The organism is Actinoallomurus sp. NPDC050550 (assembly GCF_040655075.1).
In the GTDB taxonomy this organism is placed as follows: domain Bacteria; phylum Actinomycetota; class Actinomycetes; order Streptosporangiales; family Streptosporangiaceae; genus Actinoallomurus.
The window spans coordinates 340,916-397,000 of sequence record NZ_JBFAJC010000001.1 but is presented as its reverse complement, the minus strand read 5'-3'; the positions used below and the strand labels follow the sequence as shown (position 1 = coordinate 397,000).

Genomic DNA, 56,085 nt, shown 5'->3' with positions numbered 1-56,085 from the left:
GAGCCTCGCCTCCTGGTCCCGCTCGATCGCCAGCCGATCGGCCCTGTCCAGAAGCATGGCGAGATGGTCGCGGCGCAACCGGACGGCGACGCCGAGGACGACCGCGCCCGCGGCGACCGACCACAGCAACAGCACCGCCGCCGGCCAGTCGTCCGGCTTCCATCGGGCCGCCACGAGAACCCCCACCGACGCGACGACGGCCGACGCGATCGCCCGATGGCGTCGCGACGCACGCGCCGCGACGCCGTACAGCGCGATCGGCAGGGCGATGTCGCCCTGGAGCCAGCCGCCCGGCAGCGTCCACTGCACGGCCACCACCGCCGCGATCACGGCCAGCACCGCCATCGGCGCGCGCCGGCGCCAGATCAGCGGTGTCGCCAGCGCCACCTGGAACAGCCGCAACTGCCAGGGGGACACGCCGACCTGAGCCGGATGCGGACCCACCATGCTGGGCAGCCCCAGCAGGGTGACCGCGAAGGCCAGGGCGGCGTCGACGGCGCGAGGATGCCGTTTCGTCAGATCACCGAACAAGCTCACGGCACCCATCATCCTGCTCAGACGTCCCGGCGGACGAGCAGGAACGCCGCCGCGCCCAGCACGGCCGCGGGATAGCAGCACAGGACCGCCAGCCCGGTCCAGGGGCCCAGCGCACCGGCCGGGCCGGTCAGCGACATCAGGGACTGGCCCGCGTTGGCGGGCAGATAGGCCGCGATCGAGGAATCCCGTGCCAGGAAATGGACCAGGCCCGGGAGCAGGAGCAGCAGACCGACCATCGCGGTGATGCCGCCGGCGGTGGAGCGCACGAGCGCGCCGAGGCCAACGCTCAGCACGCCGAGCAGGGAGGCGTCCAGCGCCGCGCCGACCAGCGACCGGACGACGCCCGGCGTGGCGAGCGAGGCGGACAGCCGCGTGCCGGACAAGAAGAACCACTGGGATCCGAGAAAGACCGCGACCGCCGTGGCGAGGCTCAGTCCGAACACGGCCGCGCCGAACACGACGACCTTGGCCCATAGAACGGGCAGCCGACGCGGCACGGCCGAGAGCGTGGCGCGGATCGTCCCGGTCGCGTACTCCCCGCTGACGACCAGCACGCCCAGCACTCCGACGGCGAACGGCGCGAGGCCGCTGTAGCCGTTCATGGCCGCACTGACCGCGTCGTGGCCCGGGTCCCCGCCCGGCTTCGACAGGTGCCCCGCCGTCAGCCGGCTCTGCACGAGACCGAAGAAGACGATCAGTCCCGCGAACACGGCGAACGACACCCAGGTGGAGCGCAGCGACCACAGCTTCGTCCACTCCGCGCGCACCACCCGGCGGAAGGTGATCCGGGTCCCGGTCATGCGGCCCTCCCGGCGTACTCGACGTCGGCGCCGGTCAGGTCCATGAACACCTGCTCCAGAGTCGCCGAACGCGGAGTCAGCTCATGCAGCGTGAGCCCGTGGGCGGCGGCCAGCCCGCCGATCTGCTCACACGTCCGCCCGGCCACCTCCAGCACCCCGGGCTCCGGCGCGGAGATCTCCGCGTCCGGGCCCGCGAGCAGTTCGCGGAGGCGTCCAGCGTCCGGCGAGACCACCCGCACGTGGCCATGGGCGCGGCGTGTCAGCTCGGCCATCGACGTGGCGGCGATCAGTCGGCCACGGCCGATCACGATCACGTCCTCGGCCGTCACGGCCATCTCGTTCATCAGGTGTGAGGAGACGAGCACCGTCCGGCCCTCGGACGCGAGGCCCTTCAGAAGGGTGCGGATCCACAGAACGCCCTCCGGGTCCAGACCGTTGACGGGCTCGTCCAGGACGAGGACCGCGGGGTCGCCGAGCAGCGCGGCGGCGATGCCGAGCCGCTGCCCCATGCCGAGGGAGAATCCCTTGACCCGCCGGTCGGCAACGTCGCGCAGGCCGGCCAGCTCGATCACCTGGGCCACCCGCCGGCGGGAGATGCCGTGGGTCTGGGCCAGGGCCAGCAGATGGTTGCGTGCGGACCGTCCGGGGTGCACCGCGCGGGCCTCGAGCAGCGCCCCGACCTCCCGCAGCGGCGCGGGATGTTCGCGACAGGGTCGCCCGTTGACCGTGGTCCGGCCACCACTCGGCCGGTCCAGCCCGAGGATGAGGCGCATCGTGGTCGACTTCCCGGCTACGGGTCTGAGGGCATCCAACCGACGTAGCTTGGATGCATGACGACAGACACGCGCCTCACGGTGGACTACACGCGGGTATCCAAAGATCAGACCGGTATCGGCGGGGGCGTCGCCTCTCAGCATGAGGTGAACGAACAAACGGCGGAACGGAAGCTAGGACGGCCTATCGACCGTACTTACTCCGATAACTCAATCAGCGCGCACAACGGAAACCGTCGTCCCGAGTTCGAGCGGCTACTAGCCGACATCGCGGCCGGTCTTATCGCGGTCGTCATCGTATGGCGCGTTAACCGGCTCTACCGTCCGGAGCCCGAAGAGATCGGGCAGGTAGGCGAGTTCATCGCGCTATGTCGTCGCCAGAAAGTACGGATCATCGCCAAGTCGGGGGAATACGATCTCGAATCGGCGGACGGCCGTAACGCGTTCCTGAAAGACGCCGTAGAGGCGGGGGCGGATTCGGATCAACGCGGGGAAAACGTCGCGCTCGCACGTAAGCGTCAAGCGCGTACCGGCCGATACGGCGGGGGCGTTCGCCCGTTTGGGTGGGGACTACGGACGACAGAGCCGCAATACCAGGAACGCGCCGACGGGAAGCAGGAACTACTTAGGCCGGTGGGCACGGACAAAACCGGCCGTCCCGTGTGGCTGGACATGGGGCGGCACAACAAGAAAGAAGCCGCCGAGATCCAGAAATGGGCTGATGCCCTACTCGGCGGAGTTCCCATGGCTCAAGTTCTGCGAGACCTCGCACGGCGCAAGGTTCCCACGGTGGCACAGACGGACGGCCGTAAGCTACGCCGAAACGGAAAGGACGTCGAACACGGGGGATGGAATTCCCGTACGATCAAGCAGATTCTTACGCATCCTCGAACGTCGGGGCATGCGGTGTACCGGGGCGCAATCGTTCAGCGGAACGCGTTCCCGCCGATCATTCCGGACGACAAGCGGCAAGCGCTGATCACGATGTTTTCGAATCCCGCGCGCAAGAATCCGGCTGGAAATACGCCCAAGTGGCTTGGTTCGCTCATCTACCTTTGCGGGCGATGCAACGACGGTTCGACCATGAGGACACGGCGGAACGCGCAAGGCGTACCGGTCTACACGTGCAACAGCAAAAGTCACATCGCGTGGCCCGCCGTCATGGTGGACGACTACATAGAAAAGCTCATCATCGCGCGCCTTTCCCGTGATGACGTCGCGGACCTCATCCCGCAACCGAAAATCAACGTGGACGTCAACGCGCTTCGCGACGAAATCGCCGCAGCGGAGCAGCAGAAGATCGAAGCGTCGTTGATGTTCGCTCGGAGGACAATCGACGGCGCACAGTTGGAAGCGACCACGGCCGAACTCGACAAGGAGATAGAAGCGAACCGCGCGAAAATCGACGCTGCCGTCACGGAAAGCCCCCTTAAGATCTTCGCTGTCAGCAAAGACGCTGCGCGGATATGGAAGGGACTTAGCATCGGCCACAAGCGGGAAATCCTGCGGCTGCTGCCGTTCAACGTGATTCTTCCGCCGATCGGACGCGGGCACCGGGCATACACTGATCTCCTGCGCATCGAGGAGAAAGAGGCCACCCCCGCGCGTAAGGCCATCAAACGCCGGACGCGTAAGCCCAGAGTGAAAGCCGCCGCATAGCCGACCGGTCGTCACGCGGAAGCCCCCAGGGCCGCCCTGGGGGCTTCCGCGCGTCTGGGGGTGGCGTTGCCGGTACGCCGTGGCGTCTGTGCGGTCCTCAGAGCCTCCTAGAGACGCGAACGTGCCCCCGTCCCAAGGTTGGGGCGGGGGCACGCGGTTGTGTGGCGTCAGTCGTGGCTACGGAGGATCAGCGCGAGTCGTTCGCGCTGTTCGTCGGTAAGCGGGGGAAGACCGTCCAAGATGCGTTGTATGCGCGCGTCGTCGGGGTCGGTTTCCTCATCCGGCGTGGGTTCGTTGTCATTGGCGGGTTCCTCCGCATCGTGCGGCCTACGGGCGTCGTCAGCGTCTGCCACGGAGGTTTCTCCTTTCCGGGGGTGCTCTGAGGGCGGTTCACGGTGCGGGAGGGTCCCATATCGTGACGCTGAATTTCAGGATCGGATCGCTGAACGTCTGTTCCGCTCGAATGGTCTTGAGTCGCGCGATCCTGCCTTGTGAGGTGAGGACGCACAACACGTCGCCGGTTTGGAGTTCTTCGGTGTGGTCTGACCCGTTGGCGAATGCGGTTTGCCGGCATTGGTCGAATCCGGGCAGGGTGCCGCCGGTTTGTAGCAGCGCGATTTGGACGTTTGTGGATGCGGCCGAGAGGGTTGTCTCAAGCCAATCGCCGTTGATGTCTGCGTCTCTTTGATCGGTTCTCGGCGGGATGGAGTCGAGATCTCGGTAGGCACTTGGTCCGTTGACGGTGACGGTACCGTGCCATCGAATGACGGGTTTTATGGGTGTCGCGGGGGTGGTTGTCGTCGGGGATGCGAGCGGTATTTGTCTCGTGTAGGTGGGCGTTAGGGTGACGGTCGTTGTTGGGGTGTCGTGGTGCCCGGTGCCGTCTCCTTTCAGTGTGAGCGCTAGTCCGATGGTGAGGATGAGTCCGCCGATCGCTGCGGCGATTGCGACGCGCCGGTTAGGGTACGCGGGTTCTTCGCCGGTGTCTGGGGTTTGCTGGTCTGGCGTGGTCACTGGGGTTTGTTCTCCTTTCGCTGGGCGGTTACGTGTTCGGTGAGGGTCGATACCTGTTCGGCGATTGCGTAGATGACCACGATGTGTTCGAGCGCTATGCGCGTGATCGCGAGGAAGATGATCCCGCTTGCGGGGGCGAGTACGAATATCAGGAATGCGATACCGCCTAGCCACGACGGTAGCCACCACGCGAAAAGTAGCGCGCATATCGTGGCGTTGATGGTGAAGACGAGTATGACGCGGTAGGTTGCGCGGACGAGTTTGGCGGTGAGATATGAGGTGAAATTCAGGTCGGTGAGGATCGCGAGGAATCCTTTACGGCTTTTCTGGGGCATTGTTCCTTCGCTTGTGGTGTCGGTAGGTGGTTACGGAGATATGGGTAACGCCGGTGATGATGAGTAGTGCGACCCATAGCGGCAGTGCCGCCGAGAGTGCGGTAAAGAAGACGTTGAACGCGAGGTACAGGCCGGGGATCAGCAGACCAGCGAGCAGCGTCAGAATGACGCCGTTGTTCACGGCCTTATTGGCGGTTTTGTGGATTCGTTCGAATAGGCGCGATACCTGGGGGTAGAGAAGCCATTCCCACATGCCTAGGCGTGGGTAGTCGTCTCCGAGGGTGTAGGCGAGTGAGAGTTCGCATGCGAGGTGTATCGCCCATGCGATGAGAGCGAGTCCGGATAGCCGTGTGGCCGTGTGTGCGCCGTGTTCGGAGAAGTGGGGAACGAAGTAAGCGCCGAATAGCCACACAGCGCCGAGAGGGACTGTCCAGCCGATTGCCCGGACGTCCGGCGCGAAAAGCGGGGGCTGTTCGTCGGGGATATCGGAGGCCGGCGGGGGTTTTGGTTCGCCGGTTTCGGTGATTCCCTTTTCGTCAAGCCACTGCTTGAATGTCGGGCGTTCCTCGCTTTCGTCTGGCGTGTTGTCGGGAGGTTGGGTCATTGCGTTTTCTGCTCCGATCCGTCGTCGGGGTTGACGTTTTCGCTGTAGGTAAGGAGCGCTTCCCATCGGGCCATTTCTCGCGCGGATACGGTGACGGCCTTGTATTGGATAGGGCCGAAGCGCCGGACGGCCCTGTAGTTCTCTCCGTTCGCAGAGGTTTCGGGGGTGACGTTGATGAGTTCTGCTATTCGGTTGATCTCGGCGCGTATTTCCGTGTCGTTCGCTCCATGGGGGTGGTAGTCGATTTCGATGATGAGGGGTACCGGTAGGTCGCGGTTGACGGCGAGTTCATCCGCCAATTCCCGCAGACCTTGAATGACGGCGCGTCGGTGGTTGGGGGACATGCGCATTACTGATCTCCTTTCGATGCGGGGGTGGGAGTTTCGGTGCCGAGAAGCCGAGACGTCAGAAGCCCTACAGCAGCGTCGAATACCGTGACGGTGATGAGAGGGTCACCCGACGCGGTTCGGTCGCTCAGCGCGTCTATCAGCGCCGTACAGCGCGCTTCGGTGGGGACGGTTACCAGTACGCGGGGAATGACGCCGGACGGTCCGGGTAGACCGCGTTCGGCGAACGCGGTGTAGATGTCGAGTTGCCGCAGCACGGTTGGAACGCTTTCGGTACTGCGATCAACTTCGATCCACCAGTAATCCGAATACTCGGTCGTAGCGAGAACGGCATATGCGTCGGGCTTGATGACCTTTCCCGAATCGCGCCACCATGAAGCGGGTTCGGTCTCGCACGTCACGGAGAATCCGTGAACGCGCGAGGCTTCTACGAGCCGTACGTAAAGCTCTGAGACGGCCAATACGTGCGCGAGAAGCTGGAGTCCGGGCAGCGAGCGCCGACGTGGCCGGTACGCGCCGGAGAAGCCTTGTCGTTGCGCCATGAGCCGTTGCCCGACGATCCCGAGACCGTAAATGGTCGTCTCAGAGCCCCGTTGTCTGCCTCCCACACGCCGAGGAAAGGCCACTAGCGCGCGTTTATCGGAAAGCCGCCGGAGCGCACGCCGCCGCAAATTGTGGCGCGAGGATTCGGAAAGTTCGGTGAAATGGAGGCGTTCGATTTGTTCGCCGGTCGCGATTCCGAGAATGTCGACCGTTTCGAGAATCGCGAATTCCTGGGGGCTGATTTGTGTGGCGAGTCGCATTGCATCGATTCCTGTCGCTCGTTTTTTCATTTTGGTGAAAGGGGGGACGGGGGGAAAGGGGGGATAGGGGGGATAGGGGGGCCGAAGGCCCACGGATGCCGACGAAGGAGGCAGACGGCGAACGGAGTGAGCTTCTGCGGTTGTTAGAGCGTCTGGAGGTGCCCTGACCTGGGGAGACGCCCTGATCACGGGCGGAGCGACCGACACACCGAACAACACACCGAACAACACGCTGCGAGGAATTGCCGTCACTGATTCCCCTTTCGGCCAACGGGGGCACCGTTGGCACTGCGGATCTGGACACGGGAGAGTCGTGCGGCTTCCACGTCGGCGCGTGGCGTGCCGTGGCGCTGCTGACTGAAGTCCGCGAGGTACTCAGCAGGCCGTAGGCGCTCCGGTAGAGGTGAGGTGATACCGGTGACCGGCCCGAGCGTTCGGGAGTCCACACACGGCCGTAGCGCGATTTCGTAGGCGTTCAGGTTCGACAGATCCTCGTACGTCAGCGGAGCGAATCGCCGCGCCATCTCGTTAGCGTCGCTGTAGGCGAGTTGGAAGACCGCTTGAGAACGTGCCGTCCCGAGTACCGCCGATTTAACCTGCCCCGGTAGCTGATCGAGATATTGGTGAGCCAATATCAGCCCGAGACCCAGACCACGCGCTAGCGCGAGCATTTCGGCGAGTTCGTCGCCGTCTCCGAAACGAATAAACTCTTGGAACTCATCCAAGTATGCGAATGTCGGAGCGCGTTTCTCGGCGGGAACCGACGCGCGAGACATTGTCTCTTGCCACAGCAGCGACACGAGAAGCGAACCGAGCAGCCGAGACGCGTCCGTGCCGATAATGCCTTGAGAGAGCGGAACCATGATGATTTTCCGCTCTCGGAAAAGGCTCCCGAGATCGATGCCGGCGCTCTGGCCGAGCATAAGCCGCAGAGACGTACGCGTGAGAATCGCGCGTCGTTTGTTCATCACCGGCCCGATAACTTGAATGCGTTCCGCGTCCGACATCTGCTCATACGCGGTCCAGAAATCCCGAACCCCATAGGGAACGCCTCGCTGGCTCGTCACGTAGCGGCGAAATGCTGCGTTTGTGAGAAGCTCGGGAAGTTCCGCCAACGTGAAGACCGAACCGTCCGCAGCGCGAGTATGCGTGAGGGTCAAAAGACCTGCGCGGAAAACGTCGGCCGTGCGGGGTCCCCACGAGTTACGCCAGAGTTGAGACAGGACATGAACGACACGATCGACGACCAATTCACGTGAATGCTCATCGTGTCCGGCCTGCAAAATGTTGAACCCTACCGGCGTATCGGTCTTGCTGGCGTCAATCACGATGACGTCGTCCGCGCGGTTGTCGGGAATACGGGACAGGATCTCGGCGACCAAATCGCTTTTGGGGTCGATGACCATTACGCCGCGACCGGCGTTGATGTCCTGTAGTGCCAGATGTGCGATGAGGGTTGACTTTCCGGTTCCCGTCGGTCCCTGAATCACCATGTGCTGTAGCCGGTCGAGCGTTTTCAGCGCTACAGGCCGCTCTCCCATGCCGGGATAGTTGCTGTGCGCGACCACCAATCCGCGACGTGGCATTTCCGGTGACGGTGGGACCTGTCGCGCCGTTCCCACGGCCAAACCCGGTACGCGGATATCGGCGATCGGTATCCCGACGACGGCGGCCAATTCGTCGGTGTTCAAGAAAGCGGGCCATGCCGTCAACGGCAGCGAGCGAGGATAGATGCGACGAGCGATAATCGCAGAGGGGATATAGCGGACTGCCAGCGACACGCCGGGGGCACTGACGACGTGGAGCGCGTTCAGTACGTCGGCTAGCAGCATTCGGGAGCGTCCGCGATATTGCGCGCTTACCGCGATGCGGCCTACCGCGTTGACGACGGGTGCGGCTTGCTTATCGCGTGCGGAGCGCATCAGCTCGGGGGGAGCGTCCCCGCGTAGACGCACGTGATGAGTCCCAGAAATGACCCACTGAATCCGTACGCATTCCCCTGCCCCCAGGGGATACAGACTCGCCAGCAGCCCGGAAATCGATGACTCCGCCCGGTTGCCCGCCAGCGGACGCCACACATGTGACGTCCGCAGTTCGCACGCCGCGCGAATCGGCGGGCAACCGGCGAAGTAGTCGGGTACCTCTTGAACGCGGATTCCCGGCAACGCTGCGCTGAGTCGGCTCACGATCCCGGCCGCCCCCGATCGGGGAACCAAAAGATGGTGCTCGATTCCCCGACCGGTCCCGATGACCTCGATGACGACGGGCTTTCGCCTCGTGGCACCAGAGACGACCGACAGGCATTTAGCGACCGCTTCAGCGGTTAGGCCGCTTGGGAAGCGAATCCGGTACGCGACGAGCGAGTCACGCCATGCTCGGGAGGCAAGCCAGCGGTCCCCGAATACGGCGAGGAAGAAAATCGCCGCGAATCCGAGGATGGAGGCCGCAGGACGGAAATCCACGTAACCCGACCTTTCTATCTACTTGCGACGACGGAAACCCGCCCACGAAAGGGCGATGACCAGTAGGACCGCACCCACTAGGGGTATGAGCGGAATCAGCCACGCGTAGACCACGTGGCCGATGAATACGACCGCGATTACCGCGATGAGGAATCCGATGACCCACCATGCCGGGGAACGGGTCTTGTAGTAGCGCGCCACTTGTGGCCTACCTTCCGTGGTTTCGGGGGTGAGATTCGATCGGGGTTATGCCGAGTGCCCACAGCATTTCTCTTGCTGCGGGAATCGCGCGGGCTATCGCGCGCTCGTCGAACCGGATTTGCGTGTGGCCGCGCGCGTACAGGACGCCGGCCACGACCAAAACTAGGTCGTACGGGTCATGCAGCGATGGGTTTTTCACATGCGATCTCCTTTCTGCGTAGTGGCGCAAACGATCGCGCCGACTGTGCTTACGGGGTGCCGATACCATCACCACGGTTCGCGCCATATCAAGGGGTGCGGATAAAAGTGGTAGGAGAGTGGTACGTGGGTGGTATTTGAGTGGTCGATTGGTGGTAGATGACTGGTAAGCCAGTGGTACGGCAGTGGTAAATCAGTGATATCGGCGCAGGTCACAGGCCATTTGTGAGGCGCTAGCGGCATCACGGTAGCTCTGGCCGATCAGCGATGCGTCAGGCCAGCGTTAGCGCAGCGTGACCTGACTCGCGCCGTTGACCACGGCGGGAAGCTTGGGCAAGTGGTGCGAATCGCCGCAGGTTAGCGGCCCAAGAGGGTGGATGTACGGGTTTACCCGGATACGCAGCGTCAGCGATCGGTGGCATGATCGTTCGTTCGCTGATGGCCACGCAGGGCAGCCGATGCGAGGAAAGGCCGTGATGCCGTTGCAGCAACCAGCCCATACCGTGGACCGCGAACAATTGGAAGGGGCATTACACGACACGCTTTACCATGGCGCTAGAGCAGATGAACTGTTCACCTATGCGCCATCGGTCATCACTCTTCTCATCCCCGGTTTTCGGGACTGCCCGCTAGAGGCACGCGCCTACTGGGCCGAGAAGATAATTAGGCGTGGCATCAGCGATCTCGGCGGACATATTACGGAAGGACTATCGGTTCTTCTCGCTCTCGCGAACGATGAATCCGCCGGAATGAACCTAATGGACCGACGCGAGAGAGCCGCCAAGACACTCGGAATTAAACCGGTTACCTTGCGCAAGAGTCGCGAAAAGGAACTACTGCGACGGCTTGCGTTCCAAATCAGATACAACCTCGCATATCCCGATCAGTGATTGTGGTGAGGCTGAGGACATGAAACGTGGGGACCAAGTAAGAGCAACGCGGAATCTGGGGCACATGCGACCGGTCCCGAAGGGTTCGATAGGGGTCGTCCGGTCGGTTAGCTTCCTGGGTACCTATACCGTGGATTTCGGCGGGCAGGTACTGACCGAGGTTAAGCGCTCCGACATCGCACCGGCCGATACCGGCTGTGGCCTCCTGACGCTGATGGCCTGTTCGGCCGTCACGGTGGCTCTGGCAGCCGCACGGCGGCTCAAAGGTCGCTCGGAAGAGTAGTAGTACCCGCGACGGGTGGGCCAAGGGGACCGCGCGTCTCGCGCCCCTTGCCCCCTCGCGTCATTCGGCGCTTCCGACTGGAAGCAGCAGAAATGGCCTCCGCATGATGCGGAGGCCATTTCTGCTGTCGGTAATGCTATGACCAGCAATGCTCGGTCATGTGGTTGCGGATCACTTAGCGTCGGTGATTACGGTCACCTCAACGCAGTTGCCGCCGTTGTCGCTGCTTCGCTTCGACTTGCGCCACAGTGCGTCCGTCAGATCCATTTCTCTTCCGCCGTTCTTCTGATGTAATTCAGAGACTCTCGTAGGGATAGTGCATGACTGCGGATCGTCTCCCACACATCCTCTAAGGTGGCTATGTCCTCGTGGCTGCTGGTGACGATTCCGCGAACCGCTGTGTCTACATAAGCTACCTCGCTACCGTCTATGGTCCCGATCGTGAAGGCACCAGACAGTCTCGGGCTGGCATCGGATGGGACGACCTGAACGGTGGTCTGTTCTGATACACACTCAACGAGACGCATCAGTTGATCATGCATTACTTTGCTGCCACCCTTGTCGCGATATAGCACCGCTTCGTCGATAACAAAGTGCAGCTTCGGCGGAGGGTCTGCCGAAAGAATCGCCTGACGCTCGATTCGTGTTTGTACCGCTACCTCGTTCCCGTTCAGAAGAACTCTCGCGTAATCCTCGGTCTGCAATAGACCGGGGACGATGGCTTGCTCGTACGAGCGGAGTCTAGACGCCCGGCGTTCTTCGACGAGCCAGTCACGTACCCAGCGTGGCAGGCTCTCATGTTCTAGTAGGTCGAAGAGATCGACTAGCGCCCCGTCGGACACATTGAGCGCCTTCTCTATCGCGATCACCATCTCTCGCGATGGACGCTCTCTCCCCGTCTCGATGGCGCTGATCGTCTTGTCTGAGCAGGGAATCTCCTTGGCTAGCGCCGCCTGTGTCTGACCGGCGCGCTTCCGATGCCGCCTGATGGCTGCTGAGAGCTTGATCAGTGCCGGGCTGGGGGGATTGCCCATGTCGGTGCCTTTCTGTCCGACTCTAGTGAACTCTAGTCGACTCGGGGATTGACTCGAAATCTCTGTGCGTTGGTGACCCCTCCCTTCCGGAGCGTAGCCCGACGTGGGAACTCTGGACAGAGCTTGCGCGAGAGACAAGCCATCAAGGCGGGAGCCATGTCATGGGCCAGAGCACTACGGAGCTGGATGCCGTTCGGACGCTAACGATCGAGGGTCACCCCATAGAGGCCAAGCGCGCCCGTACGTTCGCACGCGAGTGTCTGAAAGGGCTTGGCTGTAGCCCTGACACGATCGACGACGGAGAGTTGATCGTGTCAGAACTGGCAACGAACTCGATCATTGCAGCCCCCGGCAAGAAGATCGAGATATCGATCTTCCCCATAAAGGATCTCGTCGCCATCTACGTCTATGACCCTGTAGACGACCTTCCGCAACCGAAGCGCCTAAGCCTGATCGGGGAAAAGGGGCGAGGTATCCCGATCGTCAAGAAATGCGCCCGCCGATACGGCATCTTCCGAAGTCTGTCAGGAGGGAAAGTCGTCTGGGTGATGGTGAGGCGGTTCTCGTGATCGATGAGACTCTCACCATAGAGCACATCAAAGCACGGTTCTCCGAATGGATCATCGCCTATGACCCTTCGGCGCGTTGCTACTGGCTGCTTCATTGGCGCTACCTGGAAATCGGGTGGTGCTCTGTCAAGTCAATGCTTCACATAGAAGCAGCGATACTTGGCATCCAGCGGAAGTATCCCCCGTACGTCCGTTTCTGGGAGATTGGAACGAATGCCCACTTTTCAAGTCACCTTCGTCCGTCGCGTTGACGGTGAGACGATGGAAGACGCCGGCAATCAGATCGATCAAAGGCGCATCCGGTATGTCACCTACCATGCGGAGTCTCGGAGCAAAGAGGCAGCGTACAACGCGCTGTTCTCAATCCCGCGCCTCGAAGGCATGCGGTCAGACTGGCGTATACGCGAGACGGTAGAGTGCGATCCGCCTCTGCCGAGAATAAAGCCAGTCAAGCGATACGAACGCGCTATAGCGATTCGGATCATCGGCAAGATAAGGCGCGGCGACTACAAGCCTGGAGACATAATGCCGAACCGCGTCGTATGGGCGCAACGGCTTGGCGTAGCCAGGACGACAAATCTCGATGGCGCGATCGAGGTGGCTAAGCAGGCGGGCTACCTGGGCATTCGTTCTCGTCAGCATACCTACGTTCTCCCTCCGGATGGCTGGAAGCCACTTTCGGAAATCCCTGACTATGGCGAGGCTGAGGGAGGCGATAACTAGCCCCCACAGCCGCAGGCAAAAGTCGGGACGGGTGGCGCGCTCGAACCCCCTGCGGGCGCGCCACCTAGGCGTGTAGTCGTGCTTGGCTCTATCGCATTGAGGGACTGGTGAGGAAAGCGCCAGAACTGACACGAAGTTAATACAGGGGCTTATGGTGAAGTGTGGGTATCGCGATGCTCGGACTGTGTAGCGTGGTTGCCTGTAACATCACATCATCGGGCGTAGCGAGCCGGACGAGACTTTGTCCGGATGCAGCCAGTTTGCCCGGTTCAAATGGGTCCGTTCCCAAGCTACGGTCTTGGGAGAAGGGAGTTCCATCATGGCGTCACAGCAGTTCGAGCCCCCCTCTGGTGCGCGGGATTTCCTCGCGAGCGACCTACACGCACGAGATTACGTATTCTCAGTCATCAAAGAGGTCTTCGAACGATACGGCTTTGAGCCACTGCAAACACCAGCATTCGAACGGCTGGAGACGTTGACCGGCAAGTACGGCGACGAAGGCGACAAGCTGATCTTTAAGATCCTCCGTCGCGGCGAGCACGAGGCCACGGGTGAGGCTGACCTGGCGCTTCGCTATGACATGACGGTTCCGCTAGCCCGCGTCGTCGCTGCCTATGGGTCGCAACTTCCTACGCCGTACAAGAGGTACGCCATGGGGCCTGTATGGCGCGCCGACCGCCCCGGCAAGGGACGCTTCCGAGAGTTCGCGCAATGTGACGTCGATGTCGTCGGGTCAACATCACCACTCGCTGACGCTGAGGTTATCGGTGCGGTAACGGGCGCACTGGATGGTTTGGGAGTAGCAAACTTCCGTGTCCTCGTAAATTCGCGCCGAGCGCTTACCGGCCTACTAGAGGTGTACAGCGTACCGTCTGATGTCGGCGGCGGTGCTTTGATCACGCTGGATAAGCTCGACAAGCTTTCTCCTGAAGCGGTCACGCGAGAACTAGTCGATTCTCGTTCCCTGAGTTCGGACACAGCGGAGACGCTTGTTGGTGACCTGACTGCGGATGACGCCGCCGAGCGTATGCGAACCATCCTCAAAGACAGCGAGGACGGCCGCTCGGGGATGGCAGAGATCGAGAATTTCCTAGAACTAGCCAACCCAACCGTTGGCGACGCTCGTATCGAGTTCACGCCCCGGCTCGTTCGTGGCCTGGACTATTACACCGGAGTAATCTTTGAAGTGATCGCGGAAGGAATGCCGGGATCGATCGCCAGCGGTGGCCGATATGACCACCTAATCAGCGCAATGGGTGGCCCGGATCTCCCTGCCTGCGGCGGCTCACTGGGCGTTGAGCGGATCATCGATCTCATCGACTCCGACGCAACCAAGACAGAGCGTCTTGACGTGGCTATCACGGTCATGAACGAACACTCTTCCTCTGACGTAGCGCTGTTCGCGACCGACTTGCGGAATGCGCATCTTCGTACGGAGGTCTACCTAGGAACAAGTCGAAAGCTAGCCAAGCAATTGAAGTGGGCAGCCGACAGGCGAGCACGCTTCACCCTCATCTACGGCGAACAAGAACGCAACGCAGAATCGATCACCGTGAGGGATATGGACTCTGGCGAACAGGCTCTAGTCCCTGTCAAAATGCTTGTGACGCATCTAAAGGAAAGATGCGTCACGTCACGGTAACGACCTGAGGAGGTCACGGTAATGGGTGTGCAAGGCGACCGCATTTTCGCCGCGATCAAATTAAGAGGTTTCCCTGACCCCTGGGCAACCTTCGGAGAATGCATGTCCTGGGAAGCCGCTTATGCGGTACAACTCAAACAGGCAATCGACACCGCCCGCAAAGAGCAGGACGAACAGACCAACGCAACGGTAGAAGCGCTCTTCACTGTCAAGGACGCCAACCTTGCAAAGGCAAGACGTCTACTGGCCGATGTACTCATCGAGTACGACCACAAGGGCATGTGGGCAGAACTCGACGAACGGGCGAGACAACTCGACATCGACGACGTCTCGGAACGCTGGGCGCGCGGTCTGGTCGAGCACCCTTACCCCATCGCGCTCCGCTCTCTTCAGTTCAACTGGACCTACATGAAAGATCACGGCGTTCGGGCGTTCTACGAGATGACCGCCCGATACGTCGACGGTCTCCGGGCGAACACCCATCGGTGGCGCGACGCCTGGAAGCAGGAAGCGGCAACGGGCATCCTCGACCGCGTGACCACGGTCGAGTGTGATCTCGCCTCCGAGGAAGCCCCCATGCACTGCGACGTCTGCAAGAAGACCATCACCGCCCTCCTCTACCTGCACGAATAGCGCGGGAGCGCCGTGCACAGGACCCCGTTGCCCCTGCTGGGGAACGGGGTCCTGACATGTCGCCGGAGTGTCACAATCCCGTATCGGGCTTGCCCGCGCCGTTCGGCCCGAGGAAGCCCGTGACCACTCCGGGCCGGACCGTGAAGGACAGGTCGTCGACCGCGACCCTGCCTCCATAGCGCTTGGTGAGTCTCCGTACTTCGATCATCAGTCCGTTCTCCTTGGATCCGGTCAGCACAGTCCGGCGAACAGAGCGTCGAAGAAGTGCGTCGCCTCCTCCGGCCGTGGCCCGAAGGTGGAGTTGACCTCGATGGTCGTGGTTCGCTCGACCTTGCCGTGGGCGTCCAGGGTGAGGCCGGAGATCGTCTGGAAGCCCTTGGTGGTGCCGGCGTTGCCCCATGCGTATCCCCCGCAGGGCAGCGTGTAGCGGCCCACCCCCAGCCCGTAGGCGAGCTCCGGCGAGCCCGGCGCCGATGGGGTGACGATGACCTTCTCCATCTCCGCGAGCGGGCGGGGCGGCAGCAGGCGTCCGCCGAACAGCGCCGTGTAGAAGCGGGTGAGGTCGCCCGGCGTGGAAATGCCGTCGCCGTTGGCGTCCCCGCCCGACGGGTCGAGATGGGTGACGTCGGCCTCCACCGGGGCGCCGTCCGCCCCGGGCAGCTGCATGTAGCCGTGGGCGTACGCGCCGCGCAGACCGTACTCGAAGGCCTTGGGGAAGTAGCTGTCGCGCATCCCCACGCGGTCGAAGACCCGCCGGGTGACCTCCTCGCGCCACGGGTGACCGGTGACCTTCTCGATCACCATCCCGAGCAGGATGTAGCCGGTGTTGGAATACCTCCACTTCGTCCCGGGCGGGAAGTCGGGACCGTGGTCGAAGGCACGCCGCAGCAGGTCGTCGCGGCCGTAGTGGACGAACGGTGCGAAGGCCTGATGGTCCGGGAGGCCGTCGGAGTACTCGTGCAGACCGCTGGTGTGCTGCAGCAGCTGCCGGATGGTGATCACGTTCGCGTCGCCGGCACTCGGCGGCACCACACCGGGCAGGTACGTCGCGAGCGACGCGTCCAGCGCGACCCGGCCCTCGCCGACCAGTTGCAGCAGCACGGTCGCGACCATCGACTTGACGTTGCTGGCCATCCGCAGATGCCCGTCACGCGGCATCGGGCTCCGGGTCTCGGTGTCGCCCACCCCGCTGACGAAGGTGCGGACCCGCCCTGAGCGGTCGATCGTCCAGGCGAGAGCGCCGGGCAGGCCGTCATCGCGGGTGAGGGTGTCCAGTGCCCGTTGAACCCGCGGGGGCGAGGTCGTGCCCCCGGCGGGCAGGGCCCCGGCCGCCGCGGCCGTCCCGGCCAGCACGGCGGCCAGCGCGATGCCCCAACGTTTCATCTCCGGTCTCCATCCGTCGCACAGTGAGTCGTCGACGACCGACGCTATGGACGGAATGGGTCCGGGCCGTCGGACCGCGGACGGAAAGATGCACGGGCGCGTAGTACCACGGTCGGACGGTGCCGCCCGGGACGCCTACGATCGGTACTAGGGGGGAAGCGCGATGAAGCATGACATCCCAGCGGCGGACCGCCGTACCGGCGCGATCGTCGCCATCGCGGCCCTGTCCCTGGTGGCGGCCGGCTGTGGCAAGGACTCCGGCACCGACGATGAGATCACCGTCGGCCTCATCACCAAGACCGACACCAACCCCTTCTTCGTCAAGATGAAGGAGGGGGCCCAGAAGGAGGCCCGGGCCAAGGGCGTCAAGCTGATGACGGCCGCCGGCCAGTTCGTCGGCGACAACCCGAGCCAGGTCGCGGCGGTCGAGAACATGATCGCGACTGGGGTCAAGGGCATCCTCATCACCCCGAGCGACACCAGGGCCATCGTGCCCAGCCTCAGGAAGGCGCGGGCGAAGGGCATCGAGGTCATCGCCCTGGACACGCCGCCGGACCCGCAGAGCGCCGTCGACGCGCTGTTCGCCACCAACAACCTCAACGCCGGCATCCTGATCGGCAAGTACGCCAAGACCTCCTTCGGCAGCAGGTCCGCGAAGATCGCCATGCTGGACTCGACACGCGGCTCCACCGTCGGGACACTGCGGCACAACGGCTTCCTGCAGGGCTTCGGGATCAAGCAGGGCGACCCGAGGATCGCGTGCCGGCAGAACACCCTGAGCGACGCTGCCGGTGGGCGGATGGCGATGCAGAACTGCCTGCGGAAGTCCCCCGGCATCAACCTCGTCTACACGGTCAACGAACCGGTCGCGCTCGGCGCGTACACCGCGCTCAAGGCCGCCGGCAAGGAGAAGAACGTCGTGATCGTGTCCATCGACGGTGGATGCACCGGCGTCAAGGCCGTGCAGGCCGGCCAGATCGCCGCGACCTCACAGCAGTATCCGCGGAAGATGGCCGCCAAAGGCGTCGACGCGATCGTCGACTTCGCCAAGGGCGGCAAGAAGGCCGGCGGCTACACCGACACCGGCGTCAACCTGATCACCAACAAGCCGCAGCCCGGCGTGGACTCCAAGGACGTCCGGTTCGGCCTCGCCCACTGCTGGGGCTGAGCCGCGACTTCCGGTGAGGCGCGCTGAATCGAGCCGACGCCTTTACGTTGTAGATCAACACCGGAGCGGCTCCGGCCGTGCAGGCCCAGGCGCCGAAGGGGCCGGGGCCGCGGGCGGACCGGCCGGTGTCAGGTCACCGGATCGAGGAAGGTCAGCACCGAGGCGTCCTCCTCGATCAGCGGGGCGAGCGCGGCGTTGAACGGGCCACCGTACGGGGCCTTCAGGTGCGCCTGGAAGGCGTCCTCGTCCCGGTACACCTCGAAGATCCAGTAGGCGCGCGGGTCGGACGCCTTGGTGTAGACGTCGAAGGCGACGTTGCCCTCTTCCTCGCGCACCTTCCGGGCGTAGTCCAGCAGCAGGCGGGCGACCTCGCCCTCCGCTCCCTCGCGGGCGGTGAACTCTGCGAGCAGGGTCTTGTTCACGGTGGGGTGTCCTCTCGTCAGGGCGGCGGAATCTCGCCTGAGCCGCGGGCGATATAGCCGGTCGGGACGACGGCGTGCCGCGCGTGCCGGTGATCGCCGCCGTTGATCCGGCCCAGCAGGAGCCGGGCGGCCATGAGGCCGATCTCGGTGGGGTCCTGGGAGACGACCGACACCCCGGGGCGCAGCATGTCCGCCAGGGGGAAGTCGTCGAAGCCGATGAGCGCGACCCGACCGTGCAGACCCAAGCGCTCCAGCGCCCGGAAGGTGCCGATGGTCAGGAGGTTCTGGGCGGCGAAGACCGCCGTGGGCGGGTCGTCGACCGTCGTGAGGATCTCGCCGATCGCGTGCTCGGCGGCGTCGGCGCTGCGGATGTCGAGGCGGACCAGCCGTTCGTCGACCGGCCGCCCGACGCCGGAGTGCGCCTCCAGATAGCCCTCGTACCGCTCCCGCGCGGTCCAGATCGACCGCATGTCCCCCAGGTACGCGATCCGGCGGTGGCCGAGGTCGAGCAGGCGCCGGACGGCGGCGCGGGTGCCCTCCCGGTTGTCGACGGTGACGGTGTCGACGCGGTCGAGTTCGACGAGCCGGTCGACGCAGACGATCGGCGTGCCCTGGCGGCGGACGGTGGCCAGCTGACCGTCGGTGCCGCCCGTGGGGACGACGATCAGGCCGTCGACCCGGCGGAGGGTGAAGTTGTCGATGAGCTCGTGCTCGCGTTCGGGGTGCTCGTCGCTGCTCCCGGTCAGGACGAGGATGTTCTCGGCGCGGGCGGCGTCCTCGACGGCGCGGTGCAGGGCCGAGGAGAACGGGTTGGCGACGTCCTCGAGGACCAGCGCGATCGTCGCGGTCCGGCGGTCGGCCCGTCGCAGGCTGCTGGCGGTGACGTCGTGCCGGTAGCCGAGGGCGTGGGCCGCCTCGTTGACCCGCTCGATGAGGTCGGCCGCCACTCCGGGCTTACCGTTGATCACCCGTGAGACGGTCGCGAGCCCGACGCCCGCCCGCTGCGCGACGTCGCGCATGGTCACTTTGCCGCGTCGCGGCTCATCACCCGGAATCTCCGCCACCCCGTCCTCCGCCCCATAGCGATCTCCGGCTGATTGTGCCGGAGCTCTGGACAGACCGTACGCCCAGGTCTTACATTCCTGGAAACGTTTCCGGGAAACGTTTCCGAAACCTCGTGGCAACAGTAGTCACCTGCCGCGGCCCGGTCCACGGCGTGGTTGGAGGAATCAAGATGAAGCGCGACATCTGGACATCGAGCCGTCGCCGCACCGGCGTGGTCGTCGCCATCGCGGCCCTGTCCCTCGTGGCGGCCGGTTGCGGCAAGGGCGCGAAGGGTTCGAGCTCCGGCGGTGAGACCACCGTCGGCCTCATCACCAAGACCGACACCAACCCCTTCTTCGTCAAGATGAAGGAGGGCGCGCAGAAAGAGGCCCAGGCCAAGGGCGTCAAGCTGATGACCGCGGCCGGCAAGTTCGACGGTGACAACGCCAGCCAGGTCACGGCGGTCGAGAACATGATCGCGGCGGGCGTCAAGGGCATCCTCATCACCCCGAGCGACACCAAGGCCATCGTGCCCAGCCTGGAGAAGGCGAAGGCCAAGGGCATCGAGGTCATCGCGCTGGACACGCCGCCGGACCCGCAGAGCGCCGTCGACGCGCTGTTCGCCACCAACAACCTCAACGCCGGCATCCTGATCGGCAAGTACGCCAAGACCTCCTTCGGCAGCAAGCCCGCGAAGATCGCCATGCTGGACCTGGCGCCGGGTATCACCGTCGGCGTGCTGCGCCACAACGGCTTCCTGCAGGGCTTCGGCATCAAGCAGGGCGACCCGAGCGTCGTCTGCCAGCAGGACACCCAGGGCGACCAGGCCAAGGGCCAGACCGCGATGGAGAACTGCCTGCAGAAGTCCCCCGACATCAACCTGGTCTACACGATCAACGAGCCGGCGGCGCTGGGCGCGTACACCGCCCTGAAGTCGGCCGGCAAGGAGAAGAACGTCATGATCGTGTCGGTCGACGGCGGATGCACCGGCGTCAAGGCCGTGCAGTCCGGTCAGATCGCGGCCACCTCCCAGCAGTACCCGCTGAAGATGGCCTCGCAGGGCGTCGACGCGGTGGTCGACTTCGCCAAGGGCGGCAAGAAGGCCAGCGGCTACACCGACACCGGCGTCAACCTGATCACGAACAAGGCGCAGGCGGGCGTGGACTCCAAGGACGTCCAGTTCGGCCTCGCGAACTGCTGGGGCTGAGCGAATGTCGACTGCGACCGCTACCGATCGCACCGAGGGGCAGCAGCAGAGCCTGCTGTCCCGCACCTCCCACTTCCTGACCCTCCCGGCCGTGGGGCCGCTCCTCGCGCTCCTGCTGGCCTGCGTCTACTTCACCGTCCGCACCGACCGGTTCCTCACCGGCGCCAACCTGTCGCTGATCGTGCAGCAGGTCATGGTCGTCGGGGCGCTCGCCGTCGGCCAGACGCTCGTCATCCTGACCGCCGGCATCGACCTGTCCAACGGGGCGGTGATGGCGCTCGGGTCGATCTTCATGACCAAGCTGGCCGTCAGCAGCGGGGTGCCCGGCATCCTGGCGATCCTCATCGGCATCGCCGTGTGCACGGCGTTCGGCGCCCTCAACGGCGCACTGGTGACGATGGCGAAGCTGCCGCCGTTCATCGTGACCCTGGGCACCTGGAACATCGCCTTCGCCCTGACCCACGTCTACTCGAAGGACCAGACGGTCACCGGCCTGCCGAAGTCGCTGACCTTCCTGGGCGAGACGTTCCCGATGTACAACACCGACGTCACGTACGGCTCGGTGCTGATGCTGGTGCTGTTCGCGGTGGCCTGGTACGTCCTGCGGCAGACCGGCGCCGGCCGGCACGTCTACGCGGTCGGTGACAACCGCGAGGCCGCCCGCCTCACCGGCATCCCGGACCGCCGCCTGCTGCTCACCGTCTACACGGTCGCCGGGGCCGTCTACGGCATCGCCGCGCTGCTGCTGGTCGGCCGTACGTCGGTCGGCGACCCGCAGGCCGGGCAGACCGACAACCTCGACAGCATCACCGCGGTGGTGCTGGGCGGGATCAGCCTCTTCGGCGGGCGGGGAAGCATCGTCGGCGCCCTGTGCGGCGCGCTGATCGTCGGCGTGATCCGCAACGGCCTGCAGCTGACCGGCGTTCCGTCCATCTACCAGGTCCTCATCACCGGCATCCTGGTCATCGTCGCGGTGAGCGTGGACCAGCTGGCCCGAAGGAAGGGACGGGCATGACTCAGGCGGAAGGGACCGAGGTGCGCCCGGTGTTCGAGGCGCAGGGTCTGATCAAGCGGTACGGCCACGTCACGGCCCTGTCCGGCGCCGACTTCGAACTGCTGCCCGGCGAGATCCTCGCCGTGATCGGCGACAACGGCGCCGGGAAGTCCACTCTGATCAAGGCGCTGTCCGGCGCGATCATCCCGGACGAGGGACGGATCCTGCTGGACGGCAAGCCGGTGCGGTTCCACAGCCCGGCGGACGCCCGCCGGGCGGGGATCGAGACGGTCTACCAGGACCTGGCGGTGGCCCCGGCCCTCGACATCGCGAGCAACATGTTCCTCGGGCGGGAGGTGCGCCGCAAAGGCGTCCTCGGCTCGGTGTTCCGCATGCTGGATCACAAGAGGATGCAGACCGAGGCCAGTGGCCACATGCAGGACCTCAAGATCGGGATCAAGTCCATCAAACAGGCCGTGGAGACGCTGTCCGGCGGCCAGCGCCAGGGCGTCGCCGTCGCGCGCAGCGCGGCGTTCGCCCGGCACGTCGTCATCATGGACGAGCCGACCGCGGCGCTCGGCGTCAAGGAGTCGGGCATGGTGCTGGAGCTGATCCGGCAGGTTCGCGACCAGGGCCTGCCCGTCATCCTCATCAGCCACGACATGCCCGCCGTCTTCGACGTCGCCGACCGGATCCACATCCAGCGCCTGGGTCGGCGGGTGGCCGTCGTACGCCCTGGCGAGGTCGACATGGCCGAGACAGTTGCGATCATGACAGGAGCGGCACCGGGCAACCTCGGCGTCGCCTCGAACGGCAACGGAGCGTCCTGACCGCGCCCCGCGGCCCCGACCAAGGAGAGTGGTGTGATCCCTGACGCCCGTGTCGTCGCGGTCGCCGGTGAAGCGATCATCGATCTCGTCGCCGCCGAGCCCGGCGGCCCGTACCTGGCGCTGCCCGGCGGCAGCCCGGCCAACGTGGCCGTCGGGCTGGCCCGGCTCGGCGTTTCGACCCGGATGATCGCGCGTATCGGCGAGGATCCGTTCGGCCGGACGCTCCGGGCCCACCTCGTACGGAACGGGGTCGACACGGGCGCGGTCGTGCCCGCCGCGGAGCCGTCCTCGGTGGCGTTCGTCCACCACGAGGAGAACGGGGCGCCGTCGTACGATCTGCGCCTCGCGGGGACCGCCGACTGGCAGTGGACCGCGGGGGAACTGGCCCGCGTGGCGCTCGGCGACGTCGCCGCCCTCCACGTCGGCTCGCTCGCCATGGTGCTGCCACCGGGCGCCGAGATGCTCGCCGACCTCGCCCGCCAGGCCCGGGAGACGGCGACGGTCAGCTACGACCCGAACTGCCGCCCGGACGTCATGGAGCGTCTGCCGGACGCACGTTCGCGCATCGAGTCGCTCCTGCGTACGGCGGACATCGTCAAGATCAGCGACGCCGACCTGGAGTGGCTGCGGCCCGGCGTCAGCCCCCGGCGCTTCGCCGCCGACCTGGTCGAGGGAACGCCGGGCGTCAGCGTGGTGATCGTGACGCTCGGGGCGGAGGGCGCGCTGGTCACCGCACCCAACCTCCCGCCGCTCCACCTGCCGGCGTACCCCGTGGAGGTCGTCGACACCGTCGGCGCCGGCGACTCCTACATGAGCACCGTCCTCGCCGGCCTGTACGAGCGCGGGCTGCTCGGGGCCGACCGCCGCCCGGCGCTCCGCTCCGCCCCGGCCTCGGTGATCAGCGAGGTGTGCGCGGAGGCGGCCCGGGCGTCGGCCATCACGTGCGGTCGCCGGGGCGCCGACCCGCCGACCCGCGCGGAGCTCGCGGCCTCCCCGGTGACCTGAAGATGTCCGGGGACGCTGCCGACCCGCGTGTGACCCCGGTCACCTGATCGCGTCACAGATGTCACAACCGAATATCGGCACAAATGGCGTCACCTACGTCGCGACTGGTGCAAGCTGGGAGCCATGTCCCGCCGGAAGTCCCCCACCCCCAAGCGGCCGACGCGTTCGCGTGCCCTGCGGATCCTGCGACGTACGGCCGGCAGCACGGGAGCGATCCTGACCCTCGTCGTCGTCGTCGCGGTCGTCGTCGTCGCCAACATCGACTTCGGCAAGGGGGCCAAGCCGCCCGCCGGCGCCGCGGCGGACGTGTCCACGAACGAGCTCGCCCGGGAGCTGGGCGGCTACACGATGGACCCGATGATGGCCAGGGCCCAGGCCACCGCGAAGGAACGCGCCTACCAGGCCGAGCTCGCCGCCGAGCGCGACGCGAAGAAGCGCGCGGCGGCCGAGCGGAAGCGCCGGGAGTGGGAGGCGTTCAAGCGGAAGATGAGCCACGACCCCAGCGCCTCGGACAACCAGAAGTACGCCAAGCAGATGAACGCCCTGAAGGGCTGGGGCCGCTGCTGGCCGTCGCTGCTGACCATGTGGAACCACGAGAGCGGCTGGAACGAGCACGCCGAGAACCCCGGCAGCGGCGCGTACGGCATCGCCCAGGCGCTGCCCGGCTCGAAGATGTCCTCGGTCGCGTCCGACTGGCGGACCAACTCGATCACCCAGATCACCTGGGGCCTGAGCTACATCGGTTCCCGCTACGGCGACCCCTGCCAGGCGTGGTCCTGGTGGCAGGCCCACCATTGGTACTGAGCGCCCGCCGGGTCACTTGTTGCCGGGCTTGATCCAGTCGAAGGTGCGCTCGACGGCCCGCCGCCAGTAGTCGTACTCGGTCTCCCGGCGGCCTGCGTCCATGCTCGGCAGCCACTGCGCGGCCCGGTGCCAGTTGCGGCGCAGACCCTCCAGGTCGGCCCAGTAGCCGACGGCGAGCCCGGCGGCGTACGCGGCGCCGAGGGACACCGTCTCGGCCGCCATGGGACGGATGACCGGGACGTCTAGTACGTCCGCGATGAACTGCATGAGCAGGTTGTCGGCGGTCATGCCGCCGTCCACCTTCAGGGCCTTGAGCGCCAGCCCGGAGTCGGCGTTCATCGCGTCGACGACCTCCCGGGTCTGCCAGCCGGTCGCCTCCAGGACCGCGCGGGCCAGGTGCCCCTTGGTGATGTAGGAGGTCAGGCCGACGATGATGCCGCGCGCCTCGCTGCGCCAGTACGGCGCGAACAGTCCGGAGAAGGCGGGCACGATGTAGCAGCCGCCGTTGTCCTCGACGGTGCGGGCCAGCGTCTCGATCTCCGGCGCGCTGGCGATCAGCCCGAGGCCGTCCCGGAACCACTGGACGAGTGCGCCGGTGATGGCGATCGAGCCCTCGAGGGCGTAGACCGCCGGCTCCTTGTCGATCTGATAGCCGACGGTCGTGAGCAGGCCGTGGGTGGAGCGGACCGGTTCGGTGCCGGTGTTGAGCAGCAGAAAACTACCCGTCCCGTATGTGCACTTGGCCTCGCCGGGGGCGAAACAGGTCTGGCCGAACAGCGCGGCCTGCTGGTCGCCGAGCGCGGCGGCGATGCGCACGCCGGGCAGCACGCGGGTGGCGCGGCCGTACGTCTCGGTGGAGGGGCGGATCTCCGGCAGCATGGCGCGCGGCACGTCGAAGAACGCGAGCAGATCGTCGTCCCAGGCCAGCGTGGTGAGGTTCATCAGGAGGGTGCGGCTGGCGTTGGTGACGTCGGTGATGTGCACGCCGCCTTCGGGCCCACCGGTGAGGTTCCAGATGAGCCAGCTCTCCATCGTGCCGAACAGCACGTCACCGCTTTCGGCGCGCTCGCGCAGGCCCGGCGTGTGGTCCAAGAGCCAGCGGACGCGCGGGGCCGAGAAGTACGTCGCCAGGGGCAGTCCGCACCGCTCGCGGACCATGTCGGCGTCCGGGCGGGCGGCGAGCTCGTCGATGAAGGAGTCCGTGCGGGTGTCCTGCCAGACGACGGCGCGGCCGATGGGCCGGCCGGTGTGCCGGTCCCACAGCACCGTGGTCTCGCGCTGGTTCGCTATCCCCAGAGCGGCCACCTGTTCGGGGGTGGCGCCGGCGTGGGTGAGGGCCTCGGGCGCGATCCGCTCGAGGTTGCGCCAGATCTCCATGGCGTCGTGCTCGACCCAGCCGGGCTTGGGAAAGTGCTGTTTGTGCTCACGCTGGGTGACCGAGACCAGCCGCCCTCCGTGGTCGAACAGGATGCAGCGCGTCGACGTCGTCCCCTGGTCAACGGACATCACATAGCGTTCTACCATCGTGCCCTCAGTTCCGGGCGCCGCGGGCGGTGATGGTCACCATCGGGCGGCCCCAAGGTCTCGGGAGACGGCGCGTGCGGCGTCGCGCACGTACGTCACCAGCGTCGGTTTCGGCCGGCCCCTCGGATCGCAGAGGCGCTCGACGGCTCCCGAGATGCCCATCGCGCCGACGACCAGGCCGCCCTGGCCGCGGATCGGCGCCGCCAGGCCCGCCTCGCCGACGGTGAACTCCTCCACCTCGGCGGCCCAGCCCATCTCCCGGACCTCGCTCAGCGCCCTGGTGAGCTCACGGGGCTGGGTGATGGTCCGCCGGCAGAAGCGTTCGAGGTCGGTGTCCTGTAGGGCCGCCATCACGTTCGCGTCGTAGGCGAGGATCACCTTGCCCAGCGCCGTCGCGTGCGCGGGAAGAAGCGCGCCGACGTCGAGCGCCTGCAGGGTGTCGTCCGGCCGGAACACATGGTGCACGACCAGGACCTTGCCGTCCAGTGCGGTGCCGATCCGGACGGCCTCACCGCTGCGAGCGGCGAGGGCGTCGGCCCAGTTGATCGCGCGTGAGCGGAGTTCATTGACGTCGAGGTAGCTCGTGCCGAGGTGAAGGAGGGCGGCGCCGAGCTGGTACTTCCCGGTCTCCTCGTCCTGCTCGACGAAACCGACGCCCTGAAGGGTGCGCAGGAGGCCGTGGGCGGTGCCGCGGGCCAGTCCGAGGGAGCCCGCGATCTCGCTGACTCCGAGGCGCCCGGAGCCGCGGGCGAGGAGGCGGAGGATCGCTGCCGCTCGCTCGATCGACTGCACGGGACCTGGCACATAGGCCATGCTAGCGAAGTCGGCACCTATTCGACAATGTCGGCACTTTTCACCCGTCGCACCGCCCATTCGACGGTGAAACGGGCGTGACTCGACGCGGTTTGTGAAATCCATCACTTCCGCCGACCCTAGCCGCCACACCGGGAGCAGGCCAGCGTTCGGCGACCGTTCGACAATGTCGGCACCTGTCTGTTGACCGGGTCTCACGGGCCGACTTAGCGTCCGGACAGTCGTGAGGGAGCTCACAGCCTCCCTCACGAACGGTGTCTCTCGGTGCCCCTGAGCTGGGGCACCGGCCCCCTAGGAGGAGACGTGGCAGAGCGACTCAAGATCCCCGGGCTGGCCGGGGAACTGGCCGCCGAATTCGCGGGAACCCTGATCCTCATCCTGTTCGGCGTAGGCGTCGTGGCGCAGGTCGTGGCCGGCGGGATAGGCAACCATGACAGCATCGCCTGGGCCTGGGGCCTCGGCGTCACGCTGGGCGTGTACGTCGCAGGCCGGATCAGCGGCGCGCACCTGAACCCCGCGGTGACCGTCGCGCTGGCGGTGTTCAAGGGGTTCTCCTGGCGCAAGGTCCTGCCGTACTCGCTGGCCCAGCTGGCCGGCGCGTTCGTGGCGGCGCTGATCGTGCGCTGGAACTACAGCGAGGTCCTGGCCAAGCTCGACCCCGGCCACACCGTCAAGACCCAGGGCGTCTTCTCGACCCTGCCCGGCAACGGCGCACTGCCCGTGCACACCGGCGGCGCCCTCCGCGACCAGATCATCGGTACCGCGATCCTGCTGTTCCTGATCCTCGCGGTGACGGACCTGCGCAACTCCGCCCCCGCCGCCAACCTCGCGCCGTTCATCGTCGGCCTGATCGTCGTCGCCATCGGCATGGCCTGGGGCACCGACGCCGGCTACGCGATCAACCCGGCGCGTGACCTCGGACCGCGTCTCGCCTCCTTCTTCACCGGGTACGGCACCGCGTTCCGCGACCAGTACGGCGGGCTGTACTTCTGGGTGCCCATCGTCGGCCCGCTCATCGGCGCGGTCATCGGCGCGGGCCTCTACCAGGTGCTCGTCGGCCGCTTCCTGCCGGACGAGGAGGCCCCGGAGCCCGGCCGCGTCCCGACCGAAGCCGAGCTCGAGAAGGCCTGACCGAGTCCGCGCGACCCCCCGCGCGGATCGAGCCGACATGGTCCGGCCGGGCCGCCGGCGGCCTGGCCGGACGGTAGGAATGAAAGAGAAGGAAGGCGATATCCATGGCCGACTTCGTCGGAGCGGTTGACCAGGGCACCACGAGCACCCGTTTCATGATCTTCGATCACGGCGGGAACGAGGTGGCCAAGCACCAGCTCGAGCACGAGCAGATCATGCCGAACCCGGGGTGGGTGGAGCACAACCCGACCGAGATCTGGGAGCGCACCCGGGCGGTGGTCGACACCGGTCTGCGCCAGGCGAACCTCAGCGCCACCGACCTGGCCGCTCTCGGCATCACCAACCAGCGCGAGACCACGGTCGTGTGGAACCGCGTCACCGGGCGTCCGTACTACAACGCCATCGTCTGGCAGGACACCCGCACCGACCGCATCGCGTCGGCGCTGGAGCGCAACGGCCAGGGCGACGTGATCCGGCAAAAGGCCGGCCTGCCGCCCGCGACGTACTTCTCCGGCGGCAAGATCCAGTGGATCCTCGAGAACGTCGAAGGCGTGCGCAAGGCGGCCGAGGAAGGCGAGGCGATCTTCGGCAACACCGACACCTGGCTGCTGTGGAACCTCACGGGCGGCGTCGACGGCGGCGTGCACGTCACCGATCCCACCAACGCCAGCCGCACCATGCTGATGAACCTGGAGACGCTGGACTGGGACGACGAACTGCTGTCGTTCTTCAACATTCCGCGGCAGATGCTGCCCGCGATCCGCCCGTCGTCCAACCCGGACTACTACGGCGTCACCCGCCTCCGCGGCCCGCTCGGCGGCGAGGTCCCGCTGACCGGCGACCTGGGCGACCAGCAGGCGGCGACCGTCGGACAGGTCTGCTTCGACCCCGGCGAGGCGAAGAACACCTACGGCACCGGCAACTTCCTGCTGCTCAACACCGGCCACGAGCTCGTGCGCTCCAAGAACGGGCTGCTCACCACCGTGTGCTACCAGTTCGGGAACGACCGGCCGACCTACGCCCTGGAAGGCTCGATCGCGGTCACCGGCTCGGCCGTGCAGTGGCTGCGCGACCAGCTCGGCATCATCTCCGGCGCCGCCGAGAGCGAGGCGCTGGCCCGTCAGGTCGAGGACAACGGCGGCGTCTACTTCGTGCCCGCGTTCTCCGGCCTGTTCGCCCCGTACTGGCGTTCGGACGCCCGCGGCGCGATCGTCGGGCTGTCCCGCTTCAACACCAACGCCCACCTCGCGCGGGCCACGCTCGAGGCGATCTGCTACCAGAGCCGCGACGTGGTCGAGGCGATGCGGCAGGACTCCGGCGTGGCGCTCGACGTGCTGCGGGTGGACGGCGGCGTCACCGCCAACCGCCTGTGCATGGAGCTGCAGGCCGACGTCCTCGGCGTGCCGGTCTCCAAGCCGGTCGTCGCGGAGACCACCGCGCTCGGCGCCGCGTACGCCGCGGGCCTGGCCGTCGGATTCTGGCGCAACACCGACGAGCTGCGGCAGAACTGGAACGAGGACGAGCGCTGGGAGCCCCGCTGGAGCGAGGAGGAGCGCGAACGCGGCTACGCCGGCTGGAAGAAGGCCGTGACCCGGACCCTCGACTGGGTCGACGTCGACTGACGACTCTCGCACGCGGCGGACGGAGCGGTGCGCCCCCGCACCCCGCTCCCCCGGGCATCGCCCCGTCCGCCGCCCTCCCCAACGGATCCCCCAGCCCCCCGTGGCCGGGGTGGCGCCCCTCGCGCCACCCCGCCCGCCGTCCGACCCCGAGCCGTCCCTTCCCCACCTGGCGGCCGGGGCGATGCCCCATCCCCCCACATCCGACCTGCCTGCGGAGGAGAACCCGAACTTGACTGCTCCCCCTCCTGGAGGAGGGGGAGTCCCATCGGCCATGCGGCCGATCCGGCTTTCAGGCCGGGCGCCTCACGGCGCGGGGTTCCTGTTTCAGCGCCGAATGCGGAAGGGAGGACCCTTGCCGTCTTACACCAGCTCCACAGGCATCACCGGGACTGTTCCCGGCTACGGCTCGACCAGCCGCAAGGATGTTCTTGGCCGCGTTGATGTCCCGGTCATGCCGGGTACGGCAGCCCGGACACGTCCAGCGCCGGGTCGAAAGGCTCAGCTCAGCGAGCAGATGCCCGCAGGCCGAGCAGGTCTTGGAGGAGGGGTACCACCGGTCGATCACCACGAGGGCGCGTCCGGCGCGTTCGGCCTTGTACTCAAGCTGCCTGCGGAACTCCCCCCACCCCGCATCGGAGATCGCCCGCGCCAGCATCCGGTTCTTCACCATGCTTTTGACCGCGAGGTCTTCGATGACGATGACATCGGCTCTGCGCACCAGGTTGGTGCTGGTGCGGTGCAGGAAGTCGTCGCGGGCGTTGCGGACCTTGCGATGGGCACGGGCGACCTTGGCCTTGGCCTTACGCCGGTTCATGCTCCCGCGCTCGCGGCGGGCCATGCGCCGCTGGTAGCGGGCCAGGTTGCGGGCCTTGCGCTCCAAGTGGCGGCGGTTGGCGATGCGTTCCCCGTCCGAGGTGACCGCGAAGTCCTTGACGCCGAGATCGATGCCGATGGCGTGCCCGGCCGCCTCCATGGGCTCGGGCGCGTCGGTGTCGACGGCGAACGTCACGTACCAGCGGCCGTCCGTGTCCCGGGATATGACGACCATGGTCGGGTTCAACGCGGCCAGGTCCACGCCCTCAAAAGACCACACGAACCCCAGCGGCGTGGTGGTCTTGGCCAACTGCAGCTCGCCGTCCTTCATGCGGAACGCCGAGCGGGTGTAGTGCGCCGACTGCCGGGAGTTGCGGTTCTTGAACCGCGGGTATTTGGCGCGTCCGGCGAAGAAGTTCACGAACGCCGCATGCTGATGCCGCAGCGTCTGCTGCAACGGAACCGACGACACCTCCGACAAGAACGCCAGATCCTCGGTCTTCTTCCACGCCGTCAACGCTGCATCGGTCTGCTTGTAAGAGGTCCTCTCGCCCCGCTGGTGATACGCCGCGTGGCGTTCGGCCAGGGTCTTGTTCCACACCAGGCGCACACACCCGAACGTGCGGCTGAACACCGCCGCCTGTTCAGGGTCCGGGTAGGCCCGGCACTTGTACGCCGTCCGCATGACCGGCACCTTACAACTGTCGCGTTCTCATGTAAGTCGAATGACCGAATGTCGGCGGAGTCCGTTTTGAGGCCGTCCTGGCTCCGCCGGGCCGTTGGCGGAGTCAGAATTCCTCCCTGGCCTTACGGCCGGGGCAACTTTCGGAGGTTCAGGTGAAAGCCGTATCCCTCGGACCGGCCTACCGCGCGCAGGCCCTGCGCGACCTGGCGGAGAACGAGTTCGACGTGCTGATCGTGGGCGGCGGTGTCGTGGGCGCAGGCGCGGCGCTCGACGCCGTCTCGCGCGGCCTGTCCGTCGCGCTCGTCGAGGCCGCGGACTGGGCGGCCGGGACGTCCAGCCGGTCCAGCAAGCTGATCCACGGCGGCCTCCGCTACCTCGAGCAGCGCGACTTCGGCCTCGTACGCGAGGCGCTGCGCGAACGCGGCCTGCTGCTGAACCGCCTCGCACCCCACCTCGTCAAGCCGGTGCCGTTCCTGTTCCCGCTCAAGCACCGGATGTGGGAACGCTTCTACGTCGGCGCCGGCGTCGGCCTGTACGACACGCTGGGCGGCGCCCGGTCGATGCCCCGCCACCGGCACCTGAGCCACCGCGGCGCCCTGAAGATCGCCCCGGCGCTGCGCGGCGACACGTTCGTCGGCGCGATCCAGTACTTCGACGCACAGGTCGACGACGCCCGCTTCACGATGACGCTGGCCCGGACGGCCGCCGGCTACGGCGCCTCCGTGCTGACGCGGGCCCGCGCCGTCGGTTTCGTGCGGGAGGCGGACCGCGTCATCGGAGCACGGGTTCACGACCTGGAGAACGACCGGGAACTGACCGTACGGGCCCGGCACGTCATCAACGCCACCGGCGTGTGGACCGACGACGCCGCCCGGTTCGCGGACGCGCGCGGCGGTCCCCGGGTCACCGCGTCCAAGGGCGTGCACCTCCTCGTCCCGCGCGACCGGATCCGGCTCGACACCGGGCTGATCCTGCGCACCGAGAAGAGCGTGCTGTTCGTCATCCCGTGGGGCCGGCACTGGATCATTGGCACCACCGACACTCCCTATGACCTGGAAAAGGACGAGCCCGCCGCCAGCCAGGCCGACATCGACTACATCCTCGACCACGTCAACGCGGTGCTGCGCACCCCGATCGCCGCGGAGGACATCGAGGGCGTGTACGCCGGGCTGCGTCCCCTGCTGTCCGGCGGGGCGGACGACACGACCAAGCTGTCGCGGGAGCACACCGTCGCGCAGCCCGTGCCCGGGCTCACCGTGATCGCCGGCGGCAAGTTCACCACCTATCGGGTGATGGCCAAGGACGCCGTCGACGCGGCGGCCGAGGACCTGCCCACCACCGTCCCCGCCTCCGTCACCGACCGGGTGCCGCTCGCCGGGGCCGTCGGGTACGAGGTGCTGTGGAACGAGCGGCACCGCATCGCCCGGCGCAGCGGCCTGCACGTCGCCCGCGTCGAGCACCTGCTCAACCGGTACGGCGCGTGCGTCGACGAACTGCTGGAGATGATCGAACAGGACCCGGCCCTCGGCGAGCCGCTCGACGCCGCCGCGGACTACCTGAAGGCCGAGGCCGTGTACGCCGCCTCCCACGAGGGCGCGCTGCACGTCGAGGACATCCTGCGCCGTCGCACCCGCGCCGCGATCGAGGAGTGGGACCAGGGCGCCGCCGCGGCGGCCGAGGTCGCGGGCCTCATCGCGCCGGTACTGGGCTGGGACGACGAGAAGGTGAAACGGGAGACGGAGTACTACGTGCGGCAGGTCGAGGCCGAACGCCAGGCCCGCCGGGAGGCGGACGACTCCGCCGCGGCCGCCGCCCGCGGCCAGGCGCCCGGCCTCTTCACCGAGCGGGCCGCCTCCTGACCCGCTCCCCCCGGCCGTCCGCCACCGGCGGACGGCCGCTTTCGGTCGTGCGGACGGGGTGACCTCGGGGGCCACCCCGCCCGCGCCCATCAGTGGTTGATCTCGAACCAGGGGTTCGCCCAGCCGAGGTAGTGCTGCCCCCACTTGCCGGTGATCTCGTCGATGCTGCTGGGGGTGAAGGTTCCCGGTCCGTGGATGTCGGTGGAGATGATCCCCTGCCCGCCGGTGGAGATGGCCACGTGACCGTGGCTGCCGCCGGAGAAGAACACCAGCGCGCCGCCGGGGACGTCGCGGTCGTCGGCGTGCTTGTACCGGTCGGGAACGGCGCGCCAGTGGGCGATGGCGTCGGCGGATCCGCTGTGGTCGAACCCGTACGCGAGCGCCATGACGTGGTCGCAGCGGTTGCGGTAGTCGGGGTTGCCGGCGGTCGACACGTGCTGCCGAGCCCACGCGAGCGCCCCCTCACACGAGCGCCCGTCGTCCAGGCCCGGCGCGTTGCACGACAAGGTCATCGCCGCGACGACGGACGCGGCGTACGCGGCAGGCGTCGCCGGAGTGGTGGCCGGCAGTGCCGAGAACGCGAACGTTCCGGCGGCCATGGCGACCGGGATGGTGAGCTTGAGCTTCACGGGCGTTTCCTCCTGGAGGACAGGCCCCCTTGCCGGCGGGGGGCCGTTCGGGGTTCGTTCGGTTCGAGGTGAACCGGCTCCGATTCAGCCCTGGCCCGTGGGTGTCCGCCGAGTGACCACTGTTCGGGCGAACAGTGTCCGTCCTTCTCAACGACGCTTTACCCTATGTTCGGAAACTGTCCGCGTCCGAACAGACACGAAGGGTGATGGTGGATGGGTGAGGCGCAGACCAGGCTCCCGGACCAGCTGCGGCGGCTGCACGAGGCGGCCGGGCGGCCGTCCTACCGCCGGCTGGTGGACCTGGCCCGGCAACAGCGGCCACCGGTCAAGCTGGCCGCGGCGACCTTGTCGGAGTGGATGTCGGGCAAAGCCGTGCCGAGCGACCCGGCCGTGTTCAGGTTCCTGGTGGAGACCCTGGAGGAGCGAGCACTGCGGCGGGGACCGGCTCCGACGCGCCGGCCCCAGGACTGGCGGGTGTGGGAACGGTGGCGACAGGAGGCGATGGCCGAGCGCACCGCCGCCCCGGCCGCGGTCACCATCGCGCCCACCGCCCCGCCGCCGACGGCCGCAGTCACCGCGCTGCCCGTCGTCCCACCGCCGACGGCCGAGGTCACCGCCCCACCCGTCATCCCGCCGCCGGCGGCCGAGACGGCTCCGCGACGGCGGCCGTATTGGATCGCCGCCGGTATCGCGGCCGGCACGGCGGCCATCGCCGGTACGGTCCTGCTCGTGGGCCATCGGCCGGCCACCGCGCACCAGGCCGCAGCCGACCCCGCTCCCACGGTCATCACCGCCGACGGCACGGCCAGGGCGGCAGAGCGCCTGCCCGGGCCCACCACCTGGTACGTCGCCCATGATGTCTCAGGGCCGGACGCCTGCCCCGCGACCTGGGCCTGCTTCTACCAGAACGAGGACTTCAACCGCCGATCAGCGGGCTGGATGATCCTCGCCCAAGACCCCAACGGCAGCGAGAGCGACTCTTACGACTTCACCCCGCCCTACGACAAGGCGATGAGCTCCTGGATCAACAACACGCCCCTCGACATCGCCTGGCACGCCGAACACCACCACCACGGCCCGTTCTTCCGCATGGACCCCGGAGCCCGCGCCGCCCGCCTCGGCCCGGCCGCCCGCACCGCCTCCTCCGTCCACATCCTCTTCGACGACCAGGCCTGGCCCCGAGGAGCCAAGCCCTGACGGTCAGGCCGATGATCCAGGAGGCGTCGGCACCGCCTTATCTTGATCTTCGGTTTCCGCCGCGTGGCCGGAGCCGTCGTCAGACCCACCACCTCACGCGGAACGGGTTGCCTGGCCGGCGTCGGCGTCGCGGGCGACGAGGGTGGCGTACCGGCCGCCGAGGGCGAGCAACTCCTCGTGGGTGCCACGCTCGGCGATCCGACCGCGGTCGAGGACCATGATCTCGTCGGCGTCCCTGATGGTCGAGAGTCGATGCGCGATGGTGATCGTGGTGCGCCCGGCCGACAGCGCGTCGATCGCCTGCTGCACGGCCTGTTCGGTCTGGGTGTCGAGGGCGCTGGTGGCCTCGTCGAGGACGAGGATGGGCGGGTCGCGCAGGACGGCGCGCGCGATCGCGAGTCGTTGTTTCTCTCCGCCGGAGAATCGGTATCCCCGCTCCCCGACCAGCGTGTCATAGCCGTCGGGCAGCGCGGCGATGTGCTCGTGGATCTGTGCGACCCCGGCCGCCGCGACGATCTCCTCATCGGTCGCGTCCGGCTTGGCGAACCGCAGATTCGCCGCTACAGAGGCGTGGAAGAGATAGGTCTCCTGTGAGACGACGCCCACCGCCGCGGTAAGGGTGTCGAAGGACAGGGCGCGTACGTCGACGCCGTCGATGGTCACGCTGCCCGAGGTCACGTCGTACAGGCGCGGGACCAGGTAGCCGAGGGTCGTCTTCCCGGATCCCGTCTCGCCGACGATCGCGAGGGTGCTCCCGGCCGGGACGGTGATGTCGATGTCGCGCAGCGTCTCCCGCTCGGTCTCCGCGTAGCGGAAGCCGACGTCGCGCAGCCGCACGTCGCCGCGGACCTCGCCCACGCGCACGGGGTGTTGTGGTTCGGCGATGTCGACGGGCAGGTCGAGGTACTCGAAGATGCGGCCGAACAACTCGAGTGAGGTCTGCAGGTCCACGCCGACCTGGAGCAGCTGCACCGTGGGCCGGAACAGACTCTGTTGCAGGGTCGTGAAGGCCACCAGCGTCCCGATGGAGATCAGCATGTGGCCGTTCCGCCCGGTGAGGCCGGCCGCCCAGTAGATGACCGCGGGCATGGAGGACATGACGATCTGAATGATGGACTGCCGCCACCGGCCCGCCATGTTCGCGCGCACCTCGAGATCGGACAGCACGACGGATTCGGCCGCGAAGGAATCAGTGAGCGCCCGCGAGCGGCCCATCGTGTGCCCGAGCAGGATCCCGCTGACCGACAGGGACTCCTGGACGATCGAGGCCAGCGTGGCGAGCTGCCGCTGCCGCCGGCCGGTGATGCGGCGGCGCTCCTTGCCGACCCGGCGGCTCACCGACACGAACACCGGCATCATGATCAGCGAGACGATCGTCAGCCGCCAGTCCAGGACCACCATGGCGATGACGGTCGCGACGACGGTCGTGAGGTTGGACACCAGCGTGGTCGCGGTCGTGGTCACCGTCGCCTGCATGCCGCCGATGTCGTTGGCGATGCGCGACTGGACCTCGCCGGTGCGCGTACGCGTGAAGAAGGCCAGGGACATGCGCTGTAGGTGCGCGTACACACCAGTGCGCAGGTCATGCATGACCCGCTGGCCCACCTTCGTCGACACATACGCCTGCGAGACGCTGAACGAGCTGTTCGCCACCGAAATGACGATCATGCCGATGGCCAGGACGGCCAGCAGCCCGACGCGCTGCCTCGGCAGGGCGACGTCGATCACCTGGCGGATCAGGAACGGGTTGACCAGCGAGACCAGTGACGACGTGAGGACGAGCAGGCCGACGAAGGCCAGGCTCCACCGGTAGGGCCGGAACAGGCGTACGACCCGCCGGAGCGGAACGCGTGCCGACGGTCCCGTCTCCGCGGTGGGCTGGCTCGGATCCTCGCGGTCACCGCCGCCGTCCCGGTCCGCCGCCGGCCCTTCGCGCGCCGCCGGGGGCCCGGGGCCGTCGAGGCCGGACGCCTCCGGGAACGGCAGGCCGTGCTTGCGTAGGGGGAAATTCACGGGCGCCTCCACGGCACGGTCGAGGGCAATGCCGACCAAAACAGAGTAACACTCACAATGAGCTTGACTCAGTTTGAGTTTGGTCCTGCTACGATCGAGCCATGGATCAAGAGGAGTCGTCGGCGCAGCTGGCCGATCTGCTCCAGCGGCTGACCAAGCGCCTGCGGCGGGCCCAGCTGTCCCGGCTCGCCCCCCTCGGCCTCACTCCGGCCCAGGAGCGTGCGCTACGGGTGATCACCCGTAGCGAGGAGCCGCTGCGGATGACGGAGCTGGCCGAGCGGCTCGGCGTCGTTCCCCGTTCGGTCACGACCGTGGTCGACGCGCTCGAGCAGGCCGGGCTGGTCCATCGTGCCGTCGATCCGGAGAACCGGCGCGCCATCCGCCTTCACCTCACCGACATGGGCCTCGCGGTACGCGAAGGGATGCGCGAGGCCCGGCGGCAGGCCAGCGAGGATCTGTTCGCGCCGCTCTCCGACGGCGATCGCCGACGCCTGATCGAGCTGCTGTCCGTCGTGGACCAGGCCACCGCCACCGCGCCCGCCGACCAGGCATCGCCCGCGCTGACCCGATGACGATGCCCCGGCCGACGGTCGGCCGGCCGACGACGCACTGTCAGGTGGCGTCGCCGGTGTGGCGGGCCACCGGGCGCATCCAGACGTAGTAGAGCGCCGAGGCCACGACCAGGCCGATGATCCACGAGACGTCCGCGCCACCGAGGTGCTTCACGAACGGCCCGGTGTAGAAGGACGAGCTGACGAACGGCACCTCCACCGCGACGCCGATCACGTACGCGCCGATGGTGCGCCAGTTCACCCCGCCGTACACGCCGTCCGGGCGGAAGATCGCGTCGATGTCGTACCGCTCCTTGCGGACGAAGTAGAAGTCGACGAGGTTGATCGCCGTCCACGGGATCAGGAAGTACGCCAGGAAGAGGATGAAGTTCTCGAAGTTGTGCAGGAAGTCGGCGCTCGCCGCGAGCGCGACGACCGTGCCGACGACGGCGGCCACGACGATGAAGCCGAGCCGCACGCCGCCGTCCATCCGCATCGGGCGCAGCGCGGTCAGGGTCGTCGTCGCGGACATGAACATGCCGTAGAGGTTCAGCACGTTCACGGCGACGATGCCCAGCACGATGATCAGCGAGAACGCCCAGTGCGGATCCGCCAGGCCGACCACGAACGACACCGAGCCGCCCTCGAACGACTTGGCGGCCACGGCGGCGCAGACGCTGCCGAACGCCATCATCCACACGGTGCCGATCACGCTTCCGGCGTAGGTCCACCAGAACGCCGCGCGCACCGAGGTCGTCTCCGGAAGATAGCGGGAGTAGTCGGCGACGTACGGTGCGTACGTGATCTGCCAGGTCGCGGCGATCGCCATGACCAGCAGGAACGTTCCCGCACCGACGTGGCCGGAGTGCCACACCCGGCCCACGTGGTGCCCGGTCAGCAGCCGATAGGTCAGGTACAGGAACCCGACCGCCGCGATCAGGCTGATCCACCGCTCGTACTGGTGGATCAGCCGGTACCCGTACGCGGCGAGCACGGTGCAGACCGCCGAGACGACGATCGTGGCCGGGGTCCGGCCGATCCCCCACCAGTCGGCGAGCGCCGAACCGCCGAGCACCGCACTGGTCGCGAAGAACCCGACGTACATCAGCACGACGAGCAGCAGGGGCACGATCGCGCCGTAGAACCCGAACTGCGCACGGCTCTGGATCATCTGCGGGATGCCGAGTTTCGGTCCCTGCGCCGAGTGCAACGCCATGAAGATCGCGCCGAGCAGGTTGCCGAGGGTCAGGGCGACGATCGCCCAGGGCAGTGGCAGCCCCAGGATCACTCCGAGCGCGCCCGTGACCGCGGTCGTCACCTGCATGTTCGCCCCGAACCACACGGTGAACAGACTCCGCACCGACCCGTGCCGCTCCTCAGGCGGGACGAAGTCGATGGATCGCCGCTCGACCCCGAGGGCGCCGCCCTCCGGATGCCCTCCGGCGGCTCGTGCGCCTCCGCTGACCTCCTGTTTTGCCATGTGCGCACCCTCACGCCCCGCCCGGTGCCCCGGCAAGAACCCTTTCCCACGAACCGTCTGACATCCGAGACCCGGGGCTCGATGCGCGCGGTTGCGCTGCTCAGTGACCGTGCATCTCGCCGCTGGTCCGGCGGGGCAGGAAGAAGACGAGCAGGAACGTCCCGGCGAATACCGCCATCTGGTAGTACAGGCTCGGCACGAGGGAGTCGGAGAAGTCCCGCCGCTGCACCCTGGGTCGGACCTTCTCCACCGACGCCTGTACGGCGCCCATGGCCTGCGGTTCGAGCCCGGCAGCCATCTTTCCGCAGCTCGGCGGGGTCTGGGTCGGGTCCTTGGCGTGGGCGATGTCGTGGTAGCAGACCTTGAAACCGCTCACGATCCCGTCGATCGCTGGCGCGGGCACGCCGGCTGTCTGCAGTTCCTGGCGCAGCTTGGGCACGCCCGCCGCCACGGCCTCGTCCGACCGGTTCGCGAGCTGGCCGAAGAAGATCAGGCCGATCACGGCGACGCCGACGGCGCCCGCCACCTGACCAGCGGTGTTCAGGACGCCGGTGGCCGAGCCGGTGTCGTCGTTGCGCACGCCGGTGAGGATGAGGTCGTTGAGGGTCGCGATCAGCAGGCCGAGCCCGACGCCGAACACCACGAACGACGGCGTGAGCCGGCCCGTCGTGAGGTCGGCGGCCTTGTCGTGCACCGTGACCATGAGCCAGAGGATCCCCGCGATGCAGATCAGGCATCCGAGCTGGACGACCATGCGACCGATCTTCGGCGCGAGCCGCACGGCGAGCCCGGAGCCGACGAAGGACGCGCCGGCGAGCGGGAGGAAGGTCAGGCCGGTGTGCAGCGGCGTGTAGTTCCACCCCGCCTGCAGGAAGATCGTCAGGACGAGGAAGACCGACGCGATCGCGGTCCAGAACAGCAGGCTGACGAAGAGTCCCGCACTGAAGGCGCGCTGGCGGAAGAGCCGCAGCTCGATCAGCTGGCTGCCGCTCCTCCGCTTCCTGGCCTGCTGCCAGAGGACGAAGGCGACGAAGACCGGGATCGAGGCCACCATGGAGATCCACGTCCACGCGGGCCAGCCGGCGTCGCGGCCCTGGATCACCGGGTACACCAGCAGGACGATCGCGGCGGTGACGAGCAGCACGCCGAGCAGGTCGAGCCGGACCCGCTCGGTCGCGCGCGACTCCTTGACGAGCGAGGGCGCGAGCGCCACCGCGATCACCCCGACCGGAAGGTTGATCAGGAAGATCGTCCGCCAGTCCCAGCCGAAGAGGTCGGCGTTCACGAGGACGCCGCCGAGCAGCGGACCGGCGATGCCGGAGAGGCCGGCCATCGCGCCGAACGCGCCGAAGACCGCAGCGCGCTTGTCCTCCGGGAAGGAGACGTGCATGATCGCGAGGACCTGCGGGAACATCACGGACGCCGCGAGGCCCTGGATCACCCGGGAGGCGATGAGCATGTCCGGGCCGGTCGCCAGCCCGCACAGCAGCGACGCCAGGGTGAACGCCACCGCGCCCGTCATGAACATACGTTTGCGTCCGAAGATGTCACCGAGGCGGCCCCCGGTGATCATCCCGGCCGCGAAGGCGAGCTGATAACCCGCGAGGGTCCACTGGATCTGGGCGTACGTCGCGTCGATGTCCTTCTGGATCGCGGGGATGGCGACGCTGACGACGCTGACGTCCAGCAGTTCCATGAAGGCGGCCAGGAGGATGACGATGAGGCCGATCCACGCCTTCGTGTCCATCGGCCCCGGCTCTGAGACGTTGCGCTCCGAGTCGGTGCTCAGCGCGGATTCACCGGCTACCACGGCGGTTCTCCCGTCGAGTGAGTTTCTGAGGAAACTACTTAGCAAGCTAACTAGTTTGTTGTGGCGCGTCAAGGCCGGTACCGAGGGCCGGCGGCGATGGACGAGAATCGACATCGGGCGTTAACGCGGGAGTTGAGAGATGCGAGACGACGAAGACATGGCCACGGGCGCCAGGCACACGCTGGGCCGCCAGCTGAACTTCGCGGCGAAGGCGGCGCGCGGCTACATGGAGCAGCACCTGGCGGCCTCCGGTTCGAGCTTCGCCGTCTGGACGGCGCTGTTCGCACTCAAGGCGAAGGGCCCGCTGATCCAACGGGAGCTCGCCGACATGCTGGGCGTCGAGGGCCCCACGCTGACCCGGCACCTGGCGCGCATGGAGGCCGAGGGCCTGATCGTGCGCCGCCGCACCAGCTCCGACCGCCGAGCCGCCATCGTCGACATGACCGACGCGGGCCGGCAGACGTTCGAGCGGCTGTCCGCCGTGGTCAGCACGAGCGGCGAACACGTCCTCGACGGCTTCTCTCCCGAGGAGATCGAGCAGTTCGCGGGCTATCTGAGCCGGGTGATCGGCAACGTCGAGACCTTCTCCCCCGCCCGCCGCCACACGCCCGCGCACAGCTGACCGCTTTTCGGCGTGAGTTCGCCAGAGTCGATCAGGAATCTGGGGCAAAAATGTCGGCTACTCGCGTTCTGATTGCCGACGATCGCACCATCATCCGCTAGCGATACTCTGAGTATATATCCGGATTCCTAGCTATGCCGTCGAAATCGGACTCATTCCCGACCTGGGGCCTCTCGGCGATCTGTCTCCGAACTCACGACGGGGCCGAATTGAGCCCAGATGTCTCGTTCCTCGGGTGTAGGTGGAATATCCGGGATAAGCCGCTCCGGATGATGCAGCGCAGGCCCTGCGAGGGAGCCGGCCTCCCGCCCGCACCCATTCCGCTCGCCCGCGAACACTCCCGGCACCGCGGTCAGACCGGATCCGGCTCCGAGCAATATCGTTCCTTCGCGAAGAAAACGAGCCAGACTTCGCAATCGATCCTTGAGCCAGAGCACCGGAAATCTTCTCCATCCCTTGAGGTAACCACTTCACTCAGTGTCGCGGATCCCGTTCAATCATGGGTCGAATCCCGGTTGGACGGCACGGCCCTTCCACCTGACTCTGACGGTATGGAGAACAGGCCCTTACTTCTTTGGTCACGAGATCGGCCGCGCGGACGTCGCGACCACCTGGATCGAGGACTACAAGCGGCAGCGGACCTATCTCACCCCGGAGGGCGGCTCCTCCATCGCGCCGACGGCCAGGACGGAGCGCCGGCCAACGGCCGTCGCGGCCGAACCGAGCACTCCCCACCTGCCGGATCTTTCCGGCGCTTTCGGAAATCACGACCACGCCGGAGGCCGACGCCAGGCTCAGCAGAGACGCCAGTTGCAGGTCCAGATCGTCGAAGGCGTCCAGGGGGTCGGGTGTCCCCGGCACACCGGCGGCGGCCCGCCACTCGTCGACGGCCCCCGTCTCGATGACGTCCTCGATCATCGTCACCGCGTACTCCAGTCGCCATGGGGCCGGCAGCACCCACCCGGCGGGCAGCGCCTGCCCTCTAGCCGGGATGGCGTACGCCGCGCCGCCCGGATGACCCGGTCGTACAGCGGGAGCACCCCGGCGTCGATGGTGAAGTAACGGCTGAGATCGAAGCCCAACGATGCCTCCTGTCCGCCAAAGCCCTGGCCGGGGCGGCGCACCCACGCTGAGCCATGCTCGCTCAGGTGCCGCCGCCCCGTACGCGACTATCCGCCTGGCTCGGCGCCCGCCCGCGGGACGGCGGCTACGCCGCCGTGGCGGAAGTGTCGCCTTGGGGAAGGTGGCGGGCGAAGAAGCGCAGTGAACTCTCCGACTCGAACGCGGGCACATCCGCGTGCCGACCGGGGTTGGCGTGGAGCGTCTTCTCCGGGGAGGCGAAGGCGTCGAAGAGCGCGAGGGCCGAGTCGCGCGGCACCATCTCGTCGTCCCACTGCATCAGGAACTCGACCGGAATGGTGATCTGGGCCGCCGCCTCGGCCAGGCCGTAGTGGCCGGCGAGGCCGAAGACTGCGGCGGTGATCCGACGTTCGGCCGCGACGAACGGAATGCCGATCCCGCTGCCCATCGAGGTGCCCCAGAATCCCACCGGTTCGCCGGCGCCGACGTGGTCGAGGTCCTGGAGCGCGTCCAGGGCGGCCTTCCACTCGGGAACGACGCGCGGCGCCAGAACGGCGTTGTAACGGGCCATCAGCGGGCCGATGGGCTCACCTGCCGCGATCCGTTCCCCGATGTCCGCGACGAGCCGTTCGCCCTCCTCGGTCGTGGGACGGTCGCCGTGCCAGGGCGCGTCGACGGCCGCCACCGCGAAGCCGCAGGCGGCCACGTAGCGGTGGGCGCCGGCCACCAGGCGCGGGTCCTTCTTGTGCCGGCCGCCGCCATGGCCCAGCAGCACCAACGGGCGGCTACCGGTGGCCTCGGCGGGCGACCAGAGCACGCCGGGAATGTCGTCGAGAATGAAGAGGCGTTCTGAGACGCCGTTCGAGGTGGTCTCTGAGATGAAACGCACAGGTCGATTGCCTTTCGGGATGCCCTGCGGGCACTCCCGTGGCCACCTATGTCAGATGAACCGCCCACTCGCACGAGAGGGGAGCACCCAGCCTGCCGTAGCGGTAATGGGTCTCACCTCCTCAGTTAGTCACGAGCACGGCGATGCTAACAGACTCCCGGGGTCGGGCCGGCCCATCTGAACGAGCCGAATGGGCCGGCCCGGGCCGCCACGGGCATTGGCACCGTCGACCGGATCAACAGCTTTGACCGAGCGCCGACCAGCACGGCACCTGGGCGTCACGGTCGGGCTGAGGATGCTGCTCCGGCGCGACGGGTCCGTTACGGCGTTATCGTTTTGCCGCCGAAGGTCACGACGAGGTGGCCGTCCGCGGCGAAGGACCACTTCAAGGCGCCGGCGTACGACGAGCACTTGGACCCGTTCGAGCCGGACCAGAACTGGTTCGAGCTGTCGGCGTCGCCCACGGCCTTGTCGTTCGACCCGCCGCTGCTGAAGCGGCACGAGACGTTGGTCCGGAACACCGAGGTGCCCTTGTCGAAGGAGAAATTGCGCTCGCTGTTGTCGATGCTGACGTTGTTCGAGATCGTCATCGTGCCGGGGTTGCTGTTGTAGGTGAACCCGTGATGGCCGTTGTGGTAGGCGATATCGCGCAGGACGATGTGATTGACCTTGATATCGTCGCCGCCGAGCTTGTAGCCGTTGCGGTCACCGTTCTTGTTCTGCGTGCCATCGGAGAGCGTGCCGTTGTTGTAGGAAAGGGAGTCCTCGATGGTCACCGGGCCGATGGCTCCGGTGTCCGTCTTGGTGTAGAGGTCCCAGCCGTCGTCGATGTTGTTGTGGGACACGTCGTAGCGGAAGACGTTCCCGGGACCGGCGGTGAGCTTGGCGGCGAAGCCGTCGGCGTTCTCGCCGCCGGAGTCGGCGTTGTCGTGCGACTCCGCGCTCACGACGAGGTTGTTGGAGGGCCACTGGTCCTTGGGGGTGCTGGAGGCCACCCGCGAGATCTGCAGCCCCGTGTCATGGTTGAACGCCGTCACCGTACGCTCGATGACGTTGTTACTGCCGCCGACGAAGATCCCGTTGTCACCGGCGTGCTCGACGACGATGCCGTAGACATGCCAGTACGACCCGTTCAGGGCAAGCCCACGGTTCGCCGGGTCCTCGCTCATGGCCGAGAAGTCCAGTACCGGAGTCTCACCTGGGTAGGCGGACAGTTCCGTGCGGGCGCTCGAGGTGCCGTTGTTGCCCGGCGCGACGGTGACCGTCTGCGAGTAGCGGTAGGTCCCGCCGCGCATGTAGATCTTCCCGCCGGCGGTGACGCGGGTGATCGCCGAGGTGAGCGTCGTCGGGTCCGCCTGAGTTCCAGCCGCGCTGTCTTTGCCGTTCGGCGCCACGTACAGCGTGTCGGACGCCGCGTGCGCGGCGTTCAACGCGACCAGTGTCGCCGCGGCAGGGAGCACCACCGCGGTCAACCCGGCTCCTACCGCCGCTCTGACTCTTTTTCGCCGAGGCATGGCCTTCCTCCTTCATAAGGACTTCCCTATCCGGGTGTCCGAAGTTAGGAAAAGCTTTTCCCTACGACAAGGTAACTGCGTTCAGTAGTTGAGGTCCGCTACTCATATCCGAATCGCGGTTGTGACGGTGTGCGTGACAGAAATCCCGTCCGCGCAGGTGAGAGCCGCGATATCCGGTCCCCCAGGACGCAGGATCGCCGACGACGCGCGAATTCCGACCCCTACCACCCCTTGAAAGTTTCACGAATGGCGCCCGTTCGTGACAACTTGTCACCACTGGGTATCGGCGCAACTCAGCGCGCGTACCGTGATGCCGCCGTCGCCACTCTGCCGCCGAGGTTGACGGCACGCCGCCGGATTCGCCCCGATACGAGCGTCAACAACGACGCCAAGGTTGAGGCGGTGCGGAAGGGTCCTCCCTCAGTAGGCGAGGACCGGGAAGTACGCCGCCCATTCACGAGCCAGGCCCCGGGGAATCGTGAGAAGCCCTCCCGCCTCGTACGGTCGCCGTCGACGGGCCGGCGGCTCGGTCTCGCGCTATCCGCAGCCTCGTCCGAGTGGCGCCGCCGGTGCTGCTGGCCGTCATGGCCCTGGGCGCCCCGACGGCCGCGTCCGCCTCCCCGGCGGCACCGGAGCGCGCGACCATCACCGCGCTGGACTACAACAGCACCGGCTGGAAATACCTGCAGGTGCCGTCCCCCAGCGTCGTGCCCGGATTCCAGGATCCGGACTTCGACGACAGCAGATGGTCGACCGGGCAGGCGGCCTTCGGCACCACCACCGGCTGCCCGTTCAACGCCTCGGTCAAGACCCCCTGGCAGCCCAACACCGACATCCTGGTACGGCACTGGCTCCGCATCCCGCGCTTCGCGCAGGACATCCGCATCCAGGGCACCATCGACAACGACGCCCAGATCTACCTCAACGGCCGGCTCCTGCAGACCGTCCGCAGCGGCTACTGCCGAGCCAACACCATCGACGTCACCGTTCCGCAGAACGTCCTAGAGCGCTGCAATCTGCTCGCCATCCGCGGCCACGACTACGGTGCGTCCACCTTCCTCGACGTCCGGGTCACCTACACCCGGCCCGGCTCGGCCTGACACCAGCCGCCAACCGAAGCCCCGGTGCGGGATGCCGATCTTCGGCTCCGCACCGGGCTACGGCGGGCGACACAGACCTGAGCGGTCGCTATGCCGGACGCCTGCCCTTCCCGGCCCGGTGGCGGCCTCCCCGGCCGGGCGGGTCGAGGTCGGCGAGGAAGTTACGTGCGTGGTGGGGATACTTGGTGACCAGGATCTGCAACTGCTGGACCTCCGCGACCTGCGACGTCCCGGTGAACCTCATGGAGTCGAGCATCGCGTGGAACTCCGCGATCGAGTGCTGGAGCCGTTCCTCCGGCGTCATCCCTTCGGCTCCTCCCCTATCGCGCGCGGCTTCGGGAACGCCGTCTGGCACCACACGACACGTCCGGCTTCGCTGGTGTAAGTGCCCCATCGGCCGCCGGTGAGGATGTCGACCATGTGCAGTCCGCGCCCTCCGGTCGCGTCCGGTCCCGCGTCGGCGATCCGGGGGACCCGATCGGCGCTTCCGGCGTCCGCCACTTCGACGTGAATGGCGTCGGCGAGGGTGGCGAGCGTGATCGTCACAGTGGCGGAGCCGGAATGGCGGATCGCGTTGGTCGCCAATTCGCAGGCGAGGAGTACGACGTCGTCGGCGACCGCCTCGTAGGCCGCGACGAGCATGTCGTACGCCCACCGCCGCATTCGGCCGACCTCCGATGCCGCAGCCGGAATTTTGAGTTCTCCGAGAATTCTCAGCTCGGTCGTTTCGCGAGACGCCATATGCCGTTCCCCCGTCGTCTTCGTTGGGCCTCCACAATGCCGCGCGCCGACTACAATGCGTACGCGACCGAATACGCAGTACGAACACCAGAAGACGAACGAGGAGTTCTCGAAGAAACCTGAACTCCGGCGCGGAGGTACCAAATGGGCAATCCCCCCAGCCCAACACTGATCAAACTGGGCGCGGCGATTCGCCGCTACCGGCAGGCCGAAGGGCTCACCCAGGCACAGCTCGCACAACGGGTCAATTACTCCGAAGGCTGGCTGAGCAACCTCGAGACCGGCCAGCTCCGCCCCAAAGGCAAGGCAGTCGGCTCCGTCGAGAAGTCGCTCAGCCTGCCCGCCGGGGCCCTCATGGACCTCTACGACCTACTCACCGAGGAGACCCCACCCGGCTGGTTCCGCCCCTGGCTCGAAGAGGAGCGCGCCGCCACCATCCTCCGCGCATTCGAGCCCATGGTCGTCCCAGGGCTGCTCCAGCACGAGGAGTACGCGCGCTCGCTGCTGAACGGCGACGAGGCGGCCGTGGCCGCGCGGCTGGAGCGCCAAGAGATCCTCTCCCGCGACAGTCCTCCAACTCTTCGCTGCGTCCTCGACGAGATGGTCCTCTATCGCCAGGTAGGCGACACAGCCGTCATGCGCGCGCAGCTGGAGCACCTGGTAAGCCTCATATCACCGCTGATAACGATTCAGGTGGTTCCCGCCACTGCGAATCCACACCGAGGAGGCGGATTCCTTCTCGCCACCGTCGACGGTGGCGAGGTAGCCTACGTCGAAACGGCCGTCCGTGGCATGGTCACCAGCAACCGGGAGGACATCTCCGTCCTGTCGAACACCTGGGAGTCCGTCCGGACTTTCACCCTGTCACAGCAGGAGTCGGTCGACCTCATCATGAAGGTGGTGGCGGAAAGATGGACCTGAGCCGCGCCGAATGGCGTAAGTCGACCCGTAGCACCGAGAACGGCGGCAACTGCGTCGAAGTCACCGTCCTCGAGCGCGGCTGATCCTCCTTAGGGGCGGCCGAAAATGGACTTTAGCTGCGCCGAATGGCGTAAGTCTGCCCGCAGCGGTGAGAACGGTGGCATGTGTGTCGAGGTGATCGTCTTCGAGGGCGTTCAGGTGGCGAGCTCTTAGGAGGATGGCAGAGCATCGTCGTTGCGGGCGCGCGGTCGTACCGATCGCGTCCGGGGATGGATTTTCGCTCGAGCAGGTAACGATTCGTGCCCAGGCCGAGTCGTGGTCCGATCCAGAAACGCCGGTCGGGCATCAGCTCACGCTCGTGCGGCGTGGCGTATTCCGGGCGCGGGTCGGCGGCCACACGCTCCTGGCGGATCCGACGATCGCCTACATCGGCGGCCCTGCCCAGGAGCAGAGCATCGCCCATCGGGTGGGGGCAGAGGACACCTGCACCGCCCTGGTGATGTCGGAGTCCTTCGTGGTCGAACTGACTCAAGGGGTGCCGGTACACCCCTCGGTTCTAGTTACCGGTGACCTCGCCGTCGCGCATCGCCTGCTGTCCGCCAGGGCACGCCGGTGCACCGATTCCTTCGAACTGGCCGAGATGACCATCCGGCTGGTGGGCCGGCTGCTCGCGACGCCGGCCCCGGTACAGCAGGCCACCAGGCGAGCGACGACTGCGACCGCGCAGCGAACGTTGGTGGACGCGGCAAGGGAACTGCTGACCGGCGACCCGAGCACGCTCGGGCTGCGGGAGATCGCACAGCGCCTTGGGTGCTCTCCCTACCACCTCAGCCGCATCTTCCGCCGCCAGACCGGGATGACCCTGACCGGATACCGCAACCGCATCCGCGTGCACATCGCGCTGGATGCGATCGAAGCGGGAAACACCGATCTGGCGGACCTGGCGGCCGACCTGGGCTTTGCCGACCACGCGCACCTGACCCGAACGGTTCGCGGCGAATGCGGCCACACCCCGCAAGCGCTGCGACGGCTTCTGGCGGCGCCGAACTGAGCAAAGATCTTCAAGCGTCGGCGTCGCGGCACGGCCGACACTCATCTGTGTCCGCCACCACCCCGGCAGCGCAGGAGACAGCCCGACATGATCGCTCGAGTGTGGCAAGCCCGGACCAGCGGCCCCGAGACCACCGAGAGGTATCGCCAGGTCTTCGAAGCGGAAGTCCTCGCAAACCTCCGTGGTATCGACGGTTTTCACGGTGCCTACCTGCTTGCCCGGCAAGACCGTGGATCGGCGCACATCAGGACCCTGACCCTGTTCGAGTCCATCGACGCCATCAAGCGATTCGCCGGCGACGATCACGAACGCGAGCACGTCACGTCGGCGGCCCGCGCTACATTGCTCGACTCGGATCCCGCCATCCGGCACTTCGACGTGCTCACCGCATTCCCTCAAGCCTGACCACGCTTGCCGGCCCAATCCAACTCAACTCTCGAACACGCTCTTAGACCGGCGTACATGGCGGTCCGGAGGGGGCCGGTCGGGACAACCTCAACACCCACCTCAGCGCTGCGATGCGCGCCTTCACCAACGCCCACCGCGACTGGCTGACCGTGGTGCGATTGCCTGCCTACGCTCCCGGCCTCAACCCCGTCGAAGGCCTGTGGGCTCAGATGCCGGCCGTCGCCCCCCGTAGATGATGCAGTGGGCCCGCCTTTGTACCGCCGGATCGCCGGGGAGCTCGCCGGCCTGGGCCGCAGCGTCGGCGCCACGGTCTGGAGAATCCTGCACAAGACGTCGCGTCCCGCGGCCACGTGGCGCAGATATTCGAGAACTCGTTGATCATCGTCGAATAATTCAAAAATCGTTGAAGAATTTAGCCATCGCTGAAGTGATTTCCCTCCCCAATCGATCGCCCACTACCCTCACCTGATCACCCGATTCACGCGGTTCTTCCAGCGCATCGGATTGATAGAAGGGGAGGATGACATGGAACGGCCCGTCCGCGACATGGCGGCGAATTTCAAACAGCGACTGGAGGAGTTGCAGCAACTCCAGCGGAACGTCGCCGACGTGAAGGCAACCGCACGGACGCGAAATGGCGACGTATGGGTGGAGGTCGGATCGCGCGGAAATCTGCGCGACATCCAGTTCTCACCACAGGCGTTGAAACGGATGAGCGCCCAGCAGCTGACGCATACGGTTCTGGCCCTGATAGCCGAGGCGAGCGAACAGGCAACAGACCAGGCGAAAGAAATGACTGCGGCCTTTTTGCCCGAGGAGATGGCCGATCGCCTTCGTGCTGGCGAACAAGATTTGATGGCATTCTTTCCAAAAGCTCCTCGCATCCTCGAATTTGACCAGGACTAGCCAATGAGTGCGCCGGATCATGAGGTCAGGTTCGACACGTGGACCAAGGCCGGGCGGGGGATGGACGGCGCGGCCGATACGCTGGCTTCGACGGTCGATACGTTGTGCCATGAGTTGGCTGGAGCCGGAGCGCCGTGGGGTCAGGACGATATCGGCCAGGCGTTCTTTAATGGCTCTGATGAGGCGTCCGGGTTCGGAGTGGCGCGGGATTCGGTGTTGTCGGCATTGGCCGATATGGTCAATTTGTTGCGGGCGACCGGCGGCAATCTGGTTATCAGTGGCAATAACGATCGGCTGGCCGAGGATGCCTCCACAATAGGCGCTGCGGTCCCCGAAGGCGCAGAGAGTAACGCGCTGGCGCAAACGAATCCCTACCGGCTGCCGCAGGTGAGTGAGAGTTTGGCGCGTTCGGATCCACCGCCGGGTGTGGTCCAGCAGATCTTGGGGTTCTTGGAGACGCTGGTCGGGGGAATCCAGTGGCCCGATGGGGATATGGACGGGCTGGAGCGGGTCAAGAATGCGTTCACCACCGCGGCAACCGCGATCTTGGGGGTGGCCCAGGACGTAGAGGGGCATTCCCGGACGGTGACCGCGAACAACGCGGGCGATGCGGTGGACGCATTCGCCACGTTCGCGGCGGCATTGCACGGTGGCGGCGAAGATGGGGGGTTGTTGTGGCTGGCCGGGATGTGTCAGTGGCTGGCCGACTCCGTCGATTTTTTGATGAGGCAAAAGGACGCTGCTCGGCTTCAGTTCGAGCTTTCGTGTGCGTTCTTGGTGTTGACCTGGGCTATCGCGTGGGCGATCTCGTGGATCACCGGTGGAGGCTCGGTTGCCGCCGCCGAGGCGACCACCGAGGTTGAAGGGTTCGCCCTCAGATCCTTCCTGAAGTCGATCGCAACGACGGTCGCCAAGGGGGCCGTGGTAGGTGCGTGGTTCGCCGGGGGCATGGATCTGGCCGGGCAGTACGCCCGCATCCACGAAGGCGTACAAAAGGACTTCGACGGTGACGAGTTCGCCCACGCCCTGGAGGAAGGTGCGATCGCCGGCGTGGTGATGGGCGGAGCCGGCGGTGCGGTCGCCGCCCGCAGCACACCCTTCACCACCAAACTCGCCGACTTGATGGCATCATCGGGCCTGGCCCGGGCAGGGTTCGCCGGGGTCACCGGTACCGCGGGCAACATCGCCGCCCAAGGCCTGGTCGAACACAAAGTCGATCTCGGCCAGGCGGCCGCCTTCGGGTTCGGTATGGCCGGTCTCGGGTACGCGGGCGAGGTCGGCAAACACATCCTTGGCCAAACAGCCGCCCCCGGCAATAGAGGCACGTCGACCGGCAGCGATATCCCCAACAATCGCGACTATCCCAATTACTCCGCCAAAGGTGTCGGCTACGACATCGAGGGCCAAGTCGTCGGCGATGGAACCGGCGGCCACACCGACTCTCCCGCTCGCATCGAGTCCGCCGGCCAGACGGACCTCGCCGACCACACCGACGCCGGCCACGGTGGGACCGTCGAAACCACGGACCGTCAACCCCACGCGGACTCCTCCTCTTACGACCCTGTCTCCACGCGAAGCGATTCGGCGGGAGGAACGGAAACCGCCGGTGACGGGGCCACAATGGCCGGATACCAGAACTCGATCGACGGCATCATCAACGAGAACCCCACTCATTCCAGTCCGGAAACCGGCACGGATGTCTACGCCGGCACGGATGTCCACGCCGGACCGAATGGCCAGATGGTCAACTCCCTCGGTGGGCATAGCCCGGACATCGGAGTCGTCGGCGACGACAGCCATCACGGCGGTGTCGGCATCACCGATGGCGGCGTCGAGCCCACGGCAGGCAACGGCTCAGACCCGGTCATCGTCCATCATCGCGACGGCACCACCGTCGTCGACGGCCAAGGCATCCACGCGCCCGCCGACGGTAAAGGCATCCACCCGCCCGCCGACGGTACCGGCGCTTCGGGCACCCCAGATCCCGGTCACGGCGGCAAGTCCGACTTGGCCGGCAACACCGGTGACACGCCGACCGCCCTCCAGGTCGAGCAGCCCCCGGCCGCCGGGTCGGTCGCGGAGCCGGCCGGCTCGGCGCAGAGGGACGTCCATGAGCCGTCTCCTCGGGATGTGCCGGTTACGGTGGTGCCTCTTGATCAGGGCGGCCGAGGCTCCGCGCCCCACGAGGGTGGATCGACGCGCACATCGGGCCGACCGGTCGAGTCGCGTTCACCTCAGACCTCGCGGTCCGAGGTCGACTACGGGACACGTCAGGACGAAAAGCCCGGTCACGCACACCCAACGCCGGGTTCCGAGCATCAGGACGGAGCGGTCGCAGCCGACCGATGGTCGGATGTGCCGGGCTTCGACCCGGGCCGTACGCGATCGGGGCCGCGGGAGGCGCATCCGATCCGCAGCGCCGATCTGAACCCCGATACGCGGCAGCCACTGATGCCGGCGTACGGCAAGGACACACTCGCCGTGCTCCGGGGCGAGCACGCGTACACGCTCACCGAGGGCGAGGCCCTGCAGGCATCCCAGTGGACACATCTCCGCGAAGACGCGACCGCGACGCCGGTCACCCGCGAGCATTACCCGTTCGAGGACGCCTCGAAGGTCGACGTACGACGCCTCGGCGTGACCGCCCAGGACGGCGGCGAGCGGTCCGTGACCGAGTTCACGGTCACGGTCCAGTACCACGCGGACCCGACGATGACATCGGAAGATGTCGTACGCGCCCAGTCGAACGTGCTGGATGCCGTGGACATCTACTACAACCACCAGCATCGGCTCGTGGACGGGTCGCAGCTTCACGTGCGCGTGGAGTTCGAGGAGGTCGGGCCGGCGGACGGCGCCGTACGGCTCCGTCCGGGCGATGGCATGGGCGAGGGTGAGCGGCCGGACATGCTCACCTTGTACGCCGACATGGACCCCGTCGCGATCGCGCATGAGGTCGGGCACCACCTCGATCTGCACGACGAGTACGCCGACCCCGGGCGACCCGGTGCCGAGACGCTCACCGCGCCAGGTGTTACGCGTGAGCCCAACCTGATGGGCGACGGCCTCCGCTCCTGGGCGGATCGGACGCTGATCGTGGATCACAATGGGCACCCGGTTCCCTCCACTGCGGGTCTCCGCGACCGCCATCTGATCGCCATGCAGGGGCTCGCCGACCGCGCCGCGCCCGGCGCGCCGGACGTCCACGGGGTCGCCGGCCCGGTGGTGCCGGTCGAGCACGCGGTCCGGGAGAGTCACCCGCTGGACCTGCCCGACCATGTGCGGGAGCTGCTCGACCGGGTCGGTGAGGATGGCCGTCCGGTGTTCCCGGCCGAGGGTCGCGATGCTCTCGAACACGCCGTACTGCTCGACCGGATGCACGTGCTGTTCGGCGATGAGGCTCGAACGGCCGCCCATCTCCGGTACACCGAAGCGCTCACCGACGCGGCCGGCCGGCTTTATGAGACGGCGCCGGACTACTCCTTCCGTGAACCCGACCTGCACGGGCTACGCCATCTCGCTGATGTCGTCGGCGCGTCTCCGGAGGGAGCTCTCCCTCATGCCGACCTCCTCCACGAGGTCGCCCATCAGACCCTCGGCCGGAACCCGACCCCGCGAGAGGTCGAGGCCCTGACCAGGCTCGCCGAACACCTGAACGACCGCATGGACGGCCGACGTCCACTCGAAAACCCCTCCGACGCCCTCCATCGCGCCGCGGCCGACCGGCTCGGTACCGCACCCGGCCCTGAGACCACCCGCCGGGCGATCGGCCAACTCGCCGCAGAGCACCCGCACGCGCCCGACCCGGGCGGCGAACACCCGGTACCGCGCATGGGCAAATACGAGCGCGATAAGAGGCAGAGAATTGATGCGGCCAATTCCGCAATGCGCGATTTCGAGGAGAGAATAGGCCGCCGCCTGTCCCCGCAGGAGAGACATAGGATGCGCCAGAACATCCACGATGATCTCGACGCAATAGAACGTGAGAAAAGATCGGATAGCAGTTGGCGGCCGGGTTACCGGAACAATACCCGGGCAGGCATCGAACGGCGGTATGATAAGAATGGAAACCTGGTCGACGCAAACACTGGGGAAATCATCCCGAAGGGGAGAGCGGACATTGGCCATAAGCCGGGGTACGAGTGGAAGGATTTTTACAGCCAGGCCAAGAAAATGAAGCTGACCGATGCACAGATTAGGGAGCTGGCACAGTACTCTGACGCCTATCACATGGAATTGGACACAAATAACCGAGGCCACAAATACGAGCAGGGAGGCGGCGCTAGCAAATTTCTCGAGGGTCACAAAAAGCATTCGGATGGAAGTGTTACCGTTAGAGGTCTTAGAATATATCCTGACGGCAAGGTGATTGACGCCGAAACCAAAAAGCCGATCAAGAAGAGCGACGTCCCCAAGAGCTGGAAGAGGGAGCAGAAGAAAGCCGAGGAGGCCGCAAAGAAGGAAATAGCCGAGACGAATAAGTACCTGAATAACGTGGCACAGAAATCCAATCCGACCGCGAAGGAACGAAAGGCGCTAGAGCTGCAGCAGCAGGCGAGCGAGAAGGCAAAGAAAGCCGAGAACGCCGTGTTCTTCAAAGGTTCCGCCCAAAAGGAGGCGATGGAAGCACAGCGGAAAGCCGACGAAGCCATTGAGAAGGCCAAAAAGAAGTGGTGGCAATGAGCACACCTTCCATGAGGCTCTATCTCGACCGTCTTAACGAATGGGCGGGCGACGAGCCGGAAAGTCACCTGGTGACACCCAGTGAGGCTGAACTGCCGGTGTTCACCTTCACCTACCGAGGCCAGTTCGGCGAGAACACGATATCGGGCTTCACCTACGGTCTCTCGCTGGTCCGGCATCCTGACTGGCGGTTGGGCAGCCCAGAACTCTTCATCAGCATGGACTCCGAAAATTTGAACTGGACGCTTGCCGCCGGCTATGTCGCCACCGCATGGAGAGGCCAGAAGCGGTACAGCGCCGGAGATGCCTTCGATCTCGGCGATCCGATCAGCCCGAATGAGTCCGAAATGTCGGTACTACTCCTCTTCCTGGCCACCGACCTGGATCCGGAGTTCACCCGCATAGAACTTCCGGACCGCGTTATCAACATTGTTCAGCTTTATCCCATGTATGAGTCCGAGATGCCGCTGCTCGAAGAAAAGGGTCCGGCCGAATTTCTTTCTACGGAAGACGTGGACTTCCACGACCCGCGGCGCCGACCACTGAGCCACTGACCCGGACCATCGTCGTTGACCGCAATACATCCCGCGGAAGCGGTGCGTGTCTCAACGGATCACCGACCGCTCGTCATCACCACGCGTCGATCGTCGTCAGGCCCTGTGCGCCCGCGGCCTGGAGGCGGTCGTCGACGAAGGCCACCGCCAGTGGTGTCTGCGGGACCTTGACCTCGCCGATGAGTTCGCCCGCCGGCAGGCGCCAGAGCCGTACGGCACCGTCCTCAGCCGCGACCGCCAGATCGTTCTCCTCGAAGCACAGCGCCCGGATCGGTCCGTCGTTGCCGGGCAGCAGCGCGACCTGCGCACCGCTGGTGGCGTCCCACACCCGCACGCCCCCGTCGTAGCTCGCCGAGGCGAGCAGGCCATCGCCGAACGCCAGCACGTACACCGGATACATGTGGCCATGGATCGCCAGCAACGGCCAGCCGGACACGGCGTCCCACGTCCGGACGACCCGGTCATAGCCGCCGGAAGCAATCACGAGGCGCCCGCCGACACGGCCGGTCGCAACGGCGGCGATACCTCCCGTGTGGCCGCGCAGCCGTGCCCGTGGCGTGCCGGAGAGCGCGTCCCACGTTCGCACCGTGGCGTCCGCGCTTCCGGAGATCAGAAGGTCTTCGGCGAACGCCAGAGACAGGACCGGCGCGGTATGCGGGGTCGGGACCTGAAGCTCGTCGCCGCTGCCGACGTCGTGGACCCGCACCGTGCCGTTGTCCGTACCGGAGATGAGACCATCCGGCCCGAAAGCGATCGCGCTGATCGCTCCGTCGGACGCGGGCACCGCACGGACGAGCGCTCCGTCGCTCCAGATCCGTAGGGAGCCGTCCTTGTAACCGGCGGCGACGACTCGCGGGCCCGTGGCCACGCAGCTCGGGACGAGCGGTTCAGCGGCCACCGTCGCGATCGGAGCACCGCTGAGAGCAGCCCAGAGCCGCACGCCGCCGTCCATTCCCGCTGTGACGACGGCCGGTTCGTCATCGACTGACATGGATCCGATGCCAGTGAGCCAGCCGCTGTCCGCCGACCAGTCGGCCAGCGGCTCGCCGGTGGTCGCATCCCACGTGCGGACGGTGCCGTCCAGCGAGCATGAGCCGACCATCAGGTGGCCACCGGCCATGGTCAGCA

57 protein-coding genes and 2 pseudogenes (2 of these 59 only partly in view) are annotated in these 56,085 nt (G+C 66.7%); 28 read left to right on the top strand and 31 right to left on the bottom strand.

The window, feature by feature from the left end:
- The 3 genes in view from AB0I04_RS01875 to AB0I04_RS01865 are tightly spaced (at most 17 nt apart) and all read right to left on the bottom strand, a layout consistent with a single transcriptional unit that may run on beyond the window.
- A protein-coding gene (locus AB0I04_RS01875) for a histidine kinase (protein WP_360877375.1) crosses the window boundary here: on the bottom strand, positions 1–537 show its 5' end (the start). 633 nt of this gene lie to the left of the window's left edge; 537 of the gene's 1,170 nt are visible here — the first part of the coding sequence; the start codon lies at positions 535–537; the stop codon falls past the left edge of the window.
- Positions 538–554: 17 nt separating this feature from the next.
- Positions 555–1,337, bottom strand: coding sequence for an ABC transporter permease subunit (locus AB0I04_RS01870; RefSeq protein WP_360877372.1), 783 nt, complete (start codon positions 1,335–1,337; stop codon positions 555–557).
- On the bottom strand, positions 1,334–2,149 hold the full coding sequence (locus AB0I04_RS01865; RefSeq protein ID WP_360877369.1) for an ATP-binding cassette domain-containing protein: 816 nt from the start codon (positions 2,147–2,149) through the stop codon (positions 1,334–1,336). The genes AB0I04_RS01870 and AB0I04_RS01865 overlap by 4 nt, the downstream gene beginning before the upstream one ends.
- Before the next feature lie 18 nt (positions 2,150–2,167).
- Between AB0I04_RS01865 and AB0I04_RS01860 the strand changes: the two genes are divergently transcribed.
- Positions 2,168–3,769, top strand: coding sequence for a recombinase family protein (locus tag AB0I04_RS01860; protein ID WP_360877366.1), 1,602 nt, complete (start codon positions 2,168–2,170; stop codon positions 3,767–3,769).
- Between the two features lie 167 nt (positions 3,770–3,936).
- On the opposite strand, the gene AB0I04_RS01855 is transcribed toward AB0I04_RS01860, so the two are convergent.
- From AB0I04_RS01855 to AB0I04_RS01820, 8 genes are all read right to left on the bottom strand, one after another.
- A complete protein-coding gene (locus AB0I04_RS01855) occupies positions 3,937–4,122 on the bottom strand; it encodes a hypothetical protein (protein ID WP_360877364.1) in 186 nt (61 codons plus the stop codon).
- 37 nt (positions 4,123–4,159) lie between these two features.
- Entirely contained in the window at positions 4,160–4,783 is a 624-nt protein-coding gene (locus AB0I04_RS01850; RefSeq protein ID WP_360877361.1) for a hypothetical protein, read from the bottom strand.
- Positions 4,780–5,118: a DUF4282 domain-containing protein gene (locus AB0I04_RS01845; protein WP_360877359.1), complete on the bottom strand. Its 339-nt coding sequence runs from the start codon at positions 5,116–5,118 to the stop codon at positions 4,780–4,782. The genes AB0I04_RS01850 and AB0I04_RS01845 overlap by 4 nt, the downstream gene beginning before the upstream one ends.
- A complete protein-coding gene (locus AB0I04_RS01840) occupies positions 5,099–5,722 on the bottom strand; it encodes a hypothetical protein (protein ID WP_360877356.1) in 624 nt (207 codons plus the stop codon). The genes AB0I04_RS01845 and AB0I04_RS01840 overlap by 20 nt, the downstream gene beginning before the upstream one ends.
- Complete coding sequence (locus AB0I04_RS01835) at positions 5,719–6,072, bottom strand: hypothetical protein (RefSeq protein WP_360877354.1); 354 nt, start codon at positions 6,070–6,072, stop codon at positions 5,719–5,721. Before AB0I04_RS01835 ends, AB0I04_RS01840 begins: the two co-directional genes overlap by 4 nt.
- Positions 6,072–6,872, bottom strand: a complete 801-nt coding sequence (locus AB0I04_RS01830) for a replication-relaxation family protein (protein WP_360877351.1) — start codon at positions 6,870–6,872, stop codon at positions 6,072–6,074. The genes AB0I04_RS01835 and AB0I04_RS01830 overlap by 1 nt, the downstream gene beginning before the upstream one ends.
- Positions 6,873–7,120: 248 nt before the next feature.
- Positions 7,121–9,334: a hypothetical protein gene (locus AB0I04_RS01825; protein WP_360877348.1), complete on the bottom strand. Its 2,214-nt coding sequence runs from the start codon at positions 9,332–9,334 to the stop codon at positions 7,121–7,123.
- 18 nt (positions 9,335–9,352) lie between these two features.
- Complete coding sequence (locus tag AB0I04_RS01820; RefSeq protein ID WP_360877345.1) at positions 9,353–9,535, bottom strand: hypothetical protein; 183 nt, start codon at positions 9,533–9,535, stop codon at positions 9,353–9,355.
- A gap of 671 nt (positions 9,536–10,206) precedes the next feature.
- Between AB0I04_RS01820 and AB0I04_RS01815 the strand changes: the two genes are divergently transcribed.
- Positions 10,207–10,623 (top strand): hypothetical protein, encoded by a 417-nt coding sequence (locus AB0I04_RS01815; RefSeq protein WP_360877342.1) that lies wholly within the window; start codon positions 10,207–10,209, stop codon positions 10,621–10,623.
- A gap of 454 nt (positions 10,624–11,077) precedes the next feature.
- Here the strand turns inward: AB0I04_RS01815 and AB0I04_RS01810 are convergent, their stop codons facing one another.
- A complete protein-coding gene (locus tag AB0I04_RS01810) occupies positions 11,078–11,173 on the bottom strand; it encodes a DUF397 domain-containing protein (protein WP_360877339.1) in 96 nt (31 codons plus the stop codon).
- Positions 11,164–11,940, bottom strand: a complete 777-nt coding sequence (locus tag AB0I04_RS01805; protein ID WP_360877336.1) for a helix-turn-helix transcriptional regulator — start codon at positions 11,938–11,940, stop codon at positions 11,164–11,166. Before AB0I04_RS01805 ends, AB0I04_RS01810 begins: the two co-directional genes overlap by 10 nt.
- Before the next feature lie 161 nt (positions 11,941–12,101).
- Between AB0I04_RS01805 and AB0I04_RS01800 the strand changes: the two genes are divergently transcribed.
- From AB0I04_RS01800 to AB0I04_RS01785, 4 genes are all read left to right on the top strand, one after another.
- On the top strand, positions 12,102–12,509 hold the full coding sequence (locus AB0I04_RS01800; RefSeq protein ID WP_360877334.1) for an ATP-binding protein: 408 nt from the start codon (positions 12,102–12,104) through the stop codon (positions 12,507–12,509).
- Positions 12,510–12,770: 261 nt separating this feature from the next.
- A complete protein-coding gene (locus tag AB0I04_RS01795) occupies positions 12,771–13,232 on the top strand; it encodes a hypothetical protein (protein WP_360877331.1) in 462 nt (153 codons plus the stop codon).
- 319 nt (positions 13,233–13,551) lie between these two features.
- Positions 13,552–14,874 (top strand): histidine--tRNA ligase, encoded by a 1,323-nt coding sequence (hisS, locus tag AB0I04_RS01790; protein WP_360877328.1) that lies wholly within the window; start codon positions 13,552–13,554, stop codon positions 14,872–14,874.
- A gap of 21 nt (positions 14,875–14,895) precedes the next feature.
- Positions 14,896–15,507 carry a hypothetical protein gene (locus AB0I04_RS01785; protein ID WP_360877325.1) on the top strand — a complete coding sequence of 204 codons (612 nt, stop codon included), beginning with the start codon at positions 14,896–14,898 and terminating at the stop codon, positions 15,505–15,507.
- A gap of 88 nt (positions 15,508–15,595) precedes the next feature.
- On the opposite strand, the pseudogene AB0I04_RS01780 reads toward AB0I04_RS01785, so the two are convergent.
- Both AB0I04_RS01780 and AB0I04_RS01775 read right to left on the bottom strand, forming a co-directional pair.
- Positions 15,596–15,715, bottom strand: a pseudogene (locus tag AB0I04_RS01780) (ABC transporter ATP-binding protein); the annotation flags it as partial.
- A gap of 23 nt (positions 15,716–15,738) precedes the next feature.
- A complete protein-coding gene (locus AB0I04_RS01775; RefSeq protein ID WP_360877322.1) occupies positions 15,739–16,890 on the bottom strand; it encodes a serine hydrolase domain-containing protein in 1,152 nt (383 codons plus the stop codon).
- 163 nt (positions 16,891–17,053) lie between these two features.
- Here AB0I04_RS01775 and AB0I04_RS01770 point away from each other — a divergent pair, with 163 nt between their 5' ends.
- Positions 17,054–18,058, top strand: coding sequence for a substrate-binding domain-containing protein (locus tag AB0I04_RS01770; protein ID WP_360877319.1), 1,005 nt, complete (start codon positions 17,054–17,056; stop codon positions 18,056–18,058).
- Positions 18,059–18,186: 128 nt separating this feature from the next.
- Here the strand turns inward: AB0I04_RS01770 and AB0I04_RS01765 are convergent, their stop codons facing one another.
- Together AB0I04_RS01765 and AB0I04_RS01760 are read right to left on the bottom strand one after the other, a co-directional pair.
- Positions 18,187–18,480 carry an antibiotic biosynthesis monooxygenase family protein gene (locus AB0I04_RS01765; RefSeq protein WP_360877316.1) on the bottom strand — a complete coding sequence of 98 codons (294 nt, stop codon included), beginning with the start codon at positions 18,478–18,480 and terminating at the stop codon, positions 18,187–18,189.
- A gap of 17 nt (positions 18,481–18,497) precedes the next feature.
- Positions 18,498–19,544 carry a LacI family DNA-binding transcriptional regulator gene (locus AB0I04_RS01760; RefSeq protein WP_360877313.1) on the bottom strand — a complete coding sequence of 349 codons (1,047 nt, stop codon included), beginning with the start codon at positions 19,542–19,544 and terminating at the stop codon, positions 18,498–18,500.
- A 170-nt stretch (positions 19,545–19,714) separates the two neighbouring features.
- On the opposite strand from AB0I04_RS01760, the gene AB0I04_RS01755 reads away from it, so the two are divergent.
- The 5 genes from AB0I04_RS01755 (at position 19,715) to AB0I04_RS01735 (ending at position 24,364) form a co-directional block, all read left to right on the top strand.
- Positions 19,715–20,731 carry a sugar ABC transporter substrate-binding protein gene (locus tag AB0I04_RS01755; protein WP_360877310.1) on the top strand — a complete coding sequence of 339 codons (1,017 nt, stop codon included), beginning with the start codon at positions 19,715–19,717 and terminating at the stop codon, positions 20,729–20,731.
- A gap of 4 nt (positions 20,732–20,735) precedes the next feature.
- Entirely contained in the window at positions 20,736–21,746 is a 1,011-nt protein-coding gene (locus AB0I04_RS01750; protein WP_360877307.1) for an ABC transporter permease, read from the top strand.
- Complete coding sequence (locus tag AB0I04_RS01745; RefSeq protein WP_360877305.1) at positions 21,743–22,555, top strand: ATP-binding cassette domain-containing protein; 813 nt, start codon at positions 21,743–21,745, stop codon at positions 22,553–22,555. Before AB0I04_RS01750 ends, AB0I04_RS01745 begins: the two co-directional genes overlap by 4 nt.
- A 33-nt stretch (positions 22,556–22,588) precedes the next feature.
- Positions 22,589–23,560 (top strand): carbohydrate kinase, encoded by a 972-nt coding sequence (locus tag AB0I04_RS01740; protein ID WP_360877302.1) that lies wholly within the window; start codon positions 22,589–22,591, stop codon positions 23,558–23,560.
- Between the two features lie 123 nt (positions 23,561–23,683).
- The gene (locus tag AB0I04_RS01735; RefSeq protein ID WP_360877299.1) at positions 23,684–24,364 is read left to right on the top strand and encodes a lytic transglycosylase domain-containing protein; all 681 of its coding nucleotides are present in this window, start codon (positions 23,684–23,686) and stop codon (positions 24,362–24,364) included.
- A 12-nt stretch (positions 24,365–24,376) separates the two neighbouring features.
- On the opposite strand, the gene glpK (AB0I04_RS01730) is transcribed toward AB0I04_RS01735, so the two are convergent.
- Together glpK (AB0I04_RS01730) and AB0I04_RS01725 are read right to left on the bottom strand one after the other, a co-directional pair.
- Entirely contained in the window at positions 24,377–25,888 is a 1,512-nt protein-coding gene (gene glpK / locus AB0I04_RS01730; RefSeq protein WP_360877296.1) for a glycerol kinase GlpK, read from the bottom strand.
- A gap of 36 nt (positions 25,889–25,924) precedes the next feature.
- Positions 25,925–26,692 carry an IclR family transcriptional regulator gene (locus tag AB0I04_RS01725; protein WP_360877293.1) on the bottom strand — a complete coding sequence of 256 codons (768 nt, stop codon included), beginning with the start codon at positions 26,690–26,692 and terminating at the stop codon, positions 25,925–25,927.
- A gap of 312 nt (positions 26,693–27,004) precedes the next feature.
- Here AB0I04_RS01725 and AB0I04_RS01720 point away from each other — a divergent pair, with 312 nt between their 5' ends.
- Both AB0I04_RS01720 and glpK (AB0I04_RS01715) read left to right on the top strand, forming a co-directional pair.
- A complete protein-coding gene (locus tag AB0I04_RS01720) occupies positions 27,005–27,832 on the top strand; it encodes an MIP/aquaporin family protein (RefSeq protein ID WP_360877290.1) in 828 nt (275 codons plus the stop codon).
- Positions 27,833–27,936: 104 nt separating this feature from the next.
- A complete protein-coding gene (gene glpK, locus AB0I04_RS01715; protein WP_360877287.1) occupies positions 27,937–29,454 on the top strand; it encodes a glycerol kinase GlpK in 1,518 nt (505 codons plus the stop codon).
- A gap of 289 nt (positions 29,455–29,743) precedes the next feature.
- On the opposite strand, the gene AB0I04_RS01710 is transcribed toward glpK (AB0I04_RS01715), so the two are convergent.
- The gene (locus AB0I04_RS01710; protein ID WP_360877284.1) at positions 29,744–30,952 is read right to left on the bottom strand and encodes an RNA-guided endonuclease TnpB family protein; all 1,209 of its coding nucleotides are present in this window, start codon (positions 30,950–30,952) and stop codon (positions 29,744–29,746) included.
- A 152-nt stretch (positions 30,953–31,104) separates the two neighbouring features.
- Here AB0I04_RS01710 and AB0I04_RS01705 point away from each other — a divergent pair, with 152 nt between their 5' ends.
- Positions 31,105–32,811: a glycerol-3-phosphate dehydrogenase/oxidase gene (locus tag AB0I04_RS01705; protein WP_360877281.1), complete on the top strand. Its 1,707-nt coding sequence runs from the start codon at positions 31,105–31,107 to the stop codon at positions 32,809–32,811.
- 89 nt (positions 32,812–32,900) lie between these two features.
- Here the strand turns inward: AB0I04_RS01705 and AB0I04_RS01700 are convergent, their stop codons facing one another.
- Positions 32,901–33,440, bottom strand: coding sequence for a hypothetical protein (locus AB0I04_RS01700; RefSeq protein ID WP_360877278.1), 540 nt, complete (start codon positions 33,438–33,440; stop codon positions 32,901–32,903).
- A 213-nt stretch (positions 33,441–33,653) separates the two neighbouring features.
- On the opposite strand from AB0I04_RS01700, the gene AB0I04_RS01695 reads away from it, so the two are divergent.
- On the top strand, positions 33,654–34,637 hold the full coding sequence (locus AB0I04_RS01695; protein ID WP_360877275.1) for a peptidase inhibitor family I36 protein: 984 nt from the start codon (positions 33,654–33,656) through the stop codon (positions 34,635–34,637).
- A 93-nt stretch (positions 34,638–34,730) separates the two neighbouring features.
- Here the strand turns inward: AB0I04_RS01695 and AB0I04_RS01690 are convergent, their stop codons facing one another.
- Positions 34,731–36,650, bottom strand: coding sequence for an ABC transporter ATP-binding protein (locus AB0I04_RS01690; RefSeq protein WP_360877272.1), 1,920 nt, complete (start codon positions 36,648–36,650; stop codon positions 34,731–34,733).
- A gap of 101 nt (positions 36,651–36,751) precedes the next feature.
- Here AB0I04_RS01690 and AB0I04_RS01685 point away from each other — a divergent pair, with 101 nt between their 5' ends.
- Entirely contained in the window at positions 36,752–37,222 is a 471-nt protein-coding gene (locus AB0I04_RS01685; protein ID WP_360877270.1) for a MarR family transcriptional regulator, read from the top strand.
- A 40-nt stretch (positions 37,223–37,262) separates the two neighbouring features.
- Here AB0I04_RS01685 and AB0I04_RS01680 read toward each other — a convergent pair whose 3' ends face one another.
- Positions 37,263–38,681 (bottom strand): cytosine permease, encoded by a 1,419-nt coding sequence (locus AB0I04_RS01680; RefSeq protein ID WP_360877267.1) that lies wholly within the window; start codon positions 38,679–38,681, stop codon positions 37,263–37,265.
- A gap of 100 nt (positions 38,682–38,781) precedes the next feature.
- Entirely contained in the window at positions 38,782–40,491 is a 1,710-nt protein-coding gene (locus AB0I04_RS01675; RefSeq protein WP_360877264.1) for an MFS transporter, read from the bottom strand.
- Positions 40,492–40,630: 139 nt separating this feature from the next.
- Here AB0I04_RS01675 and AB0I04_RS01670 point away from each other — a divergent pair, with 139 nt between their 5' ends.
- Positions 40,631–41,113, top strand: coding sequence for a MarR family transcriptional regulator (locus AB0I04_RS01670; protein ID WP_360877261.1), 483 nt, complete (start codon positions 40,631–40,633; stop codon positions 41,111–41,113).
- Positions 41,114–41,265: 152 nt separating this feature from the next.
- Here AB0I04_RS01670 and AB0I04_RS01665 read toward each other — a convergent pair whose 3' ends face one another.
- The 4 genes from AB0I04_RS01665 to AB0I04_RS01650 form a co-directional block, all read right to left on the bottom strand.
- On the bottom strand, positions 41,266–41,451 hold the full coding sequence (locus AB0I04_RS01665; RefSeq protein WP_360877603.1) for a DUF6059 family protein: 186 nt from the start codon (positions 41,449–41,451) through the stop codon (positions 41,266–41,268).
- A 136-nt stretch (positions 41,452–41,587) separates the two neighbouring features.
- Positions 41,588–42,037, bottom strand: coding sequence for a hypothetical protein (locus tag AB0I04_RS01660; RefSeq protein WP_360877259.1), 450 nt, complete (start codon positions 42,035–42,037; stop codon positions 41,588–41,590).
- A 283-nt stretch (positions 42,038–42,320) separates the two neighbouring features.
- Positions 42,321–43,082, bottom strand: coding sequence for an alpha/beta hydrolase (locus AB0I04_RS01655; RefSeq protein ID WP_360877256.1), 762 nt, complete (start codon positions 43,080–43,082; stop codon positions 42,321–42,323).
- 320 nt (positions 43,083–43,402) lie between these two features.
- Entirely contained in the window at positions 43,403–44,554 is a 1,152-nt protein-coding gene (locus AB0I04_RS01650) for a hypothetical protein (RefSeq protein ID WP_360877253.1), read from the bottom strand.
- Between the two features lie 599 nt (positions 44,555–45,153).
- Between AB0I04_RS01650 and AB0I04_RS01645 the strand changes: the two genes are divergently transcribed.
- Positions 45,154–45,696 (top strand): hypothetical protein, encoded by a 543-nt coding sequence (locus AB0I04_RS01645; protein WP_360877250.1) that lies wholly within the window; start codon positions 45,154–45,156, stop codon positions 45,694–45,696.
- Between the two features lie 88 nt (positions 45,697–45,784).
- On the opposite strand, the gene AB0I04_RS01640 is transcribed toward AB0I04_RS01645, so the two are convergent.
- Together AB0I04_RS01640 and AB0I04_RS01635 are read right to left on the bottom strand one after the other, a co-directional pair.
- On the bottom strand, positions 45,785–46,000 hold the full coding sequence (locus tag AB0I04_RS01640; RefSeq protein ID WP_360877247.1) for a hypothetical protein: 216 nt from the start codon (positions 45,998–46,000) through the stop codon (positions 45,785–45,787).
- Positions 45,997–46,437, bottom strand: a complete 441-nt coding sequence (locus tag AB0I04_RS01635) for an ATP-binding protein (RefSeq protein ID WP_360877245.1) — start codon at positions 46,435–46,437, stop codon at positions 45,997–45,999. Before AB0I04_RS01635 ends, AB0I04_RS01640 begins: the two co-directional genes overlap by 4 nt.
- Positions 46,438–46,581: 144 nt before the next feature.
- Between AB0I04_RS01635 and AB0I04_RS01630 the strand changes: the two genes are divergently transcribed.
- The 9 genes and pseudogenes from AB0I04_RS01630 to AB0I04_RS01590 all read left to right on the top strand — a co-directional run bounded on the left by AB0I04_RS01630 (position 46,582) and on the right by AB0I04_RS01590 (position 54,957).
- Positions 46,582–47,358: a helix-turn-helix transcriptional regulator gene (locus tag AB0I04_RS01630; protein WP_360877242.1), complete on the top strand. Its 777-nt coding sequence runs from the start codon at positions 46,582–46,584 to the stop codon at positions 47,356–47,358.
- The gene (locus AB0I04_RS01625; protein ID WP_360877240.1) at positions 47,349–47,441 is read left to right on the top strand and encodes a DUF397 domain-containing protein; all 93 of its coding nucleotides are present in this window, start codon (positions 47,349–47,351) and stop codon (positions 47,439–47,441) included. The genes AB0I04_RS01630 and AB0I04_RS01625 overlap by 10 nt, the downstream gene beginning before the upstream one ends.
- A 22-nt stretch (positions 47,442–47,463) precedes the next feature.
- Complete coding sequence (locus tag AB0I04_RS01620; RefSeq protein ID WP_360877237.1) at positions 47,464–47,571, top strand: DUF397 domain-containing protein; 108 nt, start codon at positions 47,464–47,466, stop codon at positions 47,569–47,571.
- Between the two features lie 4 nt (positions 47,572–47,575).
- The gene (locus AB0I04_RS01615) at positions 47,576–48,409 is read left to right on the top strand and encodes an AraC family transcriptional regulator (RefSeq protein WP_360877234.1); all 834 of its coding nucleotides are present in this window, start codon (positions 47,576–47,578) and stop codon (positions 48,407–48,409) included.
- Between the two features lie 87 nt (positions 48,410–48,496).
- Entirely contained in the window at positions 48,497–48,814 is a 318-nt protein-coding gene (locus AB0I04_RS01610; protein ID WP_360877231.1) for a hypothetical protein, read from the top strand.
- Between the two features lie 95 nt (positions 48,815–48,909).
- Positions 48,910–49,035, top strand: a pseudogene (locus AB0I04_RS01605) (transposase); the annotation flags it as partial.
- Between the two features lie 307 nt (positions 49,036–49,342).
- Positions 49,343–49,723 carry a YbaB/EbfC family nucleoid-associated protein gene (locus tag AB0I04_RS01600; protein ID WP_360877229.1) on the top strand — a complete coding sequence of 127 codons (381 nt, stop codon included), beginning with the start codon at positions 49,343–49,345 and terminating at the stop codon, positions 49,721–49,723.
- Positions 49,724–49,726: 3 nt separating this feature from the next.
- Positions 49,727–54,403, top strand: a complete 4,677-nt coding sequence (locus AB0I04_RS01595; RefSeq protein ID WP_360877226.1) for a GH-E family nuclease — start codon at positions 49,727–49,729, stop codon at positions 54,401–54,403.
- A gap of 11 nt (positions 54,404–54,414) precedes the next feature.
- A complete protein-coding gene (locus AB0I04_RS01590; RefSeq protein ID WP_360877223.1) occupies positions 54,415–54,957 on the top strand; it encodes a suppressor of fused domain protein in 543 nt (180 codons plus the stop codon).
- 76 nt (positions 54,958–55,033) lie between these two features.
- Here the strand turns inward: AB0I04_RS01590 and AB0I04_RS01585 are convergent, their stop codons facing one another.
- Positions 55,034–56,085, bottom strand: partial view of a WD40 repeat domain-containing protein gene (locus tag AB0I04_RS01585; protein WP_360877220.1) — the 3' end only. The gene runs 1,114 nt beyond the window's last position; 1,052 of the gene's 2,166 nt are visible here — the last part of the coding sequence; its start codon lies off the right edge, out of view; its stop codon occupies positions 55,034–55,036.

Coding starts and splice junctions, on each gene's coding strand:
- AB0I04_RS01870 (WP_360877372.1), bottom strand. CDS start 1,337: ATGACCGGGACCCGGATCACCTTCCGCCGGGTGGTGCGCGCGGAGTGG.
- AB0I04_RS01860 (WP_360877366.1), top strand. CDS start 2,168: ATGACGACAGACACGCGCCTCACGGTGGACTACACGCGGGTATCCAAA.
- AB0I04_RS01845 (WP_360877359.1), bottom strand. CDS start 5,118: ATGCCCCAGAAAAGCCGTAAAGGATTCCTCGCGATCCTCACCGACCTG.
- AB0I04_RS01840 (WP_360877356.1), bottom strand. CDS start 5,722: ATGACCCAACCTCCCGACAACACGCCAGACGAAAGCGAGGAACGCCCG.
- AB0I04_RS01835 (WP_360877354.1), bottom strand. CDS start 6,072: ATGCGCATGTCCCCCAACCACCGACGCGCCGTCATTCAAGGTCTGCGG.
- AB0I04_RS01830 (WP_360877351.1), bottom strand. CDS start 6,872: ATGCGACTCGCCACACAAATCAGCCCCCAGGAATTCGCGATTCTCGAA.
- AB0I04_RS01810 (WP_360877339.1), bottom strand. CDS start 11,173: ATGGATCTGACGGACGCACTGTGGCGCAAGTCGAAGCGAAGCAGCGAC.
- AB0I04_RS01805 (WP_360877336.1), bottom strand. CDS start 11,940: ATGGGCAATCCCCCCAGCCCGGCACTGATCAAGCTCTCAGCAGCCATC.
- AB0I04_RS01800 (WP_360877334.1), top strand. CDS start 12,102: ATGGGCCAGAGCACTACGGAGCTGGATGCCGTTCGGACGCTAACGATC.
- AB0I04_RS01795 (WP_360877331.1), top strand. CDS start 12,771: ATGGAAGACGCCGGCAATCAGATCGATCAAAGGCGCATCCGGTATGTC.
- hisS (WP_360877328.1), top strand. CDS start 13,552: ATGGCGTCACAGCAGTTCGAGCCCCCCTCTGGTGCGCGGGATTTCCTC.
- AB0I04_RS01785 (WP_360877325.1), top strand. CDS start 14,896: ATGGGTGTGCAAGGCGACCGCATTTTCGCCGCGATCAAATTAAGAGGT.
- AB0I04_RS01775 (WP_360877322.1), bottom strand. CDS start 16,890: ATGAAACGTTGGGGCATCGCGCTGGCCGCCGTGCTGGCCGGGACGGCC.
- AB0I04_RS01770 (WP_360877319.1), top strand. CDS start 17,054: ATGAAGCATGACATCCCAGCGGCGGACCGCCGTACCGGCGCGATCGTC.
- AB0I04_RS01755 (WP_360877310.1), top strand. CDS start 19,715: ATGAAGCGCGACATCTGGACATCGAGCCGTCGCCGCACCGGCGTGGTC.
- AB0I04_RS01750 (WP_360877307.1), top strand. CDS start 20,736: ATGTCGACTGCGACCGCTACCGATCGCACCGAGGGGCAGCAGCAGAGC.
- AB0I04_RS01745 (WP_360877305.1), top strand. CDS start 21,743: ATGACTCAGGCGGAAGGGACCGAGGTGCGCCCGGTGTTCGAGGCGCAG.
- AB0I04_RS01735 (WP_360877299.1), top strand. CDS start 23,684: ATGTCCCGCCGGAAGTCCCCCACCCCCAAGCGGCCGACGCGTTCGCGT.
- glpK (WP_360877296.1), bottom strand. CDS start 25,888: ATGGTAGAACGCTATGTGATGTCCGTTGACCAGGGGACGACGTCGACG.
- glpK (WP_360877287.1), top strand. CDS start 27,937: ATGGCCGACTTCGTCGGAGCGGTTGACCAGGGCACCACGAGCACCCGT.
- AB0I04_RS01710 (WP_360877284.1), bottom strand. CDS start 30,952: ATGCGGACGGCGTACAAGTGCCGGGCCTACCCGGACCCTGAACAGGCG.
- AB0I04_RS01695 (WP_360877275.1), top strand. CDS start 33,654: ATGGGTGAGGCGCAGACCAGGCTCCCGGACCAGCTGCGGCGGCTGCAC.
- AB0I04_RS01685 (WP_360877270.1), top strand. CDS start 36,752: ATGGATCAAGAGGAGTCGTCGGCGCAGCTGGCCGATCTGCTCCAGCGG.
- AB0I04_RS01680 (WP_360877267.1), bottom strand. CDS start 38,681: ATGGCAAAACAGGAGGTCAGCGGAGGCGCACGAGCCGCCGGAGGGCAT.
- AB0I04_RS01670 (WP_360877261.1), top strand. CDS start 40,631: ATGCGAGACGACGAAGACATGGCCACGGGCGCCAGGCACACGCTGGGC.
- AB0I04_RS01640 (WP_360877247.1), bottom strand. CDS start 46,000: ATGACGCCGGAGGAACGGCTCCAGCACTCGATCGCGGAGTTCCACGCG.
- AB0I04_RS01635 (WP_360877245.1), bottom strand. CDS start 46,437: ATGGCGTCTCGCGAAACGACCGAGCTGAGAATTCTCGGAGAACTCAAA.
- AB0I04_RS01630 (WP_360877242.1), top strand. CDS start 46,582: ATGGGCAATCCCCCCAGCCCAACACTGATCAAACTGGGCGCGGCGATT.
- AB0I04_RS01625 (WP_360877240.1), top strand. CDS start 47,349: ATGGACCTGAGCCGCGCCGAATGGCGTAAGTCGACCCGTAGCACCGAG.
- AB0I04_RS01620 (WP_360877237.1), top strand. CDS start 47,464: ATGGACTTTAGCTGCGCCGAATGGCGTAAGTCTGCCCGCAGCGGTGAG.
- AB0I04_RS01615 (WP_360877234.1), top strand. CDS start 47,576: ATGGCAGAGCATCGTCGTTGCGGGCGCGCGGTCGTACCGATCGCGTCC.
- AB0I04_RS01610 (WP_360877231.1), top strand. CDS start 48,497: ATGATCGCTCGAGTGTGGCAAGCCCGGACCAGCGGCCCCGAGACCACC.
- AB0I04_RS01600 (WP_360877229.1), top strand. CDS start 49,343: ATGGAACGGCCCGTCCGCGACATGGCGGCGAATTTCAAACAGCGACTG.
- AB0I04_RS01595 (WP_360877226.1), top strand. CDS start 49,727: ATGAGTGCGCCGGATCATGAGGTCAGGTTCGACACGTGGACCAAGGCC.
- AB0I04_RS01590 (WP_360877223.1), top strand. CDS start 54,415: ATGAGGCTCTATCTCGACCGTCTTAACGAATGGGCGGGCGACGAGCCG.